We start from the raw sequence: 56724 nt of genomic DNA on the forward strand, positions 1-56724 counted from the left end.
CGCAGCGACGGCGGAGCTCAGGCCCATGACGGAATACATCAGCCCCGCAATTTCCGCCGTGGCGAACTGGGCGGAGAAAGCGCTCAACGCATTCTGCGTCGCACCAAAGAATGTTCCCATGCAGACCATGGCCAGCACCGGCACCGCGACCTTCAGCCAGGCCAAGGAACGGACACTTGACTGCTGCTCCGTAGGGACACTCCCGACGCCGGTGCTTGCCTTGCGCTTTGCCGGCACCACAGCCAATTGTGAAGGATGCACCGCGAAAGCCGGCACGAGCGTGGCAGTAAGGACTGCCGCCAGTGCGAGCGGAAGCCAAGGCGCTACGAGGCTCGCGAGAATACCGACCAGCGCGGGACCCAGGACGAAAGTGACCTCGTCCGCGGTTCCCTCGTAGGACAAGGCGGTGTCCAGGTCTGCACGACTGGACGCCACGCTTCCGGGACCGGCGGCATTGGCCCCGGCTCCGGGGACCGAATTCCGGGTGTTCAGGTTCCGGGTAGTCAGGGCCATCCAACGGACACGGGCCATGGGCCCCACCTGCGGGCAACTCGCCCCCGCGAGGAATGCCGTCGCCAAAATGGCAATCGCGTCCGTGGGGGCGTTGAAATCGGGCGTCAAGTACGCGGCAACGAGCAAGGCGATGACGGTGACGGCGTTGACAGCCGCGGCTACGAGCAGGACAGGGCGCTGGCCTGAGCGGTCAGCGAGCGAGCCGAGTATCGGCGCGCCCAAGGCCGATCCGATGCCGACGGCTCCGGCAGCCAGGCCGCCGATGGCGTAAGAATGGCTGACGGCCGTGACAAGGGTGAGGGTGCCGACTGTCAGCATGGCGAGGGGCAGCCTCGCGAAGAGTCCCAGCGGCAGGAAGTTGCGGCCTGCGAGTTCGGGCAAGCGGGCGAAGCGCCCAGGCAGGCGCGAGCGGCGGGACTCGGCCAACGGGGACGCAGAAGGAAATGAAGGGGCAGCCTGGAGTGCGGTGTTCGCCGCGGAGTTCTGTGGGTAGGAGTTCATGATTCCGGGTTCGCTGAATGATGCGCATCGTCCCTCCTCCCGATGCGCGCGACCCGGTGTAACCCTCCAAGTCTACCGGACGGCTCAACGCAGACCGATGTGTCTAGGTGTCCGCCGTGTTTAGGCTGCCGCGGCGTCGACGATTCGCACGGTGGAGCCGTTCCGGTTCTTGATTACTTGCAGCTGGCTGCTGATTCTCTGCTTCATCTCCGCAACGTGACTGACCAGCCCGACTACCCTGCCGCCGTCGCGCAGTCCCTCCAGCGCATCCATGACCTGTTCAAGGGATTGCTCGTCGAGGCTTCCGAAGCCCTCATCCACGAACAAGGTTTCGATGTCCACACCGCCGGCCTCTTGCTGGACCACATCCGCGAGCCCCAGGGCCAACGCGAGCGAAGCCATGAACGACTCCCCGCCGGACAGTGTGCCGGTGTCCCGCCGCTGCCCAGTCCACTCATCCACGACTTCCAGGCCCAGACCGGATTTCGCGCCCCGGGCTGCCTTGGCGTCGGTGTGCTGCAGTGTGTAGCGGCCATCGCTCATGGCGATCAGCCGCTCTGACGCCGCTGCGGCGACTTGTTCGAGGCGAGCGGCCAGCACATAGCTGTTGAGGCTCATTTTGTAGCCGTTATCGCCTGCACCCCTGGCGGTTTCGGCAAGCTCGTTGAGTACCCGGGCGCGTTCACGTGGGCCGCGCCCGGAGGCCGCGGCTTCTTCGTACTGCGAGCGGATCGCAGCCAGGCTCGTCACGGTGCGGGCAGCGAGTCCCGCAGCAAGATCCAGGCGGCGGGCCGTTTCTCCAGCCTGTCCGGCCTCCTGTTCGAGGGCGGCGAGCTCGACCGCGGTCAGGGGCACCTCTCCGATCTGTACTTCCTTGGCAGCGAGCACGAGCTCCTCGGACTCGAAGAGCTCGGCGAGCCGGGCGCTTTCGGTCTCGGACGCCCTGATGGTTTCGTCAAGCCTCGCGGCGTGCTGCTCCTCGAGGATTTCAAGCCGCGCGGCTTCTGCGGTGTCGAAACCGTTCGCCGAAAGGGCGCTTTCCAAGGCCGTGGATGCATCACCAAAAGCCTCCCGGGCACGTTCCAACTGCACGCCTGCAGCCACAGCGGACTGCAGTAGCTCGCGGTGCCTGGCCAGGGCCTCAATCCGCTCGCGCAGCGTGTCGAAGCCACCACGAAGCCCGCGAAGCAAGGTGTCCAGGGACTCGCGTTGTTCCCCCAGCAGGACCTTGGTGGATCCGGCCTGCGCCGCAGCCGTGTCCTCCCAGAGTTGTTCTTCCTCCAAGCGGGCAATGCGCTCCGTCATGCGGGCGAGGTCTGCCTGTCCCCGTTTGAGCCCGTCAACGGCGGAACGGGCCGAGGCCAGGGCGTCTTTGGCCAAGGCCTCCGCCGAAGCGGCTTCCTGAGGATCGATGTCTCCGCCTTGGGCGGCGAGCACGGCAACTTCCTGCTCGGCGGACGCCAGCTCGCCTGCCGCCTGGAGAAGTTCATGCTCACTCTCGTCATAGCGTTCGTGGGCGGATTGCTCTTCCTCGGCAAGGGCCAGGGCGGTTAGCCCGGCTGGCGCAAGCGAAGGGTGCTCGGCGCTTCCGCAGACAGGGCATGCTTCGCCGTCATGCAGCTTGGCGGCGAGTTCCGCTGCCGCATTGGTCAAGCGGGATTCACGGAGATCCAGCCAGAGTTGTCGGAGGTCTTGGGAAAGCGCCCGGGCAAATGCGTGGCGCTTCACCGCCGCGGACTGGGAATCAAGGGCGCCTGCGTAGCGGGCTACGGTCTTGACGGTGTTCTGCGCTGCTGCAGCTTCGCTTTCCCGGAGGGGCAGCTCCGAAGCGGCCGCATCCAGCAGGCCCAGCTCGCGTTCCAAAGCAACCGCCTCCGAGCGAAGCCCGGCCAACGCAAGGGACCGCGCGGCTTTGGCCGACTCCCGCTGCCGTGCAGCGAGGTCGAGGGCATCAAGCCTTGCAGTGATGTCCTCGAGCTTTTGTTCGTCCCCGGCCCTGGCCTCCACGACAGCCATCGTCTCTTGAATACTGGCCAGCGAGGTGCCGGGGTCTTTCGTGTCAAGAGAAGCCGCAAGAAGCTTCGCCGTCGCCGATTCCGCCTTCGAGGCCGCCAGGTCGAGGGCCTTAGCGGCACGGTCGACGGCGTCGAGCTGTCCGCCGAGGACGGCGGCTTTGCGGTGGCGTCCAAGTCGCTCCCGGAATTCCTGCACTTCAGCCGCGCGTGCGGAGAGGGCTTCGTGCCGGCGCGTGGCGGCGTCGAGCTTTGCGTGCCGTTGAACCCGTTCCCGGGCGGAGTTGAGCTTGTCTGCCAGCTGAAGCCGGAAGGCATCGGCAGAGCCGGCAGCTTGCTGCCGCTCCAAAGATTCGGTCCGGGCCCGGGCCTCGAGGTTCCCGAGCCGGAGTTCAGGCGTGGCCTCGCTGGATCCTGCGTCATCAAGATCCGGGTCAGCGCCCTCTTCAATACCCAGTTGCGCGTACTCTGACTCCGCCCGCTGCACGAGCAACTGAAGTCCGTTCTGGTTGTCCTGCACTTTTGCGCGCGCGGCGTTTGCTTGGAGGGCCAACTGCTGCTCGATCGCTTCAAAACGCTGGGTTCCGAAGAGCTTCTGCAGGAGATCCAGCCGGTCGGACGCCTTGGAACGCAGGAAAGCCGCGAAGTCTCCCTGAGGAAGCATGACCACCCGGGTGAATTGTTCCCGGTCCATCCCCAGGACATCACCGATTTCCATGCCGGCTTCGTCGTTGCGTGAGGTCTTTTCTTCCCACGATCCATTGACCCGCTCGCGCAGAAGCGTTTTGGCCTGCTGGGTGGCAAAGCCCTTGCGCCCGCGCGCACTTGGTCTGTCCCACGCCGGGGAGCGAGTGACCTCAAAGCGCCTGCCGCGCGCCGAAAATTCGCAGACAACCCGCGGCTCCGCAGTCGGTTCCGCGTGGTCGCTCCGCAAGCGCTTGCCGTCCTGGCGTGCACCCGGTACCGAGCCATACAGCGCAAAGCAGATAGCGTCGAGCACACTGGTCTTTCCTGCACCGGTGGCGCCGTTCAAGAGGAACAGGCCCTGGGCTCCCAGCTGATCGAAATCAATCGACTGAACCCCGGCAAACGGCCCGAAAGCCTCAATTTCAAGGCGGTGGATTCTCACAGCTCTGCCCCTTCCAGCCGGACCGCTTCCAAGGCTTCCCGAAGGGCGGAAAGTTCAGCCTCGTCAGCCGGCCTTCCGCGCACATGGTCAAGGAAGCCGCAACAAACGCCAAGATCGTCCTCGGCTTCTGCAAGCCTGCTGCTGTAGCTGGCCTTGACCTTTCCCGCGGCGTCTTCAGGGTCAAAGCCCAGCACGAGTGTGTCCGGGAACCGGGCACGCAACTGTTCCATGGCCTGCGCCGGCCGCGCGGAGTCCGTGAGGGTGACTTGGCAATACGCAGTCTCGGCCCAGGAGTATTCCTCAGATTCCAAAAGCCCAGCAAGCTTCCCTCGGAGAATCGCGAGCTCCCGTGGTGCTTTCCACAGAATTTCCTCGACGCTCTCCACACCGTCGACGCCGACGTCAATCAGCCACGCACCCTTGCGATGCTTGGCCTCGGAGAACGAGTACGCCAGCGGCGAACCCGAATACCGGACGTGCTCCGAAACTTCCTGTCGCCCGTGCAGATGTCCAAGGGCCGTGTAGCCGAAGCCATCGAAGAGATCCAGGGGTACCGCCCCCAAACCGCCGATGCTCAAATCGCGTTCGCTGTCCGAAGTGATGCCGCCGCTCGCGAAGGTATGTGCCAGTACAACGGAGTGCACCTGTCCTGTCCCGCTTCTCCGGGCAATGTCCTCATGGATGAGCTGCACTGCGGCCTGCGTGACGTCAAAGTGGCTCGCCGTTTGTGTACCGAGCCGTTCGGCGACGAGCCTCGGTTCAAGGTAAGGAATACCGTAGACGGCCAGCACAGGGGCACCGGCCCGGGCTGGGCGGTCGTCGCTGTCCAGTGGAAACAGGATAGGGGAATCGAGCTCCTCTACCCGGGTCCGCAGATGGACTCCCCCGCGCTCCAGCAGGCGTGAAGCGAAACCAAGGCGGATCGCGGAATCGTGGTTGCCGCTGGTCAGCACCACCTTGGCACCGGCGTCCGTGATCCGCACGAGGGCGTCGTCGAGGAGCTTCACGACATCCAGGCCGGGAAGGGCACGGTCGTAGACGTCGCCTGCAATCAGGACGACGTCTACCGACTGCTCCCGGATGACTGCGAGCAATTGCTCAATGAAGTCGCGCTGGGCGTCAAGCATCCCGACGCCATGGAACGAGCGTCCCAGGTGCCAATCCGAAGTGTGCAAAAGCCTCATGCTTTCAAGCTAACTGGAGGCACGGACATTATTGGCGCGGCGCGGCGGCACCGGCCGTAACAGGGCCTTCCAGGCAGCTGAATCCCTGCGTCAGCCCCGCTTGCCGTCGAAGAAATCACGGGCCGGGTCGACGTCGGGCTCTTCTTTGGCGCGAGCCTCAGCGGGCGCCTCAGCCGGTGTGGAAACGTCAACCGCACTTTCCGGAACAGACGCTTCAGCGTCGTCGTCGGACTCTTCTTCCAGCCCGTCGGCCGGCAAGGGCTCCTCGATCTCAGCCACGGCCACGGGAGTGGTTTCGCCGAAACCGCGGAAAATGAGACCTGCGATCGCCGCTCCGACCAACGGTGCCACCCAGAAGAGCCAGAGCTGCTCCACTGCCCAGCTGGAGCTGAAGATGGCGGATGCAGTGGCACGGGCCGGGTTGAAGGCAAGGTTGCCCGTGGACTGACCCAGCTGTAGCAGGACTGCAACCGTCAGGCCGACGGCGAACGGTGCTGCGAGCTTGCTGGGATTGCGTCGAGCGGTGACACCCAGGAAGACTCCCACGAGGAGCGCGGCGCCGAGGACCTCGATGAGCATCACGCCGGTCACGGGAACCTGGAAGCTCGAATGCGTACCGAAGCCGGAGGTTGCAGTGTCAAAGACAGTCCGGCTGTCGGTGATCCCGGGAACCGTTCGCACGACCGCGAAAATCGCCAGCGCGCCCAGCAAACCACCCACGATCTGGGCCCCCAGGTACGCGGCCCCATCTACGAGCTTCATCCGGCCGGCAACCAGGTGACCAACCGTAATGGCCGGGTTGAAGTGCCCGCCCGACAGGTAACCGAAGGCAAGCATCGCAGCAGTGACGGTCAGCCCGCTGGCCAGCGAGGCCGGCATCGGAACCGCCTGGGGATTGATGAAGATCAACACGCCCAGGCCAATAACCACAAGGAACAGCGTCCCCAGAGCTTCAGCGAACGCCCGGGCAAGGAGCCGGGGGCCGCGGGAGGAGGGAATGGACACAGTCGTGGTCATGTCGAGGGATTCCTTAGTTCGAAGATCGGGTGGTCTTTTGCGGAGGCGAATGCTCCAGCCAGGGCAACAAGCCACGCGGCGGACCGCGTTCCTGCCCCGCAGCATCCTGTCAGCCGAGTCTGGACGCTTCCTGAATCCGAGCCTAGCCGCCCAACGCGATTGCCGCGACCGCAGCACAGGCGAGCGCGATGATGGACACAGCGCTTGCAAGCATCAACGCAGCCGACGCTTCCTCTGCGCCATGGTGCAACTGGTGGGACCTGACCCAGACAACGCAGCCCAGGACAATCGTGGCAGCCGCGGCCGTCAAAGCGCAGATTCCTTGGTAGTCGAGTCCCGGTATCCCGGTGGGAAGTTGCCCCGCGCCGGACTTGGCCGACAACCACCTGCGCCAGATAAAGAGATCCACCACCAGAAGCGAAATCAGCGTCCGGCGCCAAGCCAGCGTGGTGCGCTCCGGCTGCAGCCCCCGATCCCTGGTTTCACTACTCAACGCGCCACCAGGATCAGCACGGCAAAGGTAAACGCCGCCACGGCAACCACGATGGTCATGAGCAGCATGACCCGCGAGAACGGCAGTGCTTGATCGTTGCGCATCGCTGCCTCCATTTGCGCCCACCGGCGGTAAGAAAGCGTCGCGAGGCCCGCGCCGATCATGGAAAGCACGACGCACAAGACAATGCGCACGGGCTGCGGCGCGATGTTCGGAGCCAGCTGGTCGATGGCGACGGCCCCAGCCAGCAGCGCCAACGAGGTACGGATCCACGCAAGGAAAGTCCGCTCATTTGCGAGGGAGAATCTGTAGTCCGGGGTCTTCCCGGTTTTCCGCCACGCGGGTTCACGCATCACTGCCTCCTGGTTCACGAGCCACCGTATCAGCGGCGATGTGAAGACCGACGAAACAGCCACGGTAAATTACCACTATGAGTGCTGAACCGTCCCCGACCGCCGTGCCATCCTTCGAGTCCCGGGTTCACGGCTGCCTGCTGGGAGGCGCCTTGGGTGATTCGCTCGGCTACGCCGTCGAGTTCGACGACGTAGCCACCATCCGTTCCCGCTTCGGCGCCGCGGGCCTCACCTCTTTTGGCCAGCTCGACGGCGGCAGCCACTTTTCCGACGATACCCAGATGACGCTGTACACCGTTGACGGCCTCGTGGAAGCCCTCGAGTGGGCCAACGACGGCGTAGCGGCGGATGAAACTGCATGTCTCTGGCTGGCTTACCTGCGATGGCTCGCGACCCAGGGCGTCGCCTTGCCGTCGTCGGCCCCCGTTCCCCAACCGCGTTGGATCGACAGCCAGGAGGTGCTCCGGCACCGCAGGCACCCGGGCAAAGCGTGCCTGAGCGGACTCGCCACCGGCCAGATGGGAACCAAGTTCCGGCCCGTCAATCCGGAATCGAAGGGCTGCGGCACGGTCATGCGGTCCGCTCCCTTTGGCTTGGTCCCGCATATTTCCGAAGCCACGGTCTACAAGCTGAGCACCGATGCCGCGTGCTTGACCCACGGGCACCCTTCGGCGCGGCAAAGCGCGGGTGCCTTCAGCGTGCTGGTGCACAAACTGACCGCAGGCTCGGATGTACGGACTGCGGCTGAGCATGCCTTGAGCGTGGTGTCAGCACTGCCGGATCCAGCTCCAGAGCTCCTGGAGCGCCTCCGCCAGGCGCTGGAACTTTCTTTCACCGGCACGCTGCTCAGCCCGGAAGAACTCACGGCGCAACTGGGCGAAGGCTGGGTCGCGGAGGAGGCACTCGCCGTCGGGCTCTACGCCGTGCTGGCAACTGGCGCGGCAGCGGAGAAACAGCGTGATCCGGCCGACCATTTCCGCAAGGCCATTGCGGTGGCGCTGAACCACAGCGGTGACAGTGACTCCACCGCTTCGATCGCGGGCAATGTCCTCGGGGCCCTTTATGGGGAGGAGGCCCTGCCCTCGGACTGGCTTGAGGCCCTTGAGGCTCCCGACGTCATCCGTGGGATGGCGCAGCGGCTTATCGCTGTCACGGTCGGCTAGGAAGAAACAGGTTCAAAGCCTGCGAAGCTCGATGTTGTTGCACGCTTCGCAGACGTCCTCGGGGATGAGGCCGCGCCTCTGCAGGAACCCGAAAATGGCGCAGCCAAGGCAGAATCCGACAAACGATTCGAGGGACGCAGCGACGATCAGCAAGGCGAGCAGGATCCAGGCTTCTACGGTGAACCCGGCGAAGAACAGGACCGCTGCCACCGTGCTGAGCGCCGCGCCGATTCCTTGTGCGAATCGCTTGGGCGGGCCCGGGACAAGTTTGGCGGGACCCACCCTGGGTGCCAGGACCTTGACGGACAGCAAGGCGAACGGCGAGATCCTCGGCCCGAACAACACCCGCAACCAGAAGCCGACGGCGATCAGCACGAGTCCCCAGCCGAGGCCGCTCACGAGGGTGGCCACTGCCGCAAGAACCACCAGGCCGGCCGTGATCCTCGCGGCGTACTCATTGACGGGGTTGGGGAAAGCGAAGACGGCGCGCCATCCAGTGGCTGACGGAGCCGGCGTTCCTGCGGTGAGCCCTGCAGTGTCTGCCTGTTTTCCCTGAGTCATGGCTCAAGGCTAGGAGCGCCGCGACACAACCGGAAGCTTTGTTGCTCCGTGTGAATATTCCCCTCGCTAGCGTCCGCCGACCATCTGCAGGAACTCCCCTTCGGACAGGACCTCGATCTGCTGGCCGCGGCTGTGCAACTCCAAGACCCGCTTGGCCTTGCCGGTGAGGCGGCCGTTCCGGAGATCGCCGGCCACGAAGCCGTCGCCCACCACCAGGACCGTGGTCCTTCCGGTCACGCGGCTCTCTGGACGCGCGCCCAACTCGGCCGCCCGCTGTTTCGCTTCCGGCCGGGCAATGACAAGCTCACCGGTGAAGACGACAGTCTGCCCGAACAGGGGGTGGCCCGGTTCCGCCGCAGGGTTGGGGGCCGGGTTGGTGCCCTCTTCCGGCCAATTGCTCCAGGCGCGTCCAAGCTGGCCGGCGCCACTCCCGACGCCGGGTCGCCCGGCGACGGCACTGCCCCCTCCTCCGACGCCCGCGAGCGCGGCGATCGTTTGCTTGGACAGTCCGTCTCCGGGCTGGAAGGCCTGCTGTTTGGGTATGGCCAGGCCAAGGGACAAGTAGAGCTCGGCGATGCTATTGGCGTTGTTCCGGTGCGCGATGTCCACCAGGATTCCGGCGCACGCCCGTGCGTCCTCCGCGGCGTCGTGATGGTTCACGAGGGGCACGCCAGCCTCCTCCGCGGCGTAGGGCAAGGAATTGGATACCAAGGAGTAGCAGCGCCGGGACAACATCACCGTGCAGACGTACTCGTAGCCGGGGCCGGGCAGGCCGGAAACTTCGAGTCCGGAGCGGATCACGCCCAGATCGAACGCGGCATTGTGGGCGGCAAGGATATCTCCGCCGATGAACGCCCCGATTTCAGGGAAGAGTTCACCAAAGCGTGGAGCACCGACGACGTCCTCGGCGCGAATGCCGTGGATCCGGGTGTTGTGGTACTCGAAGTGGTCGTGGTTTTCCGGCGGCCGCATGAGCCAAGAGGCTTCCTCCACCACGACTCCGCCGCGGACCTTGCTCAGCCCGACCGAGCACGGAGAACCCCTGAAGCCGTTCGCAGTTTCAAAGTCGATCGCCGTAAAGTCCAATGCCACTGGTCAAGGTTACAGGTGGATATGGCTTTCGATGGCGGTGGTGATGGCCGCCACTTGCTACGAACGAACGGTCGTTCAGACCTCGTCCGCGGTCTCCTGCAGCTTGGTCAGCGCTTTCTTGGTTGTCCTTTGGGTCAGGACATGGATGACCGCCCCTACGGCGCCCCCGGCGAAGGCGAACAGCACTACGCCCGGCAAGGAGTCCTCCAGATTGGTCGCATCCTTTGGCGCGGCCTTCCCGGTGGACTTGCTCCAGATGGCTTCCAGGGCCTTGTTCGCCGCAACTCCGGCGCCCATGCCCACGACCAGGCCAAGTAGTTTGATCAAGATGTTCATCTCGCTCCTCCGATTGTGGCTGGCCGTGTGGTCCAGTGCCAGCCGCCTGCGCCCTAGATTATCAGCATGCTTATCTTCTCATCCCCCGATGAGGGCCGTGCCTGCAACGCCCCGCGCAACACCAGTGGGACTTACCGACGTCGAGTCGGTTTCGTCTCGCGGGGACCGGCGGGGTAGCCGCGGCGGCTGGCCAGGATGATTGCGAGCGCTGCCGCCGTCGGGACGGCTGCAGCCAACGGCACCCAGAGTGCGCCGACAGTAGTCAGAGCCAGGGCGCCATACCCGGCGCCGACGGCGATGCCGAGTTGAATGGTCACCACGGTCAAGCCGTTCGCGGCGTCCTTGTGCTCTCCGCCGGCGCGGAGGATTGCTGCCTGGTTGTAGATTCCGATGGCCCCAAAGGCGGTTCCCCACGCGGTCACCAGCACGAGTTCACCCACCCATGTGCCACCAAGTAGCGGCAAGAGGCCGAAGGCCAGCACGAGCAGGGCAACCGCGCAAAGCAGGGAACGCCGCGGATGGGAATCGGCCGTGAGACCGGCGATCCAGATCCCCACGAGGCTGGCCGCCCCCACGACGGACAGCGAAATGCTCGTGAAGGCATCCGGCAGTCCGGAGACGTGGAGGAACGGCGCGATGTAGGTGAACAGGGTGAAATGGCCCAAAAGCAAGAGCGGCCAGGCTGTGGCCACGGCGATCACGCCGGGTAGCTTCAGGGCTCCGCGGAGGGTCGGCGTCGTATGGCCGTCCTCGTCGGGTGCGGCGGGGAGCACCCAGACGGCCAGCAAGGCGAGAACCGCACCGACTCCGGCCAGGATCAGGAAAGAGCCGCGCCAGGTAAGCACCGAGCCCATGAGCGTGCCGATCGGTGCGCCGACCGCCAGTGCGATGCTGTTACCGCTGAAGACCATGGCCATGGCCTTTCCGACAGAGTGCGCGGGGACGATCCTGGCAACGTAGGGGGCCATGCTTGACCACAGCATCCCGTGGGCCACGCCCCCGAGAAGCCTCGCCGCAACTGCCAATCCCAGGCTCGGGCTGGACGCCAACAGTACGTTGCTGATTGCGAACGCGAGCACGGTGCCGATCAACAACGCCTTGCGGGGAACTCGTCCGCCGAGCAGCCTGGACAAGGGAAGCGCTGTGAAGACGATGACCGCCGCATAGGCGGCAGTGAGGGAACCTACGGCCGATTCGTCTACCTCCAGGTCCCGGCTGATCTGGGGCAGCAGTCCGGACGGGAGGAGCTCGGTAGTGACGGCAGTGAAGCCTGCTGCGGCGAGGATCAGAAGACCTCCCCACGGGAACACCGGGGCTGACCCAGCAGCGACCGTCGCCGGTGTCCTGGATATGACTAAATCTCGCTTCAAAAGTTCTTCCTCGTCATTCACGTGCAGTTAGCTGCGGACGCAGAAGTCTTCATGTCTTCTGTCCACCTCCACCACGCTACGCACGTCGGGCGACTGGAGGCAGGGTCTACCAGACACCCCCAACGGATGTCCCAAGGGCCCGACGGCGGTTGTCCCGTACCCTTGAAGGGTGACCCTTTCTGCGATGAACGACTTTGCCGTATCCGCTTTGGTGGGTGCAGGACCGGTGCAGCCGCATATGTCCGCGCTCCTCCCCGACTGGTTGAACCCCCAGATCTTCCTGGCCGACCCCGCCTTGGCACCATGGGTAGTCCTGCTCGTGTGCGGCATTGTGTTCGCCGAGACGGGACTCCTGGTGGGCTTCTTCCTGCCGGGTGACTCGATGCTCTTCACCGCGGGGCTCCTCGTCGCCACGGATACCATCAAGTTCAATATCTGGGCACTCGCCGTCCTCATCGTCGTGTCAGCGATCATCGGCAACCAGAGCGGCTACCTCATCGGTTCTAAAGCCGGACCGGCCATCTTCAACAAACCTGATTCCAAGCTGTTCAAGCGGGAGAACGTCGAGAGCGCGCACGCCTTCTTCGAAAAGCACGGCGGTAAGGCCCTGATCCTGGCCCGCTTCGTTCCGATCATCCGCACTTTCGTCCCGGTGATTGTCGGCGTCGCGCAGATGGACAAGCGCAAGTTCTTCATTTTCAACGTCATCGGGGCGGTGCTCTGGGGCGGTGGCGTCACGCTGCTCGGCTACCTTCTCGGCGACAAGGTTCCGTGGGTCCGGGACAACCTCGACATCATATTCGTGGTCATCGTGCTGCTCTCGGTCGTCCCGGTGGCCATCGAGGTCATCCGCGGCTTGCTCGCGAAGCGCAAGGCCACTGACCGCGGCGCGGAACCCGCCGAAGAGTTCGTGGACGGAAGTGAAGCCGGAAAGCACGGCGAACGCTAAACGCACTGGCTTAAGGAAAGAGGCACGCCGCAGTTGCGGGGTGCCTCTTTCGTTAAAGCTTGTCCGGGAGTTCTAGCGCAGTGCGTCCACAATGGCCGGTAGCAGCGCCCTGAACGCCTTGCCGCGGTGGCTGATGGCGTTCTTCTCCTCGGAACTCAGCTCCGCGCAACTGCGGTCCAACCCCTGCGGCTGTAGCACGGGGTCGTACCCGAATCCACCGGCGCCGCGGGGTACACGCAAGAGAGTGCCTTCCAGCTGGCCGTACTCGACCACCTCGCGTGCCCCGCCGTCGACGGCGGCCGGTACGGCGAGTGCCGCCGCGCAGACAAACGCGGCTCCCCGGTGTGCGTCGGGGACGTCGGAGAGCTGCGCCAGCAAGAGCTGAAGGTTGGCGGCGTCGTCACCGTGCCGGCCGGACCAGCGGGCCGAGAAGATGCCCGGAGCTCCACCCAGGACGTCCACTGCCAGTCCCGAGTCATCGGCAATCGCCACCATTCCCGTGGCCTCTGCCACGGCCCGTGCTTTGAGCAGGGAGTTCTCGGCAAACGTCACGCCGGTCTCTGCAACATCGGGAGCGCCGGCCGCAGCCGCGTCAATCACTTGGGTATCGACGTCGAGTCCTGGCACTTGCCCCCTGAGCAGTTCCCTGAGTTCGCGCAGTTTTCCCTTGTTGTGGGTGGCGAGAACGAGCCGCGGCGTGGTGTCGATGCTCACGGGGCCTCGGCCAGGGTCTCGCGCTGGATTGCTGCCAACTCCCCCGTGCCGATGAGGGCAAGATCCAGCAAGGCATTCAGTTCATCGCGGTCGAAGGGGGCTCCCTCGGCGGTGCCCTGGACTTCCACGAACTTGCCGGAGCCCGTGACCACCACGTTCATGTCGGTTTCGGCGCGCACGTCCTCGACGTAGGGCAGGTCCAGCATCGGGATACCGTCGATGATTCCCACGGAAACGGCAGCAATCGTGTCTATCAGCGGCTGCGCATTCTTCGCGATCATCTTGTTCTCGCGGGCGAAGCGGATCGCTTCGGCGAGTGCCACGTAGGCGCCGGTGATGGCGGCGGTGCGGGTGCCGCCGTCGGCCTGCAGGACATCGCAGTCCAGCACGATCGTGTTCTCGCCCAGGGCCTTGGTGTCGATGATGGAACGCAATGAGCGGCCGATCAGGCGCGAAATTTCGTGGGTGCGTCCGCCGATCCTGCCTTTGACGGACTCACGGTCGGAACGGGTGTTCGTGGCCCGCGGCAGCATCGCGTACTCGGCCGTGACCCAGCCGCGGCCCTCGCCCTTGAGCCAGCGCGGGACGCCCTCGGTCAGGGAAGCCGTGCACAGCACCCGGGTGTTGCCGAATTCGATCAGGGCCGAACCTTCAGCCTGCTTGGACCAGCCGCGGGTGATGCTGATGGGACGGAGTTGATCGGGCGTACGGCCGTCGGCACGGATGACGGGGGCAGAGGTGGCTTCGGAAGTCATACTGCAAGCTTAGCGATCTCCCAGCCTCCGCTGGACTGCGCGGTCGGTCTGGGCAGCCGGGCTCCGGGTTCAGACGGTGTAGTGGACTCCGGCTACGGCGACGGCGACATCGCCGGCGAACTCGGGCCGCGCCTCGGCCATGACTTTGGTCTGCGATGTCCAGACCGGGATGTGCGTCAGCAGGAGGCGTCGGGCTCCGGCGGCTGTCGCTGCCTGGCCCGCGCGCTTGCCGGTCAAGTGCACATCCTTGATGTCGTCGTCGCGCCCTTCTTCGAAGGCGGCCTCGCACAGGAAAAGATCGGCGTCGCGGGCGGCATCCTCAAGGCCCTGGCACGAGTCGGTATCTCCCGAGTATGTGAGGATCCTGCTCACCGCCTTGCCGTCCTTGTCCGGCTCGGTGACCTCGACGCGCAAGGCGTAGGCCTCTTCCACCGGGTGATTCACGGCATACGGTGTCACGGTGAACGGTCCTAGCTGCACGGATTGGCGTTCGCTCCAGTTGCTGAAGTCGAATTCCTCGTGCATTCCGGGGTCCAGCTCGAGCCCGTAGGCGGTGGCCATGCGGTCGGCGGTCGCGGCGGGACCCCAGACGGGGATCCTGTCCCGTCCCCAGCCGCCCGGCTTCCAGCGGACGGCCACGTGCAGTCCGCAGAGGTCCATGCAATGGTCCGGGTGCAGGTGGGTCAGGAAGATGGCGTCGATATCTTCGAGGTCCGTGTAGCGCTGAATAGCCCCGAGGGCGCCGCTGCCGAGGTCCATGACGATCTTCCAGTGGCGTTCACCGTCGTGCGCGGTCAGCAGATAGCACGACGCCGGAGAGCCGGGACCGGGGAAGGAACCCGTGCAGCCAACAATGGTCAGTTTCACTGGATGCGGCCCCCGCGGGCCGCGCCGAATTCGTTCACGGTGAACGCTGCAGGGTCGACGAAATTGGACGTCCTCGCATGATGGCCGCCGGCGCGGGCGGCCTCCAACATTTCCGGGGTGATGCGCGCGAGGCTTCCGGTCGGGTATTGGGCGGCCACATGGTCCACGTGCCGTACGGACAGGACCTCCGGGCCGAGGAAACGGCGCGCCAGGGTTTCGAACTGGGCGGCGTCGCCAGTGGCCATGAAGTCGTGCCGGGGCAGGCCGGGATCGGTCCGTTGGATCCCGTGGGTGGCCAAGGCGCGGTAAACGTCTTTGGCGGTTTCCTCGGCGCTCGACACAAGGGTGACGTCTTCCCCCATGACGAAGGAAATCACGCCCGTGAGCAGGGGATAGTGCGTGCAACCCAGCACCACGGTGTCAACACGGGCGTCCCTGAGCGGTTCCAGGTATTCGTGGGCCGCGGCCAGCAGCTCGGGACCGGTGGTGATGCCGGCCTCCACGAAACTCACGAATTCCGGACAGGCCACCGAGGTGATGGTCAGGTCCGGGGCAGCGGCGAAGGTGTCCTCGTAAGCGCGGGAACCCACCGTGGCGGATGTCCCGATCACGCCGATCCGGCCGGACCTCGTCGCGGACACCGCCCGGCGGACTGCGGGCTGGATGACCTCGATGACGGGAATCCCGTAGCGGGCCGTGTAGCGTTCACGGGCATCGCGCAAGACCGCTGCCGAAGCTGAGTTGCAGGCGATGGTCAGGAGTTTCACGCCGGAGTCCACGAGTTCGTCCATGACGCCAAGGGCATTTGCCCGGACTTCAGCGATCGGGAGCGGCCCGTACGGTCCGTTGGCAGTGTCTCCCACGTAGATGATCGACTCATGGGGCAACTGGTCGATGATTGACCGTGCCACGGTGAGTCCGCCGACTCCGGAATCGAAGACACCGATGGGGCGTGATCCCAACAAAGGGTTGGGTGCTGTGCTGTTCAGTGTTTCCGGCTTGCGCTGGGATTCCAACGCCGCTGCGGCGCTCTCCCCATCCGATACCGCGTCCGATGCTGAGTTCATGATTCTTAGAGAATAAGCCAAGGCATGTGCTGCAGCCACGACATGTGGCGGGGGCCTCGTGTCTGTTTTGTCACACGGCCGGCCACAAGCCCCACTCAGGGCTTCCGGTCCATCGAGGCCATCATGGCCTGGACCAACGATTCCTGGAGCCAGGTGGTGAAGTTGTAGACGAGCGCCAGGTAGCTCTCTACGTCTTCGGCCTGGGACCAGTCCTGCATGGCGTGGACATGGTCGGCATCAGCCTCGTCGCGGATATCGAGGCGCTCGGCCAGCACCAAACGAACATCGTTGAGCGCCATGGACCAGAGCTTGGCCTCCTCCGGGGTGAGGACGAGCTCGTTGCGGTCCAGGCCCATCGCGGCGGCCCGAAGGGCGCCGATTTTTCCTTCCCGCAGCGAGCGCTCCGTGAGCTGACGGAACTCGAGGGACGCGGCGTCGTCGTTCTTCATGACGTTCGGCAGGAGCCGCAAGAGGGCGCGATCGGACGGTTCCTTGACGTTCATGTCCAGGCCGATCAAGGCCGTCAGGGGGTCTTCGTTGCTGGACAGCTCCGGTTCCAGCATTGAAATGACATCGTCCACGAGTCCGCGCAGGAGTTCGCGCTCGGCGGGCTCAAGGTAGCCGGTAATGCCCTTGAGTCCGTACTTGAAAGCCTTAGCCACGTGCGCCACCCTTGCGTCCCCGGCCGTCGCCGCTGCTGCTTGCCTTTTCAACCGTTGCCCACAGACCGTAGCCGTGCATGGCAACCGCGTGCTGCTCCACTTGTTCCTTGCCTCCATGCGCCACGATGGAACGGCCCTTCTTGTGGACCTCGAGCATGAGTTTGTTGGATTTGGCCTCGGAATAGCCGAAATAGCTCTGGAACACGTAGCTCACATAGCTCATGAGGTTGACGGGATCGTTCCACACCACCAGGTTCCAAGGGATGTCGGCAGCGCTGAGGACGTCGGTGGACGACTGCTCCGAGAGGTCCGTCCGTTCTTTCCCCTTTAAGCCTGCGTCTGTCACTGTGCAGGTGGCTGTATAAGTGCCGGGGGCTGTGCCGGGGCCGACGGTAGTGGTCATCTGTCCATTCTAATGGTGATGGATGGGCGGACTAATGGCGGTTGAGCGAAACGAGACGTGGGAGGCGGTGGATGGGCCCACACCGGCGAGGGCCCCGCGTTGAGCGAAGCGAGACGTGGGAGGCGGTGGGGACTAGAGTGAATTTCGTGAGTAGATCCGTCGCCTGGGACCACCCCCGCACGTCGTTGTACACCGATCACTATGAGCTGACCATGCTGGAAGCTGCCCTCCATTCGGGCGCGGCGCACCGGCGCTCCGTCTTCGAGGCCTTCGCGCGCCGCCTGCCCGACGGCCGCCGCTACGGCATCGTCGCCGGCACCGGCCGGCTGCTTGAGGGGATCAAGGACTTCCGCTTCGGAGACGCCGAGCTCGCGTTTCTCGATCAGAACAAAGTAGTTGACAGGCAGACACTGGACTTCCTCGCCGACTACAGGTTTTCCGGCGACATCTGGGGCTATCCGGAGGGCGAGGCCTACTTCCCCGGCTCCCCCATCCTGATCGTGGAATCCACGTTCGCGGAAGCGTGCATCCTGGAAACGTACATCTTGTCCGTGCTTAACCATGACACCGCGATTGCTTCGGCTGCCTCCCGGATGACCAGCGCGGCCGGCAACCGGCCGTGCATCGAGATGGGCTCCCGGCGCACCCAGGAGGAATCCGCGACGGCGGCAGCCCGTGCCGCGGTCATCGCCGGTTTTGGCAGCACCTCCAACCTTGAGGCCGGCCGGCGGTATGGCATCAAGACCGTGGGCACGGCCGCCCACTCGTTCACGCTCCTGCACGACACCGAGCGCGAGGCCTTCGAAGCGCAGATCGCCGCCTTCGGGCCGGCCACGACGCTCCTGGTGGACACGTACGACGTCGAGGCCGGGGTACGCACCGCGGTGGAACTCGCGGGTGACAAGCTCGGGGCAGTCCGCCTCGACTCCGGAGACCTCGTGGCCCAGGCCCAGTGGGTCCGTGAGCTGCTGGACAACCTCGGCAACACCAACACCCGGATCGTTGTCACTTCGGATCTCGATGAATATGCCATCGCCGCCCTGCAATCGGCCCCGGTGGACGTGTACGGCGTGGGCACTTCACTGGTCACAGGATCGGGAGCCCCGACGGCCAGCATGGTCTACAAGCTCGTCAGCCGGACCAACGATGCCGGGGAATTCGTTCCGGTGGCCAAGGTAGCCAAAAACAAGGCCAGCGTGGGCGGCCGCAAATACGCCCTGCGCAAACTCAACGAACTCGGCATCGCCACCCTGGAGATCGTGGGCATCGGACACCGGCCGGAGGACGACGGCAACGACCGCCCGCTGCTCCAGCAGTTCATCAAGAACGGCGAACTGCTCCCGGGATGGACGGGACACGAGGGCGTGGTCCGGGCACAGGAACGCCACGCTGCCACTATGGCCGAACTCCCCCCGGTAGTCCGGAGGCTGCAGCGCGGCGAGCCGGCAATCCCCACCGTCTATGAGGAGGACTGAATGTCCCGTGCCCTGATTATCGTGGACGTCCAGAACGATTTCTGCGAGGGCGGGTCGCTCGCCGTGGAAGGTGGCGCCGCCACGGCTGCTGCCATCAGCGAATACCTTGATGAGAACCACCAGCACTTCGACCATGTCGTGGCCACGCAGGACTGGCACGTGGACCCGGGCAGCCATTTCTCGGAAACACCGGACCTTGTGGACAGTTGGCCCCCGCATTGCCGCGCAGGGAGCAAGGGCGCCGAACTCCACCCGGATCTCGACGCCGAGTACATCCAAGCTTACTTCCGCAAGGGACAATACACCGCGGCCTACTCAGGCTTCGAAGGAGTCCTCGCTCCCGAAGACGAAGTGCCCATGGGCGAACTAGCGCCCGGCGCCGACCCCTCCGTCGAGCTGGAAGAGGACGCCCTCGGGCTCGATGACTGGCTGCAGAGCCACGGAGTGGAGGAAGTGGTGGTGGTAGGTATCGCCACGGACTACTGCGTCAGGGCCACCGCACTGGACGCCGTGCAGGCGGGCTACTCCGTGACAGTGATCGGTGAACTCACTGCCGGAATCGCCGAGGATCTCGACGAGACCTACGCGGAACTGGAAGAAAACGGCGTCGAACTCGGGCAGCGCTAAGGGGCGGGGCCCCGCCAAGCAGTTCTACTTCCGTCCGATGAACCAATCCTGGAGCTTGCGCAGCCGCGACTGCAATTGCTCCTCGTTCGCCTGCGCGACCGCCGGTCCGCCGCACACCTCGCGCAACTTGTTATGGACAACGCCGTGCGGGGTACCGGTGCGGGCCGACCAGGCCGCGACGTTCTTTGCCAGCTCATTGCGCAGGTCCATCAACATGCGGTGGTCCGGAACCGCGGGTGACGCGGCGGCAGCCAACGGAGATTGGCGCTTCTTCCTCGACTGCTGATCATGCTGCCGCTGACGGAGCAACGTTCCCACTTGTTCAGCGTCGAGCAGCCCGGGGATCCCGAGGAAATCAAGTTCGTCCTCGGAGCCGATATCGGCTCCCGTTCCAAATTCGCCGCCGTCGAACAGCACCCTGTCAAAGGATGCCTGCGAATCAAGGGCCTCGAATTTGCCCTTCTCCAAGGAGTCCGAGGCCTTCTCTTCGCGGTTGGCCTCGGCCATCAGGTTCTCTTCGGGGTTGAAGAGGCCGTCCGGGTCTTCCTTCTCCGGCCGGTCCAGTGCGTGGTCGCGCTCGGCTTCCATCGAGTTGGCCAAGGCCATGAGGGGCGGCACCGACGGCAGGAAGACCGACGCCGTTTCCCCGCGTTTGCGCGCACGGACGAAGCGGCCCACGGCCTGGGCGAAGAACAGGGGCGTGGAGGTGGACGTCGCGTAGACGCCGACCGAAAGCCGGGGGACGTCGACGCCTTCGGACACCATCCGCACGGCGACCATCCAGCGCTTGTCGCTGGCGGTGAACTCCTCGATCTTGTGCGAAGCCTTGGAATCATCGGACAGGATCACCGTGGGCGACTGACCTGTGATCTTCTTGAGCTGACCTGCATAGGCGCGGGCGTCGTCGTGATCCGTGGCAATGACGAGGCCGCCGGCGTCGGGCACTGTACGGCGCACCTCGCCGAGGCGCTTGTCGGCGGCAGCAAGAACCGCGGGGATCCATTCGCCGCCGGGGTTCAGCGCGGTCCGCCATGCCTGGGAGGTGATGTCCTTGGTGACGGCGGCCTCGCCGAGCGATGCCGCCATTTCGTCTCCCGCGCTGGTACGCCAACGCATCTGGCCCGAATACGCCATGAACAGCACGGGACGGACAACGTGGTCCCGCAAGGCGTTGCCGTAACCATAGGTGTAGTCCGCCTTCGAGCGGCGGATGCCGTCGCGGTCTTCGGCGTATTCCACGAAAGGGATGGGTGAGGTATCGGAACGGAAAGGCGTGCCTGTGAGCGCCAAGCGTCGCGCCGCAGGATCGAAGGCCTCGCGCAATCCGTCGCCCCAGGACAACGCTTCGCCACCGTGGTGGATTTCATCGAGGATGACCAGCGTGCGGGCGGCCTCGGTCTTGGCCCGGTGGAGCATGGGCTTGCTCGCCACCTGCGCATAGGTGACCGCGACGCCGACGAAGCCCCTGCCGTGCTGGCCGTCGGAATTCTTGAAGTTCGGATCGATGGCAATGCCCACCTTGGCCGCGGCGTCCGCCCACTGCCGTTTCAGGTGGTCAGTGGGAGCGACGATCGTCACGCGGTTCACAGTTCCACTGTCGAGGAGTATTGAGGCAATCCGCAGGGCGAAGGTGGTCTTACCGGCTCCCGGCGTTGCCACGGCGAGAAAATCGCGCGGGCTCGCGTTGAGGTACAAGTCCAGCGCTTCCTGCTGCCAGGCGCGCAGCTTCGGGGCGGTTCCCCAGGCTGCGCGTTCCGGATATGCCGGAGGCAGCGCGGGGCCGCCGAAGATTGTTTCAGTCACGCGGATTCCCCCTGACCAGCAACGATTCCAAGCAAGTCCGCTGCGGCCAGCGAAACCCAAATAACCACAAAAAACACCAATCTGTTCCGGACGCGCCGAATCACGCAGGGCAGCAAACAGGCAGGAGAAAGCACTCCCCCGCCTACTACCAGGAAATACCCGACTACTTGGGCTTACTCGCTACTTGGAGCCGCCCGGGCCGCCTTTGTCTCCGCCGTCGTTACCGGGGCGAAGTCCTTCATAGATTTCTTTGCACTCGGGGCAGACCGGGAACTTCTGCGGGTCCCGGCCAGGGGTCCACACTTTGCCGCACAGGGCAATCACGGGTTCGCCTGTCAGGGCGGACTCCATGATCTTTTCCTTGCGGACATAGTGCGAGAAACGCTCCCGGTCACCGGGTTCCACTTCCTGGCGCACTTCCTCGCGCTCAATGGTTGCAGTGGAAGTTCCGGCTCCGGAAAGCTCGCGCATGGGATCGTTTTCGAATGGGTCCGGAGGCAGCGTCGTCATGCCATCCATCTTAGCCGCTGATGCTTCGCGATCAGATGCACCGCGTCAGATGCTCTGCCATTTCGGCTTGTTGTCATAGGTGTGGCGGTAGTAGTCGGCGAGCTTGAGCGAGGAAGCCGCAGCCTCATCGATCAGGATGGTAGCGTGCTGGTGCATTTGCAACACCGATGCCGCGCAGATGGCCGCCACCGGCCCCTCGACAAAGTCCCTGACGGTCTGGGCTTTCTGCGCCCCCGTGGCAATCAGGACAACGTGCCGGGCGTCCATGATGGTTCCCAAACCCTGCGTGACCACGTGGTGGGGAACGTCGTCGATACTCTTGAAGAAGCGCGCGTTGTCCTTGCGGGTCTGCTCGATCAGCGTCTTGATCCGGGTCCGCGAAGCGAGCGAGGAACCGGGCTCATTGAATCCAATATGGCCGTCCGTGCCCACGCCAAGGATCTGCAGGTCAACGCCGCCGAGTGCCCGCATGGAGTCCTCGTACGCCTCGCAGGCTGCGGGAAGGTCGGCCGCGGTACCGTCCGGGCTGTGGACGTTGGCGGGGTCGATATTGACCCGGTCCGTGAACTCACGGCGGATGACTTCACGGTACGACTCCGGATGCCCGGGTTCGAGCCCGACGTATTCATCAAGGGCGAAGGCGTGTGCCTGGCTGAAGTCGAGTCCCTTTTCCTGGTGGCGGCGTGCCAGTTCGTCATAGACAGGGAGCGGAGAGGACCCTGTGGCCAGGCCCAGGACGGCGTTCGGCTTTCGGCGGAGCAGTGCCTCGATGGCATCCGCGGCAAGCGCCCCGATCTGTTTGCTTCCCGGAAGGATGACAACTTCCATCGTCCACGACCTTTCTAGCTGTGTTTCCCGGATGAACTGGTTCAAACTCGAGGTTATCCCATGTCCCATAACTTGTCATTGTTGGTCATGGAATCAACGGTTGACGCTCAATTGTGCGAAGAGCTCGGGCCCGCGCCGGTCAAGCCAGCGTCCGCCGATCCGGACTCCCGACACGAACAATGCCACCCCAAGAACCGTACCAATTGCCAGATTGATCCATCCCCACAGCGGATCGCCCGTGACCGACTGGACAATCACGAGGACAAGTTCCGGAAGGACCAGGAGGAACAGCACCGCCATTCCTCCGAACTGGACCGCCAGTGTCTGGGCAACGTTTCCCGGCGGCTTCTTGAACGGACTGTCACCTGGCAACGGCACAGTGGACGTGTACCGCGCCGACACGACGGAGGCCAAGCCGAGGCCCGTGAACAGCACGCCCAGGGAAAGCCCAAGGAGACCGGGCAACCAGCCCCATTCGCCGGTCAGGAAAAAGGGCCCCACGGCGAAGATCAACACCACCGGGAGGGCGAAAGCCATGCAAGCCAAGGCCCGGCCGAGCCGGTCATGAATGCCGCGGACCCCGGTGGCCAGGTGCAAGGCAAATGCGGTGTTGTCGTAGGAGACATCCGCGGCAATGGACCATGCGAGGACAAAGGCAGACATGGGCCCCAGAATCACCAGCATGGAGTAGCTTCCGGACTGCCCGGACTGGAACAGGAAAATCACGGGCAACAACGGGACCACCATCAGCGAAGCTGCGTAGCGCGGATCGCGGATCCAGTAGCTGAGGGAGCGTGCGGCAACCGCACCGGTGGGAGTTGCCGGCAGCAGTCCGAACAAGCCAAGTTTCCCGCCGCGTTTCCTTGATCCACCGGAATATGGCGGAGTGACCAGCGCCCGCTTGAGCAAGGCATTCCAGGCGGCAAACAACACGAGGAGAGTGGCGAGGGCGATCAATGCCTTCAGGCCGGCGGCGGCAAAATCTCCGGACGCCAAATCCCCGCCAAGCGACCAGGAAGCTCCGAGTGGAGTCCAGGAGACCGTCCGGGCAAGTTCCGGGAGGTAGCCCGTAGAACCGGAGACTCCCCTGAAGACGCCGGCCACGATCGGTCCCATCAGCACGAGTGGCCCAAAGACCACAATGCTGCTCACATCTTTGAAACGGCGGGAGGCCGCGAGGCTGGCAGTCGCCGTCGTGATGACTTTCGACAAGACCACGCAGCTCAGCACGCCTAGCACGGCACCCAGCAGGGCGCCGAGCACCGCCGGCACGCTGCGCCACCATGTCGCCGCGGTGAATAACGCCACAATCGTCGTGGACAAGCCCGGCAATCCGATGAATCCGGCGAGGGCAAGCCCGGTCAGCAGCTGGCGCATCGGGATCGCCGACGTCGTGAAGCGGGAAGGGTCAAGCGTCATGTCAGCGGCCGAGGCCATCAGGGGCACGATTGCCCAGGCCAGGATCGCGGCGGCGCCACCGAGGACGACGGCGGTGTGGGCCGTCTCGGCGTCGGCCCACCGCAGGGCGACGAGCGTCACCACGAGGGTCGCGACGACTCCCAGCGCATAGAGCCCGCCGATCGCGATGCCCACAAGCTGGCCCGGGCTGCGCCGGAAGCCGTTCCGCAGGAGCCGCCACTTCAGGCTCAGAAGGTGCGCAACCATTCCAGGCCCCCCGTCTGGTTTCCGCCGCCCACGAGCTGCACAAACCGGTCCTCGAGCGTGGCACCGTCACGGACCTCGTCGACGGTTCCGGCGGCGAGGACCCTGCCGGCAGCCACGACGGCTACGTGGTCGCACATGCGCTGCACAAGGTCCATGACGTGGCTCGAGACGATGACCGTCCCTCCCGAGGCCACATAATTGTCAAGAATTCCCCTGATGTTGGCTGCCGAGACGGGATCCACGGACTCAAAGGGCTCGTCCAGCACCAGCAGCCTGGGCGCATGGATGAGCGCCGACGCGAGGGCAATCTTCTTTGTCATGCCGGCGGAGTAGTCAACCACGAGGGTGCCGGCGTCGCCGCTGAGATCCAGCGCGGCCATCAGCTCTCCCACTCTTTGGGCAACAACGTCCCTGTCCATGCCACGGAGCAAGCCGGCGTAGGTGACCAGCTGTTCACCCGTCAAGCGGTCGAAGAGACGGACGCCGTCGGGCAGTATCCCCATCAGTTTCTTGGCTTCGAGCGGCTTCGTCCACACATCCACGCCGTGGATGTAGGCCGTGCCGAAATCCGGCCGCAAGAGCCCGGTGGCCATGGACAACGTGGTCGTCTTGCCCGCCCCGTTGGGACCAACGACGCCGTAGAAGGAGCCGGCGGGGACATCCAGGCTGATGCCGTCGACGGCGATTTTGCCGCCGAAGCGTTTTGCCAGTCCGCGCAGGGCCAAGGCAGGCACCGGGGAGATGGGAGGGGAACCGGGAAGCTGGACAGTCATGCAGCCAGCCTAGCCCCGGGGAAGGTTCCAGGAGTCGTCCCGGAGGGGGAACTACGGGGCCCCTTTTCCGGAGCAGCCTCATCCCAAAGGACTAGCTCTTAGAAGCTGTGCCGTGGAACTGCGCGCTGATACTGCGGCGCCCAATCCAAGGGGAAGCCGAGTTCAAAAGCCGCGCGAAGCCACCAGTGCGGATCGCGGAGGGCTCCCCGTGCCATGAATACGCCATCGGCTTGGCCCGTGGCCACCGTGTGTTCGGCCTGTCCTGAGGATGTCAGGAAGCCGACTGCACCGGTGGGAACCCCTGCTTCGCGCCGGATCTGTTCCGAGAATCCCGTCTGGTATCCAGGACCCGCCTTGATCCGCTGGTGGGCCACACCGCCTCCGCTGGAGACGTCCACCAAGTCCACGCCGTGCTCGGCCGCCGCCCGTGCAAGGCGCACGGAGGCGTCAATGTCTACGCCACCCTCGGCCCAATCACTGGCGGATATCCGCAGCAGCAACGGCATCGAATCGGGGATGACCGCACGGACGGCGTCGATGACCGCAAGCATCAAGCGGTTTCGTGCCGCCTCGCTGCCTCCCCAGGAATCGTCGCGCTTGTTGATCAAGGGGCTTTGGAATTCGTGCAGGAGGTAGCCATGCGCGCCGTGGATCTCCACCGTGTCGAACCCGGAGTCCACGGCCCGCGAGGCTGCCGCCGCGAAATCCGAAATCACGGCGTGGATGTCCTCATCGCTCATTGCAAGCGGACTTGCAAGGCCGGCAAACGCCTCGTTACCCGGACCCCGGGCCACCCACCCGCCGTCGGACTCCGCGACGGATCCGCTCTCTTCGGCGAACGGCCAGTAGGTGGAAGCCTTGCGGCCGGCGTGCGCCAGTTGGACGCCGATCTTGCCGCCCACGGCACTGTTGCGGTGGACGAAGTCCACAATCCGCTCCCAGGCGGCCGCCTGCTCGTCCGTGTACAGTCCGGCGTCGCGCGGACTGATCCGCCCCTCGGGGCTGACGGCCGCTGCTTCGGTGAGGATGAGGGCCGCGCCGCCCGTGGCAAACGCGCCAAGATGCACCAGGTGCCAATCGTTGGGCACGCCGCCCCCGCCGTCGGGCGAGCAGCTGTACTGGCACATAGGGGAAACCCAGCCACGATGCGGCACCGTCAAGGAGCGCAATTGAAGCGGGCTGAACAACGCCGGTTGCGTCATTAGAAGAGGACCCGCGCCAGACCTTGCCGGGCCTTGGCGACACGTTGGTCCGAAATGCCGACGACGTCGAACAGTTCCAGCAGGCGCACACGCGCCGCCTCACGCTCGGGACCGAAGTTGCGGCCAATGAACGCGATGATGCGGTTGAACGCGTCCTCGATGTGACCACCCGAGATGTCGAGGTCGGCCACCGTGAGCTGTACTTCGATGTTGTCCGGCTCGTCCGCCGCCCGCTGACGCATGGCCTCGGCTTCCGTTGCCGTCAGGAGCTTGAGCCTGCCCATCAGTTCCACCTGGGCGAGTCCGGCCTTGGCCTCGGCATCAGCCGGTTTCTCAGCGAGCGCCTGGCGGTAGGCGGTGGCCGCAGCGGCGTAATCTCCGGCTTCAATGGCATCGAAGGCTGCCTGGTGCAGTGGAGGCAAAGGACGAGCCTCCGCACCCGCGGCGCCCGCGCCGATGCTGCCTGTCACTCCGTTGGCTTCGGCCACCTTGAGGAGTTCGTCGATGAGGGCACGGATTTCCTGGTCCGACGCGGGCCCCTCGAAGAGCGGCACGGGCTGGCCCTTCAAGACCGCGACGGCGGTGGGGATGGCCTGGACCTGGAATGCCTGCGCAAGCTGCGGGAACGCGTCAACATCCGCCGCAGCCAGCACGACTTTGCCGGCGTAACCTTCGACGACAGCTTCGAGGCTGTGGAGGAGGGTCGAAGCCTCCAGGGAGCGGTTGGACCACAAAAGGAAAAGGACGGGAATCTGCGCGGACAGCTGGACGAGATCCTGGAAATTGGCCTCGGTGGCATCTACGCGAAGGGGCTGGCTGCCTCCGGGGCTTCCGCCGGACGCAGCCGGGGCACCATTCGGTGCCGCCGGCGCAGGGCGCCGCAATGCAGAGAGGTCGACGGCGCCGCGCAGGTTGAGCTGGCTGGCAGCGGCTGGAGAGACGGGACGGGATCCTGGCGAACTCATACCGTCCACTCTAGCCGCTGCGCCAACAGCATTTGCCTACTGGAAGCTGGCCCCCACCAGACCGCGGACCGCGGCAACGAGCTTCATGGGAGCAGTCGAGCCTGCCGGTGGAATGTAAATGGCTACCGACTCCGAGAAGGTCTGCACGAGGCCGACTTTCGTGGAATCCCCGCCCGCGAGCACTGCCGCGGCTTTGTCCACGGTCAGGGTGTCGCCATCCGACTTGGGCTTGCTGGTGAAATCGAAGTTCAGCTTTCCCACGACCACGGCGCCGCCGTCGGACGTCCGGAACACAGCCGTATCCGTCGGAGAGGGCGTGTGCGTGAAGGTGAAATTGCCGTTGGTGCCGGACTTGACGGTGCTCGCCTGGTAGTCAAGGACATCGGCAATGTAGGGCGAATTGGTGCCTTCCACGAGCTTGTCCTTGAACGCCGAATCGGCCTTCGTCAAGCGATCGCCCAGGGCTGCCATCGCCTCGGTCCCGCTGTACTGCAGCCCGGGCTTGTCTCCGGCCGCCAACTGCGCGGTTCCGCCCAAGGGAATCGCCGGGAAGGACGTTCCCGGCTGAAGCGGGGAAGTGCTCTTCAGCTTGTAGTTCTCCCGCGGCGAGGCCTGCACGAGGGTCAGGACCTGGGGAACCACGTTGCCATCGCCCTGGGTCAGGGCGATCACTGTGCGTGGCCAGGTTCGCTGGGTGGAGATGACGCTGCCCAGCAGTTTGCTGGACCGGACGGGCATCCGCGCCTCGTGCGTGGCGACCTGGGACCGGATCTTATAGTTCTGTGTGCGTACCTGCAGCTCCGTGCCGTCAACCCTGGGAGCGAGTTTGGAGGCATCACGAGCTGCATCCCCGGCAGCCACGGCGCCGGCGACCTGGTCCAGGATGCGCTTGAGCTGCGCGTCCACCACGACGGGGACGTTCTGCGCACCGGCGGTCCCTGCGGGGCTCGCCGTCGCGGATCCGGACGGTGTCGCGGATCCGGAGGGAGAAGGAGTCTCGGCCGCTTGGGCGCTTGCCGCGGTGCCGCCGACGAGGGCGGTCACAACAGCTGCAGCTACAAGCGAAATACGAAGTGCGGGACCCCCGTTTGTGCCTTTGTTGGTCTCCTCGGCAGGTGCGTCCTCGCCGATGATTTCCTTGCCGGTTTCCTTGGCGGTGTCTTCGCCGGCGGTCTCCGGAACAGTTTCCGTGTTCCCACCGCCCCGCGGACCGTTCAGGCGGGAGCCCCGGCCCCTGGTGAACTTGCTGACGAACGGCAACGCCGCACCCGCGACGATGAGGATCGCGCCAATGACAATAAGCGGGACCGCCCACGGCATAGTGGCATCGTTGGCGAACGTTATGGAGACCGACGACGGAGCCGGCTTGGTTCCGTCGCTAGCAAGGAGGAGAGACCAGTTGCCACTCGCGGGAGGGGTAAAGGTGTAGTCCAGCTGTCCGTTGGCGTTCTCCGTTTGCACCCACAGGTCCGATCCGGCAGGCGACGGAGAGCTTGCTTCGCCGTCGGTGCCGGCAACCTGGAGGGACTTGCCGTCCTCGGAGACACCGGTGATGCTGTTGTGCGCGGTCTTGCCTACCCACGCATCGACGTCATCCGGACGTCCGACAGCCAACACGAACTTGCCATCGCCCTTGATGCTGATTTGTCTGGGACCGCCCTTGTGGGTCAACACATCTTGGGTTATCACGGTCAGCGGAGCGGCTTTGGAGTCACCGGGGGCGGACGCGGTTACGGTCTCGGCCGGGGCCCAAAAGGTCAGCTGGCCAATGCCGGCCAACAGTGTCAGCAGGCCAAGCAGCACCAGCGAAACTGCAGTCTTCAATCGCACAGGAATACCAATCATCAGCGGTCGTTGAACTTCAAGGGTAACGGTTTTGTTACCAAGGAGTCAGTTCGGGGCCCTCCCGAAGGGCTTCCCGCCGCATGGCTCACCCTCTAGAATTCGCCAATTCCGGCCTGCTGATAGTGTGGCGAACAACATGACATCGGGCGCTCCTGGAGCCTGACCGCGGAACGAAAAGGCAGCTGAAGCACGTGAAAGAGCGCAAGGATCCCACTCCAGCCAAACAAGAACCGGGGACCAGCCCGGATGGCTTGGCTGATGGGTCTGCCAGGGACGGCAAAGATCATGGTGAGGGACTGATGGCGTCCTTCGTGCGCCGCCTCCGCCAGCCCATTCCCGGAGCCCAACCGCGGGTCCGTTTCGAAATGCCTCCCGAACTTGAGCACACTGCAACAACCGAGCCCGCCCAGGATGAATCCGACGGTGCGCGCTTCGGTTCCCCCGGCCCCAGAATGTCCGCGCAACATCCCCTGTACGTCGGTTTCATGGGCACGGCCGGCGTCGGCGTCGCCCTCATGCTGTATTACATCGGCACCAGTACCGTCCAACTGTTGTTGTGGATCGTTACGGCCCTGTTCATTGCCTTGGGACTTGACCCCGTGGTCCGTGGGCTTGAGCAGCGCAAGGTGCCGCGCCCTGCCGGCGTCGTCATCGCCGTCGGGGTCCTCGTTGCTGGAGTAGCGGCGTTTTTCGCCACCCTGATCCCCACCATCGTGGAACAGGTCTCGCAGATCGTGCGGCAGGCTCCGGACTGGATCCGGGGCTTCGTGGATTCGGATTTCTTCCGGTCCCTCGACAGCCAATTCGGCGTCCGCGACAAGATCAGCCAGGAACTCGACAAGTTCGTCAAGAACCCCGACGCCATGGGTGGTATCTTCGGCGGCGTCGTCGGTTTCGGATCCACGGTGGCCAACGGGGTCTTCGGAACGCTGATCGTCCTGGTCCTCAGCCTCTACTTCCTCGGTGCCCTGCCTGCCATGAAGAGATGGGGATACCGGCTCGCACCACGGTCACGCAGGCCCCGGGTGGAGGCGCTGTCCGAGGAGATCACACGCTCGGTGGGCAACTATGTGATCGGCCAGGTTTGTGTCGCCTTGCTCAACGCGTTGTTCGCGTTCATCGTCATGAGCATCCTGGGCATTCCGTTCAGCGTCCTGCTGGCTTTCGTGGTTGCCCTGCTTGCGTTCATCCCCTTGGTGGGAGGCTTGATTGCCGCTGTGGTGGTCATCCTGGTAGCCCTGACCGCCGGCTGGCAGACCGCCGTGATCTACGCCATCTGCTACTTCGCTTATCTGCAGTTCGAGGCCTACTTCATCTCGCCGCGCATCATGCAGAAGGCCGTTGCCGTTCCGGGTGCTGTTGCCGTGATCTCGGTGATCGCGGGCGGTAGCCTACTGGGCGTGCTCGGCGCCTTGATCGCCATCCCGACGGCGGCAGCCATCATGCTGCTGATCAAGGAAGTCTTCATCGTCCGGCAGGACCGCCACTGAGCGGTGACTGTCAGGCGGTGACTGTTAAGCCGTAACGATCATGCCGTGGCCACTGGGCCTGTCCATTGGCGCGGCAGGCCGTGCGGTCCCGCACCGGCTTCCGTCACGTCGTCCACGATCTCGTCCAAGACCCGGGCAGCGTACTTCTCACCGACCCACAGGTGCTTCGCGCCGTCGATCCCCAAGACCCGGGCCTGGGGCACCAGGCTGAATCGTTCGGCGGCCTCGGCGGGCCGAAGATAGTCGTCGTGTTCCGGAACCAGGACCGTCAGCGGCTTCACCGAAGCAGCCCATTCCTTCAAGTGCACATCCGTGGCACGGTGGAGCGGCGGGGACAGGAGGACGGCACCCTCCACTTGGGAAGCCACGGGCTCCACGGCACCGTACATCAAGGCCAGCTCGGTGCCGAAGGACCAGCCCACCAGCCAGCGATTCGGAAGCCCGCGTTCCACCGCGAAGCGAACAGCGGCCTCGACGTCGTACCGCTCACCGATTCCTTCGTCGAACTGCCCCTGGCTGGTACCCCGGGGCGAATGCGTTCCCCGCGTGTTGAAGCGCAGGACCGCGACGCCGGCGAGTGCCGGAAGCCGATAGGACGCCTTCCGATAGACGTGCGAATCCATGAACCCGCCGTGCGTAGGCAGGGGGTGCAGCGTAATAAGGGTCGCCGAGATCTCGCCCGACTCCGGCAGTGCCAGCTCACCCACAAGCAACTTGCCGTCTTCGGTGCGGAACTCCACGTTTTCGCGGTGCGCCGGCAAGACCGTGGATGCCCTGATGTCCGTGGCAGACTCCGGCTGGCTGAAAACGAGGGAAGCGGGATCGAAACTCATGCTTCCAAGCGTAAGTGCTCAGCGGTACCTGTACGTTCGGCCCGTCCAGCAGTTGTTGTGCCAGTGGCGCCGTTCCGCCAACCCTGCGGCATCGCCGAAGAGGTGCGTCTCGGACCACACCACCAAATGGGCGATTCCGGGCACGATGGCCATCGAACAACCAGGACATATATAGGTCTTCTCAGCATTCCGTGCGGTCATGGTCCGGACCATCCAGTCGCCGTCGGGGGCACTTTCCCTGCGGGCAATGCCCGAACGGGCACGTTCCAGATCCAGTTCCGGCGACTCGCCTGTCCGTTTCCAGCTTGCCTTGGCTGATTCGGTGCGTCGGGGGCGGTTGGAGCGGGGCATGACTCCATTCTGCCCCAGTCGCTGGTTGCGCGCGGCAGGGGTGGCGGCAGAGGAAGTAAAGTGGAGCGGGTGCGACTCGTCATAGCCCGTTGTTCCGTAGATTACGTTGGCCGCCTCAAGGCCCACCTCCCGCTTGCCACCCGGCTTTTGCTCGTCAAATCCGATGGTTCCGTGCTGGTCCACTCCGACGGCGGCTCCTACAAGCCGCTCAACTGGATGAGCCCGCCCGCTACCTTGCGGGTGACCACGCCGGAGGAAACCGAGGTCGAAGAAGGCGTGGTGGAGCAGTGGACCGTGCAGTCGGCCAAGACCGATGACCGGCTCATCATCAACATCTACGAGCATCTCCATGACACGTCCCACGACCTCGGAACGGACCCCGGGCTCATCAAGGACGGCGTCGAAGCCGATCTGCAGCGACTGCTCGCCGAGCAGATCGAAACCCTTGGAGCAGGCTATTCGCTCATCCGGCGCGAGTACTTCACTGCCATCGGTCCGGTGGACATCCTCGCCCGCGACGGCCACGGCAAGACAGTCGCCGTCGAACTCAAACGGCGCGGCGACATCGACGGCGTCGAGCAGCTCACGCGCTACCTTGAACTACTCAACCGCGATCCGCTGCTGGCCCCGGTGCGGGGCATTTTCGCCGCCCAGCAGATCAAGCCGCAGGCGAAGGTCCTTGCCAACGACCGCGGAATCGACTGCATCACCCTGGACTATGACGCGATGCGCGGCGTAGACGACAGCGAGTCCCGCTTGTTCTAGGTGTCCTCGCCGTCATCCCGGGCAGACCGGGTCAGGCGAGGGCCCCGGCAACTAGAATCAAAGCATGACTGTCCCAGACCGGCCTGCAACTTCTTCTGCGCCTGTGCGCCACTTGATTACCGGAACCATCGTCAGCGACGGTGTGGTGATCGAAGATGGCCTGGTGGCGGTGGAGGACGACCGCATCGCCTTCGCCGGGCCGGCCGCCGAATTCCACGAAGCAGCCTTCGAAGGGTTCGAGGAAACTCCCCGGACCGATTTCCCTGCTGAGCGGTACATCGTTCCCGGATTCGTGGATGTGCACTGCCATGGCGGCAACGGAGGCGACTTCCCCGGAGCCGATGAATCCTCGGCACGCAAGGCCATCGATTTCCTGCACCGCTCCGGAACCACCACCCTCCTCGCCAGCATGGTCACGGCGCCCCGGGAGGACCTGCTCCGCGGCATCGAGCTTTTCGTACGTTTGGCCGATGAAGGACTCGTAGCGGGAATCCACCTGGAGGGGCCTTTCCTCTCCCATGCCCGTTGCGGCGCGCAGAACCCTGCCTATCTGCTGGAGCCGGACCTGGACCTCATGACCGAGCTGGTTGAAGCCGCTGCCGGCAAGCTCGCCACCATGACCTACGCCCCCGAGCTTCCCGGCGCCGCGGCACTCGTGGACCTGATGACATTCCACGGAGTGACGCCATCTCTCGGCCACACGGATTGCGACGACGCGACCGCGGCCGCCTCCCTCACTGCGGCGCGCGAAGGCTTGGAATCCGCTGGTTTCGACGGGGTCAGCTCCTTGCCGACTGTCACGCACTTGTTCAATGGCATGCCTCCTATGCACCACCGCTCCCCCGGCCCCGTGGCGGCCTCCCTTCGCACGGCCCAGGAGGGCAAGGCCGTGGTGGAACTGATAGCGGACGGCACCCACCTTGACCCGAGCACCGTCGCAACCGTTTTTCAGCTGGTAGGCGCCGCAAACGTCGTCCTTGTGACCGATTCAATGGCGGCGGCGGGACTCTCCGACGGAAACTACATGCTGGGCCCCTCGCCAGTGACCGTGACGGACGGCGTCGCTACTTTGGATGCGACGGGATCGATCGCCGGTGGCACTGCCACCATGCTCGACGTCGTCAGGCGGACCGTTGCGGCCGGCGTCGGGCTCGCCGACGCGGTTGCCTCGGCGACGGCGGTTCCCGCCGCGGTCCTGGGCCTCTCCGATGAACTCGGCGGCCTCCGCCGGGGCCTGCGGGCCGATCTCGTCGTCGTCGACAAAGAGCTTCAACTCGCGGGTGTATTGCGGAATGGGGATTGGCTGGCGTAGGGAAATTGGCTGGCTTTGGCCGAATTTGCAGGCTCCCAATGGCGCATCCAGTGGCGGGCGCGCTTTCTTCCGTTACCTTCTTTTTACTTAAAATTTGTCGGAATTCCCCAGCAGACCGTTGACCTCCAGTTTCCGCCATGAAAGTGTTGTAGCAGTCTTTGTGTAGGTGTGATTCATGCTCGCAAGACGTGTTGCGAGCGTGAAGCTCCTGCGAAGCCAACCAAGCCTTGCTTGGACGGAAAACCAGGTCTTCTCGCGGAGTAACCGAGGCCGGCACGCGGTGTGCCGGACTTAATAGTTCCACAATGAGGAGAAACAAAAATGGCACTGGGCACCGTCAAGTGGTTCAACGCTGAAAAGGGCTTCGGCTTCATTACCCCGGACGACGCTGAAGGCGACGTCTTTGTCCACTACTCCGAGATCCAGACCGGCGGATTCCGCACCCTCGACGAGAACCAGCGTGTTCAGTTCGAGATCGGTCAGGGCGCAAAGGGTCCGCAGGCCACCGGCGTAACCGCCGTCTAGTTTGACTGCTTGAATTCTGCCTGGCAGATTCAGGGAAGGGGTTCCGCACAGGTTGCGGGACCCCTTTTCCGTTTCAGGCGACGAGGGTGCGGAGAAGCTTGGCGGTTTGCCGGACGGACAGCCCCGGCAAGTATGCCCGGCTTAGCGCGGCGCCGATCGCGGGAATCTCCAGGCTGTCTTGGTAGTACATATACAAAGTCCTGTACTCCGGCTGGAACTTCGATTTGAAGCGGGCCAAAGAGCGGAATCCGTAAACAGGCTCCAAGGTCCTGCCAACGAGGTCGAGAATGCCCTCCAAACCGGATTCCCCGCCGGAGAATTCCTCGGTCTCCCCGGCCAAAGGCGAGCCCGAGAGGGAAATGACCTCCACTCCCTGTCGCAACTCGTAGACCGCCGAGGCAATCATGAATTCCATGATGCCGGGGAAGGCGTCGCTGCGCCGGCGCATGAAGTCCAATGTCCAACTGATCACTTGGCCGTCACGGAACACCGGAAGCCAGCTGGTGACACCGTAGACAAACCCTTTGCCGTCGACAGCTATGCAGCAAAGCACTTCATCGTCCATCAGCTCGTCGAGGGAACCCAAGGTAAAGCCCATTTCAGGAACCTTTTTCCTGGCGGCCCACTCTTCCGACACTTCGCCGAGTTGGGAGCGTATGTGTTGCGGAAACTCCGAATAGCGCCCCCACCGGGCTTCAATCCCGGCCTTCAGTGCACGGTTCCTGGCTGTGCGGACGTTTTGCCACGCTTTGCCCGTGAACTCAAGGTCGCGGATGGATAGCCGGGTTTCCTGGGCAACCGCAATTCGGCGAAATCCCGTGGATTGCAGCATCGGCCACAATTCCTCAGTGCAGGAATAGAGGCACGGCACCAATGCATGGTGTGCGCAGTAGTCCAGGAATCCCTCGGTCGCGGCAGTGGCTTGTGCGGGATCACCGAACGGACCGGCAAGGGTCAGTGCGACGTTTCCGTGCTGCTGGTAAGCAACACCGGCGTCCATTCCGGGGGTGAACCAGAACTTGTTCGGCTCCCATAACGCCATCCACGACAGGGACTCCCCGCCGCGCTTGACCAAATCCCTGGCAGCCAAGCGAGCCGGATCGTCACCGCCGGGGCCGTGCTGCCGTTTGAGAAGGAGCGTCCACACTGCGCCCATGGCCACAAGCCAGAAGATAATCCCCGCCCACGCGAACAATATCGACTCGGCAGCGCTTCGCTCTGCGAACACGCGGCCGAAAGCCGTGGGTATGGGCAAGGGAAGATACTGTCGGGCGAGTTCCGCAATGAGCCCCAGGATGCCGCCGTCGTGCGCCAAACCGCCCGAGCCGAGCCAGGCCCCGGTGTAGCCACTCGCCAAAATGAGCCACATACCACCAACCAGCCAGGCCATCTTCCGGCGGAGCGGCGCCCTCGATCCCACTACAAAGTTGCCCCTGAACAGGAAAAGCAGAACCGCCAGGACCAGAGGAACCAGGGCGAGGGTCAGGATGTGGAACACTGCGGAGCCCATGACGACGGTACGGCCCCGTCCTGGAAAATGCGGAATGCTGGCAAACAGCACCAGGTAGGCAAAGGACAGCGCCACCACGCCAAGTTGCACGCCGATGGCGATTTTCAGCGCCAAGCGCCTTCCTTGGCGCATGCCGACCGCGCAGATCAGGAGAAGCAACGCGGGTACCACCGCGAGGGCGACGCCGGCGGGCCCGGGATAGCCCTGGCGTCCAAGTTGAAGGCAGTTGATGTCCACGGTTCCGCCGCAGTTCGCCTGCAATTGGTTGAGCGTGGGAACAGGGTTCAGGACCATTTCGCGGAGCAACGCCAGCGGCCCCGCGGGGCTCCTCACCGCACCCGCCACTAGGGGCCCGACGCCGAAAATCGCCACCATGAGGGACAGCAGGTTTCGCGTTTCACGCCTGGTCGCCCGATGGCTCGGTTGAATGCCGTTGTCGAGCTGGAGCCACAGACCAGCCCCCAGACCGAGCACTGCACCGGTCAGGGCCATGACAGCCGAGGGGTCGCCAACGTACAGGACCAAGAGAAGCGCCACGGACACGACAGTCGCCCTCAGGCGCCGACGCCACAGGGTCGGTAGAAGGCCGCTGGCCGCCATCGAGAGGAAGAGCGTCGCCGGAAGGGGCCCGGAGGTCCTGGCATCCATCATCCGTCCCAGCCAGCCGTCGTCGGCATAGGCTGCCAACTGGACCACCAGCAAAAAGGCGGTGACCGTGGCAAACTGCCCGCCAAAGAAGCCCGCCGCGGTCCGGAACCACCCCAGCTTGCGCTCTGAAGAACCCAACAACACGACCAACAACAATGAGCTCATGACGTAGTCGAGAGGGTTGGCGGCAAAAAACATAGAGGTCCAGATGGACCACCAGTCCCCCGCCTTCAACCCTCCGCCGCTCACGCTCGAAAGATGCCGCAACACGTCAGGGCCGTACCCGAGATCGGAGTCGAAGATCGCCGGAGCGAGAAGGTAAAGCGCGAGCACAATCACCGTGAAGGGGATCGCGCCAATATGGGCAGCCACGTTGCCCAGGATGGCCCGGGCAAGGGTTGCCACCATCTTCCGGGCGGGCCTGGCATCTTCGGGGTCAGCCTGGTCCTTGGACAATTGGGATTCCTGGGTACTCACTGGACGAGTCCCCACCGGGGCGCCAGGAATTCCATTGCCGAAGGAAGCTGTTGCACGGCCACGGCCCACGAATGGCCCGCTCCGGAAACTGGAGCATGCCTGATATCGAACCCGGAAGTGCGGGCAGCTGCCGCCAGCTCGGTGGCGTAACGGACGAATTCGCCGTCTGCAGCCCCGACGGCGAAGAAGCCCGCATGGCCGTCGTAGCTTCGCTGTTTCATCAGGTTCAACGGCGTGAGGGCGTCGAAGGCGGCAGAGTCCCCGCCAAATGCGGTCTGGATGGTCCGCTGGCGATCAGGACCAAGTGAAGGCTCCCGCTCTCCAGAGAAGGCGATGAAGGAAGGGTAGATTTCCGGATGCAGCGTGGTCATCTGCACGGCACAGGTTGCACCGAAGGAGAACCCGCCCACCGCCCACTTCCTGGGGTCGGCGGAAACCTCGAGCGTCGAGTTGATCCAGCGCGGAACATCGATCGCGAGGTAGGTGTCGGCACGTGCGATCCGGCTATCCATGCACATGGTGTTTGCGGTATCGGACCCGTTGGGATCGACCACCACGACGACGGGCGCCACGCCTCCGTGCCGGGCGGCGAAGGTATTCATGACCGGTTCAAGCAGGCCGCCGGTCAACCAATCGGCGGGACGTCCAGGCTGGCCGGCAAACAGGACCAGCACGGGTAGTTGGCTGCGATCAGCGGCTTGGTAGGCCGGTGGCAGGTAAATGAAAGCGTCCTGGGCCTTGAAGCCGGATTCGATTCCGGGAATCGGTGCCCTGCGGACGATTCCCCCGTCAGGCAGTGACACTGGCAGGGTTCGGGAAAAACCCCTTTTGAACCCTTCTTCAAGCTGCGGGATCCGTCCCACGTTGTGGCCGAAGAGATCAGCCGCCGTGTGGTTGAGACCGAAGTAGCTGTTGATCTGAAGAGCGGAGAGGAGCAGCACGGCGACGAACGAGACCCCTGCGGCGCTCCTGCCGCGCCACGAGGAACCGGGGAGCCGAAAAAGGAAGAGCGCCAACGCGAAGAAGGCAAGCGTCGACCAAACGAGGACATCGAAGGGGAGATCCTCCGGGAACACGGTGAGGACGTTGACGAGCAGCCAATGGATCACCGAGACAACTCCACTTGCCACGACAAGCGACACAACTATGGAAAGCAACCAGCGCCGGTCGCGTCGCAGGAGCAGGAGGAATGCGCTCCCGGCAATTCCAGCGCCAAGGATGGTCCAATAGAACGGACCATCCACAAGGCTTAGGTTGTACAGGAATTCCACTGTCCTCAGCGCCAGGTGCCGACGCCCACCACAGGGCCGGCCTCCAGCCAGGACGACAACCCGGCGTAGGCATCAAATCTCATTGCCAGCATGAACGACTGGCCTTCATGCTGGAGTTCGACTACCACGACGTCGGGCTGAAGCCTCGTCCGTTCTTCCTCCGTGGGCTTCCGACGACCCAAGAGCTCCAAGGAGCTGCGGCGGAAGCTGTGTTTCGGACGGAAGCTAAGCGAGAGCAGGCGAAACCACTCAAGCTCCGAGTCCTGATAACGACAAACCCCCATCCGCCAGCTGTTTCCAGCCGTGCAAATGGAGGCGTCGACTGTGCCCAGGGCGCGCCGCAAATTGAAGCGGCGCACCCCGACGAGGCACAGTGTAAAAATCAGCAACGCAAACGCCGTTGCCAAGGCGATGAACGGAATAGCAGAATCGTCCATCAAGGTCTTGCTATCGGATCCCCGCAGTAGCTGAATCGCCCAGCTGGGCGTTGTCAGCGACGATCACCACGCGGTTGTTGTCGACGGAGAAGAACCCGCCGTCCACAACTACTGCAAGGCGGTCTCCGGTAACCGGCTCGATGGCCAGCTCGCCCGCGGCCAGAATGGCGAGGAGCGGCGAGTGGCCCGGCAGGATCCCGATTTCACCATCGCTGGTGCGGGCCTTGACCATCTTGGCCGCACCGGACCACACAAAGTGGTCCGCTGCGACAATCTCAACCTCGAGCTCAGCCATACTACTTGGTCTGTTCCTGGATCTTGGCCCACTGGCGCTCGACGTCATCCAGGCCACCGACGTTGAAGAACGCCTGCTCTGCGATGTGGTCCAGCTCGCCGTCGCAAATCGCCGTGAAGCCTTCCACGGTGTCCTTGATGGACACGGTGGAGCCCTCGACGCCGGTGAACTGCTTGGCGGTGTAGGTGTTCTGGGACAGGAACTGCTGGATGCGGCGTGCACGCGACACGACGATCTTGTCTTCTTCGGACAGTTCGTCAACGCCGAGGATGGCGATGATGTCCTGGAGTTCCTTGTTCTTCTGCAGGATCTGCTTCACACGGACAGCCGTGTTGTAGTGGTCCTTGCCGATGTACTGCGGGTCCAGGATTCGGGACGTCGACGTCAGCGGGTCAACGGCCGGGTACAGACCACGGGAGGCGATTTCACGGGAAAGTTCCGTGGTCGCGTCGAGGTGTGCGAAGGTCGTTGCCGGAGCCGGGTCGGTGTAGTCATCAGCAGGCACGTAGATAGCCTGCATCGACGTGATCGAGTGGCCCTTGGTCGAGGTGATGCGCTCCTGCAGGAGGCCCATCTCGTCGGCGAGGTTCGGCTGGTAACCAACTGCGGACGGCATACGGCCGAGCAGCGTGGAGACCTCGGAACCGGCCTGGGTGAAGCGGAAGATGTTGTCGATGAAGAGCAACACGTCCTGGTTCTGCACATCGCGGAAGTACTCCGCCATAGTGAGCGCAGACAGTGCCACACGCAGACGCGTTCCCGGCGGTTCGTCCATCTGGCCGAATACAAGGGCAGTGTCCTTGAGGACGCCTGCCTCTTCCATTTCAACCCAGAGGTCGTTGCCTTCACGAGTACGCTCGCCAACGCCGGCGAATACCGAAGTACCACCGAAGTTGCGGGCAACACGGGTGATCATTTCCTGGATCAGAACGGTCTTGCCGACACCGGCACCACCGAACAGACCGATCTTTCCACCCTTGATGTAGGGGGTGAGAAGGTCGATGACCTTGATACCGGTCTCGAGCATCTCCGTGGAGCCCTCGAGGGTCGCGAAGGCCGGAGCCTTGCGGTGGATCGGCCAGTAAGCGTCAGCGTGGATCTCGGACTCGTCAACGTCCAGCGGCTTGCCGAGAACGTTGAAGATGTGGCCCTTCACACCGTCGCCGACAGGCACGGAGATCGGGGCACCGGTGTCCTGCACCGAGGTGCCGCGGACGAGTCCGTCGGTGGCCTGCAGGGCGATGGCGCGGACGAGGTTGTCACCCAGGTGCTGGGAGGTCTCGAACGTGATGGTCTTGGTCTCACCGTTGAGAGTGATCTCAGTGGTAAGGGCATGGTAGATCGACGGGATTGCGTCAGCCGGGAATTCGACGTCGACAACCGGGCCGATGACACGGGCAATGCGGCCGGTGGCGCCGGCCGTTGCAGCTACGTGCTCGGTAGCGGTGGCAGTCATCTCTCTCACTTCACTCAGTAGATGGCGTGGGGTTAAGTTTATCTATTTGGTGCAGGTGCAGCTTGCGCCGAACCAGACACCGGCGGCTACGCGCTCAGGGCGTCGGCGCCGGCCACGATTTCGGAAAGCTCCTGCGTGATCTCAGCCTGGCGGGCCGTGTTGCGCAGACGCGTGTACTTCTTGATCAGATCGGTCGCGTTGTCGCCTGCCGACTTCATGGCACGCTGGCGGGCGGCGAGCTCGGAAGCTGCCGCCTGCAGCATTGCTGCGAAGATGCGGGACTCGATGTAACGCGGCAGCAGTGCGTCAAGCACCTGCTCCGATTCCGGTTCAAACTCGTACAGCGGCAAAAGCTCGGACTCACTGACTGTCTGCTCTTCAACTTCGAGCGGCAGCAGACGGACAACTGTGGGCTCCTGCGTCACCATCGACTTGAAGCGGGTGTAAACGACGTGGATTTCGTCCACGCCACCCTCAGCGAAGTCGTTGGCGAACTCTTCGAGAAGAGCGGCGCCGATTTCCCTTGCAGTCTTGAATTCCGGTGCGTCCGTTCCGCCGGTCCATACGCGGGAGTACGGACGGCTGCGGAAGTCGAAGTATGCCTGGGCCTTACGGCCAAGCAAGTAGGTCTTGACTTCCTTGCCCTCTGCTCGGAGAAGTTCGTTGAGTCCTTCGGCCTGCTTGAGCACGCTCGCCGAGTAAGAACCAGCCAGGCCACGGTCCGAGGTGATAACAAGGACGGCGGCACGGCGGATCTGCTCCGGCTCGGTGACGAGCGGGTGATCGATTTCGCTCTGGCTTGCGACAGCAGAAACGGCGCGGGTGATCGCGTTTGCGTAGGGCAGTGAAGCTGCCAAGCGGGCGCGGGCCTTACCGATGCGCGAGGTAGCGATCAGTTCCATCGCCTTGAAGATCTTGCGCATCGACGTCGTCGAGCTGATCTTCTGGCGGTAGACCCGGATCTGGGCTCCCATACATTTCCTTTCCTAAGATCCCGATGGATCAGCGGCTAAGGCTTTGGCGAAGGCCCCGGGCCTGCGGATTCCGCAGGCCCGGGAACCAATGCTCTAGCGCTTCTGCTTGACGATCTTTTCCTGGTCGACTTCGCCACCGGAGATCGCTTCGTGCTCTTCGTGTCCGGCACCAACCAAGCGGTTGTCGCCTTCTCCGAAGAAGCCCTTCTTGAAGTCGATGATCGAGGACTTCAGCGCTTCAGCGGTGTCGTCGTCCAGGACGTTGGTCTGCGCCAGCGTGGTCAGGATGGAGGACTTGTGCTTGAGGTGCTCCAGGAACTCGGACTCGAAACGGCTGACATCCTCAACCGGGACATCGTCCAGGTAGCCCTTTGTACCGGCCCAGATGGACACAACCTGGTCCTCGACCGGGAACGGCGAGTACTGGCCCTGCTTGAGCAGTTCCATCAGGCGGGCGCCACGGGTCAGCTGCTGGCGTGAAGCAGCGTCAAGGTCGGACGCGAACATCGCGAACGCCTGCATGTCGCGGTACTGTGCCAGGTCCAGCTTCAAGGTACCGGAGACCTTCTTCATGGACTTCACCTGTGCCGCACCACCAACACGGGACACGGACACGCCAACGTCAACAGCGGGGCGCTGGTTGGCGTTGAAGAGGTCCGACTGCAGGAAGATCTGGCCATCGGTGATGGAGATGACGTTGGTCGGGATGTAGGCCGAGACGTCGTTTGCCTTGGTTTCGACGATCGGAAGACCGGTCATCGAGCCTGCGCCCAGCTCGTCGGAGAGCTTGGCACAACGCTCCAGCAGGCGGGAGTGCAAGTAGAAAACGTCACCCGGGTACGCTTCGCGTCCCGGCGGGCGGCGGAGCAGCAGCGACACTGCACGGTAGGCTTCGGCCTGCTTCGACAGGTCATCGAAGATCACCAGTACGTGCTTGCCGCCGTACATCCAGTGCTGGCCGATGGCCGAGCCGGCGTACGGAGCCAAGTACTTGAAGCCGGCGGGGTCGGATGCCGGGGAAGCCACGATGGTGGTGTATTCCAGCGCGCCGTGGTCTTCCAGGGTCTGGCGGACAGCGGCAATGGTGGAAGCCTTCTGGCCGACACCGACGTAAACGCAGCGAACCTGCTTGGTGACATCGCCCGAAGCCCAGTTGGCCTTCTGGTTGATGATGGTGTCCACTGCGATGGCGGTCTTGCCGGTCTGGCGGTCACCGATGATCAGCTGGCGCTGGCCACGGCCGATCGGAATCATGGCGTCGATAGCCTTGAGACCGGTCTGCATGGGCTCGTGCACCGACTTACGCTGGGTCACGCCCGGAGCCTGGAGTTCCAGTGCACGGGTGGTCTCGGCCTTGATCTCGCCGAGGTCATCGATCGGCATGCCCAGCGGGTCGACTACGCGGCCCAGGAAGGCGTCGCCTACCGGGACGGACAGGATTTCACCGGTGCGGTGGACTTCCTGGCCCTCTTCGATACCGGTGAAGTCACCGAGGATGATGACGCCGATTTCGCGGACGTCGAGGTTCTGGGCCAAGCCCAGGGTGCCGTCTTCAAAGCGAAGCAGCTCGTTCGCCATGACCGAGGGAAGGCCCTCAACACGGGCGATGCCGTCACTTGCGGCGGTCACGCGGCCGACCTCTACGCGCTCTGCGTTTCCGGGTTCGTAGGACGCCGCGAACTCGTTCAACGCATTACGGACGTCGTCGGCGTTGATGGTCAATTCGGCCATCTGCAGTCCCTGCTCTCCTGTTTTCGTGATCATCGTTGCTCACGATGACCGGTGTTTGTATCAGTTAAGTTGTGCTTGTCTGGCTAGCCAGCGAGTTGCCGGCGGAGCTCGGACAGGCGGGCTACGACGGAAGCGTCAAGCACTTCGTCTCCCACCTGGACCCGGATTCCACCAATCAGAGTCGGATCAACGCTGATGTTGACCTTCAGCTCGCGGCCGTAGAGGGCATCAAGCCCGGCCTGCAGACGGCTGGCCTGCGCATCCGTCAACGGACGGGTAACGCGGACAGTTGCGATCCAGCGCTGCTGGCGCTTGGCTGCAAGCTTGGCGAAATTGTCGATGAGCTTGCTCGGCTTGACGCCGCGCGGCTGCGACACGGCCTGGCCGATGAGGAGCTGGGCTTCCGGGCTTCCACCAGGAAGCAGCTTCTCCGCCAGGCCGATCTTGGCCGCAGCACTTGCCTGCGACTCTCCCAGAGCACGTTGTACCTCGTGGCTGGAAGCAACGGTCTGGTTGAAAGCAAACAGATCGTTTTCCAGCTCTTCCAGCCCCGTGATTCCGGAGGCAGAAACGGCCGACTTGTTTTCAGCCACGGCAATGACCACCGTGGCGGCAAGAGTCTCGAGTGCATCGCCGATATCGCGTGCCGATGCCCAGCGCAAGCTGGCCAATCCACTCGCGATTTCCGCAGCATCAGCGGAGACTTTTCCGCCAACCAGCTGCTTGACCAGCGCCGACTTTTCTTCTCCGCTGCGGGAGGGGTCAGTCAGGGCGCGGCGCAAGCCAGCCGAGCTGTCCACCGTTCCCAGGATTCCGAAGAGATCCTTAGCCAACTGCAGCGAGGCCGTCGGAAGCGTGGCTTCCAACTGCTCCAGCGCCTTGGTCAGCGATTCGCTCGATACACCTGCCATTACTTAGCTGCACCTGCGCTCTGGGTCTCCAGATCTGCGAGGAAGCGGTCCACCACGCGGGCGGCACGCTCGTCATCGCTGAGCGATTCGCCAACGATGCGCTCTGCCAATGTCGTGGCCAGGGTGCCCACCTCGGAACGCAGGGAGACAACAGCTGCCTGGCGCTCTGATTCGATCTGGGCGTACGCCTGCTCGGTGATGCGAGCCGACTCGGCTGCTGCCTTGGTCTTCAGCTCCGCGAGGATCTGGGCACCTTCGGCTCGAGCTTCTTCGCGGATGCGGTTGGCTTCGGCGCGGGCATCGTGGAGCTGCTGCTTGTACTCTTCGAGAGCTGCAGAAGCTTCTGCCTGGGCCTTTTCAGCCTTGGCAATGCCGCCCTCAATCGCCTCTGCGCGCTCGGCGAAAGTCTTCTCGAACATCGGGACAACAAACTTGACCACGATGTAAAAGAGGACCGCAAAGCCAGCGAGGACGACGCCCATTTCCCAGACGTTGGGAACGAGCGGATTAGCCGACTCGGCGGCACCTTGAGCGGCGGCTGAGATGATCTGCTGATTCATATTTCACCCGTCCTTATCTACTCGGTTCTGAATGTTCGCTTGGTTCTTAGCGGTTTACTTGAGAACGAAAGCGAAGACCAGGCCGAGGATGGCGAGGGCTTCCGTCAGAGCCAGACCAAGGAACGCGATCGGCTGGAGCACGCGCTGGGCTTCCGGCTGACGTGCAACACCGTTGATGTAAGCAGCAAATACGAGACCCACACCGATACCACCGCCGATTGCGGAGAGACCGTAGCCAATGAGGTTAAGGGAGCCGTTGATATCGCCGTTCATTGTTTTCCTTTCAAGATGCCGCAGTCGCGGCAGGTTGTTTGGTTTGCTTCAACCCCCGGAGGGGAAGATTGAGGGGTTGTGCCTAGTGGCTGTCGGCGTGGAGCGCGCCTTCAATGTAGATCGCAGTCAGAAGGGTGAAGACATACGCCTGCAGCACCATGATCAGGGCTTCAAGCATGTACATGGCGACTGCGCCAACGAGCACCAGCACGGACGCGCCCTTGAGAAGGACGTTTTCCTGCATGACGAGGAACTCAATGCCGGAGCCGGCGATCATCACGATGAGGTGCCCTGCCATCATGGTGGCGAAGAGACGAAGGCTGTGGGTGACCGGCCGGACCATGAAGTTGGAGATGATCTCGATCGGCACGACGATCGGCAGGATGTACCACGGAACACCGGAAGGAACAGTGGCCAGCTTGAAGTACTTCAGGCCGTTCTTCTTGATGCCGATGCCGATCCAGGTGACGTACACAACTGCGGCCAGCACATAGGCCCCGCCGACGTGCGAGAAGCTCGGAAGCTGGATCACGGGAATGGCGCCGTAGATGTTGTTCACCAGGATGAAGAAGAAAAGCGAGAACAGAAGGGGCACGAACTTCATGAAGTCGCGTCCGCCGATAATGTCCTTGGCGATGCTGTTGCGGACGAAGCCGTAGGCCATCTCGCCCGCGAACTGCAGCTTGCCGGGAACCAGCTGCTGCTTGCGCGCAGCGAGGATGAAGAATGTAGCGATAAGGACGACCGACAGGATCACCAGCAACATCTGCTTGGAGAAGCCATCGCTCGCACCCCACGGCAGGATAGCCGGCAGGTGCATTTGGTCGATTCCGGGAGGAGTGAAGGTCCCTGAATCCTGGGCCGGGAGCGCAAGCGCGATCAACGCGTTTCCTCTCTGCAGTGTCCATCATTGGGCGTTGTTGAGGATCCGGCCGCGTTTCTTGCAGCCATTTCCCGTGTGAAATTATTTGGCATTACTGTCCCCGTCCTGGGACGGACCACTGTCTGCTTTGCTTCCACCGGAAGACGAGCGATGACTTGTGAGGCCGTGCATATGGGAAAGATAGAACCCTCCTGCGGCTCCAAGCAGAGCGCCAAGGAGCACAATCCAGCGAGTCCCCCACAGATTATCCAGACCCCAGCCTATCAAACTCCAGACTATGATTCCGCCAACAATGTAGCTGAAGACGGCGATGCCGGCGTTGTATCCGCCGTCGCTTCCGTCGCTCACTTGCGCAGTGGAATCGCCGGGTTTTGGGGCATTTGGTGTAGCGGAGCGTCGCTTGTTCCTAGGAGTGAACATCGTCGCCCCCTTTGCCTGCTGCGGGGTCGTTGTAGATCTGGAGCCGGGCCTTGCTGAAGCCGTAGATCTCGGCGGCTTGCCACGAGACAACCGTGACGACGGCGCCGATCACGAACCAGCGTCCGTGCAGCCATGCGGGGGCTCCCAACACGAACAGCACCACCGCGAAGCCGACGACCTTGACAAAGTAGCTGGCAACGAAAAGGCCAACCGCGCCGGAGGGGTTATCCCTGCCGACAAAATGGCCGATCAGGAGGCTGATGGCAAAAAAAGCCATCACGATCGCACCGCCGAATGCGGCAGAAAGCACTCCTACGCCACCGTTCATGACCGCCGCAACAGCCGCCGTCGCAGCGAGAGCCGCCACCGCCGTCGTCGAGCTGAGGAAAAGAAGCCGCAGCCACAGCGAAGAGGTGGAGCGGGGGGCAGCAACGCCGCTCGAGTCGGACTGCTGTCCGCCGGCGTTGGAGGTCATGGGGATGCCAATCGTCGTGGCAAAAATGCCAAAGTCTCAAAAAGGGTGGGTGCGCGGGCGAGTGACTGTCCGCCCTAGAATTCTACATGAGATAGAACTGTGATGTTAACGCCTTCGTCACACACCGTCTACTGGACTGCGCGCCCTTTTCGGACGAAGTATGGCCAGGCTGTCACTCCGGCCATGATCAGCGCGGCCACGATGTCGACCGTGAGGACCATCTGCCACGGGAAGATGGCAAACGCGAGGCCTCCGAACGCCAGAATGCAGGTCCAGACGTACATCATCAGCACCGCCGTGCGGTGGGTGTGGCCGAGCTCGATGAGCTTGTGGTGCAAGTGACCGCGGTCAGCCGACCAGGGCGATTGGCCGCGGGCGGTCCGTCGCAACACCGCCAGGCCTAGGTCCAGCAACGGTAGCGACAGGATAGCGAACGGCAGAAGGATTGGCACGATGGTCGGAATACCATTGGCGCGGTCGTAAAGTCCTGAACTGATCTGGCCCGTTGACACCACACCGGCCGAAGCCATCACGAGGCCCAGAAGCATGGCGCCGGAATCGCCCATGAAGATTTTGGCCGGGAACCAATTATGCGGCAGAAATCCGATGCAACAACCCACGATGATCGCCATCAGCAGCGCCGCCAGGTCCGAGCGGTCCGTGAGCGTTGCATTGCGGTGGACCCAATACGCCGTCAGGAAGAACGCAACCCCGCCGATTGCGGCGACGCCGGCCGCCAGGCCGTCGAGGCCGTCGATGAAATTGACTGCGTTCATGGTGGTCACAATGAGGAGAGCGGTCAGGACGATCCGCAACGGCTCCGCCTCAATCCGTATGGGTTCCGGAACAAACGGAATCACGGACATCTGCACTCCCCAGACCGCAACGATCGTAGCGGCTGTGCACTGGCCGATCAGTTTGACCCACCAGCGGATGTCCATCACGTCATCGGCGACACCCACCGCGACGATCACAAGGGCACCTGCCAGGATTCCCCACGGCGCACCGTTCCCGTGGAATATGTCCTTCACGAAGAACGAATTGCTGGCTACCACGAGGGCCACGGCAAAGCCGGCGAAGAGTCCCAGGCCACCGAGTCGGGAAATCGGCACCGAGTGCATATCCCGGCTGCGGATGGGGGCGAAAAGCCGAAGTCTGTTACCCATCTGGCGGGCTACCCACGTAGCGAGGTACGACACGACGGCAGCCGTGAGCATCATGAGGGAATACATGATCACGTGGCGGCTCCTGTTGGCGGTGGCGGTGGATTCTGTCCCTGGCGACTAGCTGCCGGCACAACACCTGCAACACCTCTGCGCACCGCCGAATATTGCTGTACTACAGTTGGACTCTGTCAAGATACTAGCGGTTACGGCGGCTTTGCTCCGTTTCACGCGCCCCTAGGGCGAGCCGGGAGGACCCTCCCCGCAACTGCCCGGAAGGAACCCTACATGCCTGTCTCCGTTGCCGTAGCGGCTGTGACCTTTGACCGCCCCGGAGAGCTAGCAGTCCTGCTCGACGCCATCAACAAGCAGTCCATGGCCGTGGACACGATTTGCCTCGTGGACAGCGGGACCGTTCCTTCGCGGGAGCTTGCGTCAAGCCATCCAAAGGTGGATTACGTCCGCTCGGAGGCGAACTTGGGCGGCGCGGGGGGCTTCGCCCTTGCGATCCTCAAGGCGGTGGCCAGCGGCGCCGAGTGGGTCTGGATCATGGACGATGACGCCGAGCCCGGCGATCCGGCCTGTCTCGAAACCCTGGTTCGCGAAGCGGAGGCCCGTGGACTTGATGCAGTCGTTCCGCTTGTCGTGGCCCCCGGCCACCCGGACAAGCTTTCCTTCTTCTTCCGGATTGACGGCAAGGTGACCCACGAGCGCGCCGAAGTCGAGAAGGCGGGGTTCCTGCCCGACGTCGGGCACTTCTTCAACGGTGCGCTCATCCGTTCCAATGTCTTCTTCAAAGTCGGAGTGCCGGATATCCGGCTGTTCATCCGGGGCGATGAGGTGGACTTCATGATCCGCCTCAGGAAAGCCGGGATACGCTTCGGTACGGTCGCGACGGCGTGGATCACCCACCCGCACGCGTTCTCCGAAACAAAGCACGTCTTCGGCGCGCGCTGGCACGTGATCGTGCCGGATTCTGCCTTCAAGCGCTACTTCTACTACCGCAACCGGGGCTACTTGATCCGCCGCTACCGCCGCGGCAAGTCGATGGTAGCCGACGTCGGAGGCTACTTGGGCTACTTCCTCCCCCGCGGTGACTTCCGCGGGCTCGCCGAATGGTTCAGGGCATTCTCCGCCGGTTTGCGGGAAAAGGGCTTCGGCCCGCTGGAGGACCAGAAGTTCTAACGGCCCACCGGGCGCGGCGTGCCGTTCCTGCGGGAAAGCCGACGGCGGACCAGCAGCCCGAGGAGCACCCACGGCTCACCGAAGACACGGTAAGCGACGCGTCCCGGATGCAGGACGAGCCGCCAGGCCCATTCGAGCCCGAGACGGCCCAGCCAGCGTGGAGCGAGCTTCTGGAGGCCCGCCAGCTGCTCGATGGCGCCGCCGACCGTGCAGTAGACCGCAGGCGGAAGCTCGTCCAAGCGGCGGTGCAAGACCGATTCCTGCAATGGCATTCCAAGGCCAAGAAGCACGAGCTGCGGCCGGAATTCCGCGAGCCAGGCGACGGCGGCCTCTTCGCTGGCATCGTCCCAATTCTCACCGGGCCGCCCAGAGACCTCGGCGCCGGGCACGATTTTGCGGAGGCGCTCCACCGTCTTGCTGTTGGCCTCGGGGCCGGCGCCCACGACGGCGATCCGGCGGAGTCCTTCGACGCCGCCGAGTGCCGGCACCCAGTCAGTGGATCCCAAACGGTATTCCATCAACCCCGCGCCATCGTCCCTTGAGCCGGTGCGGCGTCCCAGTCCCCAGAGCATGGCGACAGGCGCACCATCCATGAGCACCACATCGCTGCGTTCATAGAGGCGGCGGAAATCCGGGCTCGAATGAAACAGCGTGACACTGTGCAGATTGTGTCCAAGGACAACCTTGGTGGTGCCGTCCGAAACGTACCCGCTGATGGCCTCGATGAGTTCGTCGGCGCATAGTGCGGTGACATCTACGTCCAGAAGGGGAACACGATCCCGGACCAGGCTCATTCGGCCCTGGTCTCCGTGTGGACAACAGTTCCGGCTTGTTCCCCCGGGGCCGTTTCTGTCTCAGACGCCGGTTCGGTTTCAGGGGCTGTTTCAGGCGCCGCTGCAGTTTCCGGCGCGGCTTCAGTCGCCGATTCAGTTTCAGGCGCGGTTTCTCCAAGGGCCAGCACTCCGGGAACAATTTCGCGAAGGCGTTCCAAGGAAATGGCACCATCGCGGACCACACGGAGCGGCAGGGTGGTGGCGTCGACAATCGTGGACGCCACGGACTCGGTTCCCTCGACAGGCCGGAAGCCGCCCTCAAGGTATACCTCGACCGATTCAGCAAGCTGGGTCCTCGCCTCGGAGGCTGTCTGCGCTGCCGGCTGACCGGTGCGATTTGCCGAGGACACAGCCAGCGGGCCGGTGCGGTTGAGCAGTTCGAGCGCAATTTCGTCGTCAGGCATGCGCAGGGCCACGGTTCCGCGGGTCTCCCCCAGGTCCCAATCCAGGGACGGCTGGGCGTGGAAGATCAGCGTCAGGCCGCCGGGCCAGAAGGCTTCTGCCAATTTGCGGGCTTCTTCCGATACATCGGTCGCCAGCCCGTCCAGCGCGTTGAGCCGCGGGATCAGCACCGGTGGCGGCATATGGCGGCCACGGCCTTTCGAGACAAGCAGCATGGTCACGGCTTGCGGCGAGAAGGCGTCAGCGGCAATGCCGTAGACGGTGTCCGTCGGCATGACGACACACTTTTTCTCGCTGATGGCGCGCCGCGCATGCTCCAGGCCTTCGGCGCGTTGTTCCTCTGACGTGCAGTTGTAGCTTGTGGTCACAGCGCTATTCTTTCATTCCCGCGAGGCGTCGATTGCCAATACTGCGCTCGTGGCACGTTCCTTGCCGTTGAGATCGAGGTGGGTGGCGACTTGCGTCCAGCAGCCTGCAGACTTCAGATGTTCAGAAATCCACCCTGCCTGCACCTCCGCATGCTCCATCACGAAGTAGCCACCGCTCTTGAGGAGCCGCGCAGCCGAGGCGGCAGCCGCCGTCGGAAGCTCCATTCCGTCCGCTCCCCCGCCGTATAGCGCCTCCGGCGGATCGTGCAGTGCCACTTCAGGTTCGTTCGGAATTGCTTCAGCCGGGATGTAGGGCGGATTGGAAACGACGACGTCGAAAGTTCCGTCGTGTTCGGGCAAGGCATTCCTGAGGTCGCCTTGAACGAGCTTCACCCCGAGAGGCTTCAGGTTCTTCGCGGCCCAGGCATGGGCGAACGTGCTGAATTCGACGGCGTGGACCTCGGCCCCGGGTACTTCGTGGGCGATCGAGGCTGCGATGGCGCCGGAGCCGGTGCCAAGATCAACCACTTTGGGGTGCTCGAGTCCCTGGAGGTGGTCGATGACAAGCTGGACGACGGATTCCGTTTCCGGCCGCGGAATGAACACGCCGGGGCCCACGGCGAGCGTGAGATAGCGGAAGTGCGCGACGCCGGTGATGTGCTGGAGCGGAACGCGCTGGGCGCGCTCGGCCACCAAGTCCGCGTACCCTTCCGGGGCGGCGGAATCACCAAGCAGCATGGCGCGCAGGCGGCCGAGGCCGACACCCAGAAGATGTTCCGCGAGGAGTTCCGCGTCCACGCGCGGAGTGGGGACTCCGGCGTCGGACAGGATGGTTGTTGCCTCGCGGACGGCGTCGGCGAGGCGTTGGCCCGGAAAGAGCGTCATGGAGATCCTTGCAGGCTGTTACTCGCCCAGGGCATCCAGGCGCGACTGTTCGTCCATTTCAATGGCCGATTGGATGACCGGTTCCAGGTCACCGTTCATGACGGCGTCGAGGTTGTAGGCCTTGTAGCCGGTACGGTGGTCGGCAATCCGGTTTTCCGGGAAGTTGTATGTACGGATGCGCTCCGAACGGTCCATGGTGCGGATCTGCGACTTGCGCTGGGCCGAGTTCTCGGCGTCGATCTGCTCCTGCTGGTGGGCCAGGATACGGGCACGGAGGACGCGCATGCCGGCTTCGCGGTTCTGGAGCTGGGACTTTTCGTTCTGCATGGCCACCACGATGCCCGTGGGCAGGTGGGTGATGCGGACTGCCGAGTCCGTGGTGTTGACGGACTGGCCGCCGGGACCCGAGGACCTGTAGACGTCGATCTTGAGGTCGTTCTGGTTGATTTCGAGCTCCTCCGGCTCATCCACTTCCGGGAGAACCAGTACACCTGCCGCGGAAGTGTGGATGCGGCCCTGCGACTCGGTGACAGGGACACGCTGGACGCGGTGCACGCCGCCTTCGAACTTCAAGCGGGCATAAACGCCCTCAGCGGGATCGTTCGAGTTGCCCTTGACGGCCATCTGGACGTCCTTGTAGCCGCCCAGATCCGATTCCGTGGCCGAGATGAGCTCGGTCTTCCAGCCGCGCGACTCCGCATAACGCATGTACATGCGCAGCAGGTCCCCGGCGAACAGCGCAGCTTCGTCGCCGCCCTCGCCGCCTTTGACCTCAAGAATGACGTTGCGTGCGTCGTCGGGATCGCGGGGGATCAGCAAACGCCGCAATTTCTCCTGCGCGGCCGGAAGCTTCGCCTCGATTTCGTCCACCTCGGCGGCAAATTCGGCGTCCTCGGAAGCCATTTCCTTGGCTGCTTCGAGATCGTCCATGAGCCCGCGCCAACGGTTGTACGCCTCAACGATGCCCTGCAACTGGGCAGAGCGCCGCCCCAACTTGCGGGCCAAAGCCTGGTCGGCATAAACGGCAGGATCACTCAACTGCGCCTGGATAGCAGCATGCTCATCAAGCAATCCCTGTACGGACTCAAACATTTCAAAACCTCTTTCGACTTCTACAAGTCTAATAACTGCAACGCGGGGTCACTTACGGCCCATCCAGGCCCCCGGCATGGGCCGTAAGTGACCCCGCGTTGCAACGGGAAGGGGCGGGGGCGGAACATCCGCGCGGAATCAACCGCACGAACGAACCAGCACCCGCCCCTAAAACAGCTATTTGTCGTTATCCGACTTGGCTCCAAGAGTCGTCTTCTGAACCTGCATGAGGAACTCTACGTTGCTCCCGGTCTCCCGGATCTTGTTGGTCAGGAGTTCAAGGCTCTGCTGGGTCTCGAGTCCGGACAGGACGCGGCGCAGCTTCCACATGATCTTGACTTCTTCGGCCGAAAGAAGGTTCTCTTCGCGACGGGTACCCGAAGCGTTGACGTCCACGGCCGGGAAGATGCGCTTGTCCGCCAGCTGGCGGGACAGGCGGAGCTCCATGTTGCCCGTGCCCTTGAACTCTTCGAAGATGACCTCGTCCATCTTGGAACCGGTCTCCACGAGCGCGGTTGCCAGGATGGTCAGCGAGCCACCGTTTTCGATGTTGCGCGCAGCACCGAAGAAGCGCTTCGGCGGGTAGAGTGCAGCGGAGTCGACGCCACCGGACAGGATGCGGCCGGAGGCCGGTGCTGCCAGGTTGTAGGCGCGGCCCAGGCGGGTCATGGAATCCAGGAGGACCACCACGTCCATGCCCATTTCCACGAGGCGCTTGGCGCGTTCGATGGAAAGCTCGGCAACCGTGGTGTGGTCATCGGCGGGACGGTCGAAGGTAGAGGCAATGACCTCACCCTTGACGGTGCGCTGCATGTCCGTGACTTCTTCAGGACGTTCGTCGACGAGCACCATCATGAGGTGGACCTCAGGATTGTTGGTGGTGATCGCGTTGGCGATGGACTGCAGGATGAGCGTCTTGCCGGCCTTGGGCGGTGAGACGATCAGGCCGCGCTGGCCCTTGCCGATCGGGGCCACGAGGTCGATGACGCGCGGGCCGATCTTCTTGGGATCCGTTTCGAGGCGCAGGCGCTCGGACGGGTACAGCGGGACGAGCTTGGCGAATTCGACGCGGTCCTTGAGCTCTTCGGGCGTCTTGCCGTTGACCGACGTGACGCGGACGAGCGCGTTGAACTTCTGGCGCGCGGTCTGCTGGCTGCGGTCCTCGCCGTCACGCGGGGCGCGGATTGCGCCGACGACGGCGTCACCCTTGCGCAGGTTGTACTTCTTGACCTGGGCGAGGGACACGTACACGTCGTTTGCGCCGGGCAGGTAACCGGAAGTGCGGATGAACGCGTAGTTCTCGAGTACATCCAGGATGCCGGCAACCGGCAGCAGGACGTCGTCCTCGGTGACCTCGACATCGTCGACGTCCGGTCCCTGTCCGCGGCCGCGGCGGCGTTCGTTGCGGTCGCGGAAGCGGTCGCTGCGGGTGTTTCCGTCGCGGTTGTCACGGTTGTCCTGCGGACCCTGGCGATCGTTGCGGTCGCGGCGGTTGCGACGATTGCGGCGGTTGCCGGTGTCATCGCCCTCGTTCGTGTCTTCACGACGCGTACGGGTGTTGTCGCGGCGTTCGCGCTGGCCGGGTTCGCCGGCTTCGACCGAAGCCTGGTCTCCCTGGCGCGGCTGTGCCTGACGCTGATCGGCCTGACGCTGCTCCGGCTGGCGCTGCTCCGGCTGGCGCTGCTCGGGCTGACGCTGTTCCGGCTGGCGCTGCTCGGGCTGACGCTGGTCCGCCTGACGCTGCTCTACGCGGGGCTGTTCGGCCTGGGGCTGCTCGGCGGCGCGGTTCTCACCGGCTTCACCAGCTTCCGCAGGAGCGGCCTCGCCACGACGACGGTTCCGCGTGCGCGGCTGGCGGCGTTCGCCGGCGGCCTCGCTTGCTTCGGCGACGGGAGCGGCAGCAGCCTCGACGGCGACGGCGGGAGCTTCCGCGGTTTCCGCGGCGGCAGGAGCGGCAACAACACCATCGCTCGTAGCGCGACGGCTTCGGCCACGGCCACGTGCCCGGGTGCCGTCCTGCGCAGGAGCTTCGGTGGATCCTGCGGCAGGTGCAGCTGAGGTCTCAGCTTCCGGGGCTGCAGGTGCGGCTTTTGCTGCCACGGCTTTGGCCGCGGTGGGAGCCTTGCTGGTGGTTGCACCGGCACGGTGGGCCGAAATAGCCGAGACCAAGTCCCCCTTGCGCATCCGGGATCCGCCCGAAATGCCCAGCTGACTGGCGAGAGCCTGGAGCTGCGCGAGCTTGAGGCCTGCAAGGCCGCTGCTCTTAGCGGTTGCAGCCGTTGATTCAGCTGCAGAAGATGTTGTGTCCACAGCTGAAGCCAGCTCAGTGGTTTCTGTCACGAAGGATCCTTCCCCCTCGACGGCGTCCAGACCTAGAGCTGGACGCGATGATTTGTTCTGGACTGCAGTTCAGATCTGCAGCCGTGATTTCGGTCTTGCCGGTTTAGTTTCAGCAGGGCCGGATACTAATACGTCTTCGATGCTCCGGCGGGCGGGGCGCGGGCTGACGGTTCGGGTAACAGAAAGGGTTCTGTGGCACCTGCGACAGGCCGATAAGGAGACGACACCGGCAGACTTCGACACAGTAGGAGACGGGAACGGCATTTAGCCGGGATCCAATGTCAGGGAACTGCCCGCGGTTCTACCGCCGGTGCAAGTCCACTCTAGCACCTTCAACGTCCACTGCCAGTGTCATCACACGCCAAGCAACGTCCGGAGTGTTGTCCGCGGTGAACGAGGTAATCAATTCGGCAATCGCCCCGGCTTCGTCCGCACCGTTGGCCAATGCCAGAACTGTGGGTCCCGCTCCCGAAACGACAGCCGCATGGCCCGCAGACCGCAATGCCTTGATCAGCGCCGCACTCGGCCGCATTGCCTCTGCGCGGTAACTCTGGTGCAGGTAGTCCTCGGTTCCCGGAAGCAGGAAACGGGGGTCGGCCGTCAACGCGTGGATCAGGAGCGCCGCGCGTCCTGAGTTCATCGCTGCTGCGTGGTGGCCGATGGAAGCGGGCAGCAAACCGCGGGCAGTCTCGGTGGACAGTTCGTAGTCAGGCACGGCGACGATCGGGATGACCGACGGAATCACTTCTGCGCGGGTGCTGCTGTACTGCTCGCTGTCCTGCCATGACAGGGCCAGTCCGCCGAAAATCGCGGGTGCGACGTTGTCCGGGTGCCCTTCCATCTCGCTCGTGAGTTGCAGGATCCATTCGCGGTCACGCTGGGCGGGTTCGGGCACCAAGGCGTTGGCCGCGGTAACGGCAGCAACCACCGCCGAGGCCGAGGAGCCAAGTCCGCGGCCGTGCGGGTTGACGTTGTCCGCGGTGATCTTGAGACCGCTGTGCCGGAAACCGAGTCGTTCCAAGGCCGTGTTGAGGGCGCGCACAACCAGGTGGCTGGCATCGCGAGGAAGGGTGTCTGCTCCCTCACCGGAGAGCTCGAACTCGAGCTCTCCGGTGGTGAGTGTTTCGACAGTCAGGGTGTCGTAGATCGACAATGCCAGGCCGAGGCTGTCATAGCCGGGACCCAGGTTGGCGCTGGTGCCCGGGACCCTGACGGTCAGCTGCTGGCCTGCCGCGACAAGCTTAAGACCGGTCGCGGTGGGCTGCGTGGTTTCCACTCTTAGTTTTCTTCCAGTCCCAGTTCGGATGCTACGGTCACGACGTCGTTCGGCACCTTGACCGGCTGGACCTCGCTGCCGTCTTCGGTGCGGAGGGCCCACTGCGGGTCTTTGAGTCCGTGTCCGGTGACGGTGATGACAATCGTCTTTCCGGTGGGAACCTCGCCCGCCGCGTGCTTCTTGATGAGGCCGGCAACGCCTGCCGCGGAACCGGGTTCCACGAAGACGCCTTCCTTGGCGGAGAGCCAGCGGTGGGCATCGAGGATTTCCTCGTCGGTTACTGCGTCGATGAAGCCGCCGGATTCATCGCGTGCCGCGATGGCCGTGTCCCAGGATGCCGGGTTGCCGATACGGATAGCCGTGGCGATCGTGTCCGGTTCGGTGATGGGGTGGCCTGCCACGAACGGTGCCGCGCCTGCTGCTTGGAATCCCCACATGGCCGGCGTCTTGGTGGAGACGGCGGGAAGGGTGCCGGCGGTTGCAGACTCGAAGGGCGCGGAGTACTCCTTGTAACCCTTCCAGTACGCGCTGATGTTGCCCGCGTTGCCGACCGGCAGGACGTGGATGTCCGGCGCGTCTCCGAGGGCGTCGACGATTTCGAAGGCGCCGGTCTTCTGGCCCTGGATGCGCGCCGGGTTGACGGAGTTCACGAGGAACACCGGGTAGGACTCGCCGAGCTTGCGGGCGATGTCCAGGCAGTTGTCGAAGTTGCCGTCCACCTGCAGGAGCGTGGCGCCGTGCGCGATCGC

Annotated in this window: 56 protein-coding genes (2 of these 56 cut by a window edge); 9 read left to right on the top strand and 47 right to left on the bottom strand. The window is 63.9% G+C overall.

The features are described 5' to 3' along the window. From AC4CS3_RS00565 to AC4CS3_RS00590, 6 genes are all read right to left on the bottom strand, one after another. Positions 1-1014, bottom strand: partial view of an MFS transporter gene (locus AC4CS3_RS00565; protein WP_490781766.1) — the 5' portion only. Its footprint begins 405 nt before the window's first position; 1014 of the gene's 1419 nt are visible here — the first part of the coding sequence; its start codon is at positions 1012-1014; its stop codon lies beyond the left edge, outside the window. Between the two features lie 120 nt (positions 1015-1134). Further along, positions 1135-4155: an AAA family ATPase gene (locus AC4CS3_RS00570; protein WP_490781767.1), complete on the bottom strand. Its 3021-nt coding sequence runs from the start codon at positions 4153-4155 to the stop codon at positions 1135-1137. Then, complete coding sequence (locus tag AC4CS3_RS00575) at positions 4152-5339, bottom strand: exonuclease SbcCD subunit D (RefSeq protein ID WP_490781768.1); 1188 nt, start codon at positions 5337-5339, stop codon at positions 4152-4154. Before AC4CS3_RS00575 ends, AC4CS3_RS00570 begins: the two co-directional genes overlap by 4 nt. 90 nt (positions 5340-5429) lie before the next feature. After that, positions 5430-6356 (bottom strand): MIP/aquaporin family protein, encoded by a 927-nt coding sequence (locus AC4CS3_RS00580; RefSeq protein ID WP_490781769.1) that lies wholly within the window; start codon positions 6354-6356, stop codon positions 5430-5432. A gap of 142 nt (positions 6357-6498) precedes the next feature. Beyond that, on the bottom strand, positions 6499-6849 hold the full coding sequence (locus AC4CS3_RS00585; protein ID WP_490781770.1) for a DUF202 domain-containing protein: 351 nt from the start codon (positions 6847-6849) through the stop codon (positions 6499-6501). Then, positions 6846-7202, bottom strand: a complete 357-nt coding sequence (locus AC4CS3_RS00590) for a YidH family protein (protein WP_490781771.1) — start codon at positions 7200-7202, stop codon at positions 6846-6848. The genes AC4CS3_RS00585 and AC4CS3_RS00590 overlap by 4 nt, the downstream gene beginning before the upstream one ends. A 77-nt stretch (positions 7203-7279) precedes the next feature. On the opposite strand from AC4CS3_RS00590, the gene AC4CS3_RS00595 reads away from it, so the two are divergent. Continuing rightward, on the top strand, positions 7280-8365 hold the full coding sequence (locus tag AC4CS3_RS00595) for an ADP-ribosylglycohydrolase family protein (protein ID WP_490781772.1): 1086 nt from the start codon (positions 7280-7282) through the stop codon (positions 8363-8365). Between the two features lie 12 nt (positions 8366-8377). Here the strand turns inward: AC4CS3_RS00595 and AC4CS3_RS00600 are convergent, their stop codons facing one another. From AC4CS3_RS00600 to AC4CS3_RS00615, 4 genes are all read right to left on the bottom strand, one after another. Next, on the bottom strand, positions 8378-8926 hold the full coding sequence (locus AC4CS3_RS00600; protein ID WP_490781773.1) for a DUF4395 domain-containing protein: 549 nt from the start codon (positions 8924-8926) through the stop codon (positions 8378-8380). Between the two features lie 66 nt (positions 8927-8992). Further along, positions 8993-10018 (bottom strand): 3'-5' exonuclease, encoded by a 1026-nt coding sequence (locus tag AC4CS3_RS00605; RefSeq protein ID WP_490781774.1) that lies wholly within the window; start codon positions 10016-10018, stop codon positions 8993-8995. 75 nt (positions 10019-10093) lie between these two features. Continuing rightward, positions 10094-10354: a DUF4235 domain-containing protein gene (locus AC4CS3_RS00610; RefSeq protein WP_490781775.1), complete on the bottom strand. Its 261-nt coding sequence runs from the start codon at positions 10352-10354 to the stop codon at positions 10094-10096. A gap of 131 nt (positions 10355-10485) precedes the next feature. Further along, complete coding sequence (locus AC4CS3_RS00615; protein ID WP_490782093.1) at positions 10486-11706, bottom strand: MFS transporter; 1221 nt, start codon at positions 11704-11706, stop codon at positions 10486-10488. Positions 11707-11908: 202 nt separating this feature from the next. On the opposite strand from AC4CS3_RS00615, the gene AC4CS3_RS00620 reads away from it, so the two are divergent. Then, positions 11909-12673 carry a VTT domain-containing protein gene (locus AC4CS3_RS00620; RefSeq protein ID WP_441411841.1) on the top strand — a complete coding sequence of 255 codons (765 nt, stop codon included), beginning with the start codon at positions 11909-11911 and terminating at the stop codon, positions 12671-12673. Positions 12674-12745: 72 nt separating this feature from the next. Here the strand turns inward: AC4CS3_RS00620 and rdgB are convergent, their stop codons facing one another. The 6 genes from rdgB to clpS form a co-directional block, all read right to left on the bottom strand. Then, a complete protein-coding gene (rdgB, locus tag AC4CS3_RS00625) occupies positions 12746-13387 on the bottom strand; it encodes an RdgB/HAM1 family non-canonical purine NTP pyrophosphatase (protein ID WP_441411746.1) in 642 nt (213 codons plus the stop codon). After that, positions 13384-14142, bottom strand: coding sequence for a ribonuclease PH (rph, locus tag AC4CS3_RS00630; RefSeq protein ID WP_345449882.1), 759 nt, complete (start codon positions 14140-14142; stop codon positions 13384-13386). The genes rdgB and rph overlap by 4 nt, the downstream gene beginning before the upstream one ends. A 69-nt stretch (positions 14143-14211) precedes the next feature. Continuing rightward, positions 14212-15009: an MBL fold metallo-hydrolase gene (locus AC4CS3_RS00635; protein ID WP_490781776.1), complete on the bottom strand. Its 798-nt coding sequence runs from the start codon at positions 15007-15009 to the stop codon at positions 14212-14214. Continuing rightward, complete coding sequence (gene murI, locus AC4CS3_RS00640; RefSeq protein WP_490781777.1) at positions 15006-16076, bottom strand: glutamate racemase; 1071 nt, start codon at positions 16074-16076, stop codon at positions 15006-15008. Before murI ends, AC4CS3_RS00635 begins: the two co-directional genes overlap by 4 nt. Before the next feature lie 95 nt (positions 16077-16171). Beyond that, positions 16172-16738, bottom strand: coding sequence for a DUF2017 domain-containing protein (locus AC4CS3_RS00645; protein WP_284988397.1), 567 nt, complete (start codon positions 16736-16738; stop codon positions 16172-16174). Then, on the bottom strand, positions 16731-17141 hold the full coding sequence (clpS, locus tag AC4CS3_RS00650; protein WP_345449878.1) for an ATP-dependent Clp protease adapter ClpS: 411 nt from the start codon (positions 17139-17141) through the stop codon (positions 16731-16733). The genes AC4CS3_RS00645 and clpS overlap by 8 nt, the downstream gene beginning before the upstream one ends. Positions 17142-17287: 146 nt before the next feature. Between clpS and AC4CS3_RS00655 the strand changes: the two genes are divergently transcribed. Then, entirely contained in the window at positions 17288-18616 is a 1329-nt protein-coding gene (locus AC4CS3_RS00655) for a nicotinate phosphoribosyltransferase (RefSeq protein WP_490781778.1), read from the top strand. Then, entirely contained in the window at positions 18617-19243 is a 627-nt protein-coding gene (locus AC4CS3_RS00660; protein WP_490781779.1) for an isochorismatase family protein, read from the top strand. A gap of 24 nt (positions 19244-19267) precedes the next feature. On the opposite strand, the gene AC4CS3_RS00665 is transcribed toward AC4CS3_RS00660, so the two are convergent. The 8 genes from AC4CS3_RS00665 to AC4CS3_RS00700 form a co-directional block, all read right to left on the bottom strand. Continuing rightward, positions 19268-21046, bottom strand: a complete 1779-nt coding sequence (locus AC4CS3_RS00665) for a DEAD/DEAH box helicase (RefSeq protein ID WP_490781780.1) — start codon at positions 21044-21046, stop codon at positions 19268-19270. A gap of 180 nt (positions 21047-21226) precedes the next feature. Continuing rightward, on the bottom strand, positions 21227-21565 hold the full coding sequence (locus tag AC4CS3_RS00670) for a DUF3039 domain-containing protein (RefSeq protein ID WP_236811694.1): 339 nt from the start codon (positions 21563-21565) through the stop codon (positions 21227-21229). Between the two features lie 36 nt (positions 21566-21601). Then, on the bottom strand, positions 21602-22384 hold the full coding sequence (gene nagB / locus AC4CS3_RS00675; RefSeq protein ID WP_437770746.1) for a glucosamine-6-phosphate deaminase: 783 nt from the start codon (positions 22382-22384) through the stop codon (positions 21602-21604). A 93-nt stretch (positions 22385-22477) separates the two neighbouring features. Continuing rightward, positions 22478-24049, bottom strand: coding sequence for a transporter (locus tag AC4CS3_RS00680; protein WP_490781781.1), 1572 nt, complete (start codon positions 24047-24049; stop codon positions 22478-22480). Beyond that, positions 24031-24822: an ABC transporter ATP-binding protein gene (locus tag AC4CS3_RS00685; RefSeq protein WP_441411740.1), complete on the bottom strand. Its 792-nt coding sequence runs from the start codon at positions 24820-24822 to the stop codon at positions 24031-24033. The genes AC4CS3_RS00680 and AC4CS3_RS00685 overlap by 19 nt, the downstream gene beginning before the upstream one ends. 98 nt (positions 24823-24920) lie before the next feature. After that, entirely contained in the window at positions 24921-26024 is a 1104-nt protein-coding gene (locus AC4CS3_RS00690) for an NADH:flavin oxidoreductase/NADH oxidase (protein WP_490781782.1), read from the bottom strand. Further along, the gene (locus AC4CS3_RS00695) at positions 26024-26989 is read right to left on the bottom strand and encodes a co-chaperone YbbN (RefSeq protein WP_490781783.1); all 966 of its coding nucleotides are present in this window, start codon (positions 26987-26989) and stop codon (positions 26024-26026) included. Before AC4CS3_RS00695 ends, AC4CS3_RS00690 begins: the two co-directional genes overlap by 1 nt. Positions 26990-27025: 36 nt before the next feature. Beyond that, on the bottom strand, positions 27026-28834 hold the full coding sequence (locus AC4CS3_RS00700; protein ID WP_490781784.1) for a DUF8094 domain-containing protein: 1809 nt from the start codon (positions 28832-28834) through the stop codon (positions 27026-27028). A gap of 299 nt (positions 28835-29133) precedes the next feature. Here AC4CS3_RS00700 and AC4CS3_RS00705 point away from each other — a divergent pair, with 299 nt between their 5' ends. After that, on the top strand, positions 29134-30324 hold the full coding sequence (locus AC4CS3_RS00705; protein ID WP_490782094.1) for an AI-2E family transporter: 1191 nt from the start codon (positions 29134-29136) through the stop codon (positions 30322-30324). A gap of 38 nt (positions 30325-30362) precedes the next feature. Here AC4CS3_RS00705 and AC4CS3_RS00710 read toward each other — a convergent pair whose 3' ends face one another. Then, positions 30363-31157 carry an alpha/beta hydrolase gene (locus AC4CS3_RS00710; protein ID WP_490781785.1) on the bottom strand — a complete coding sequence of 265 codons (795 nt, stop codon included), beginning with the start codon at positions 31155-31157 and terminating at the stop codon, positions 30363-30365. A gap of 18 nt (positions 31158-31175) precedes the next feature. Continuing rightward, the gene (locus AC4CS3_RS00715; protein ID WP_236811708.1) at positions 31176-31508 is read right to left on the bottom strand and encodes an Rv1322 family protein; all 333 of its coding nucleotides are present in this window, start codon (positions 31506-31508) and stop codon (positions 31176-31178) included. Positions 31509-31577: 69 nt separating this feature from the next. On the opposite strand from AC4CS3_RS00715, the gene nucS reads away from it, so the two are divergent. The 3 genes from nucS to AC4CS3_RS00730 all read left to right on the top strand — a co-directional run bounded on the left by nucS (position 31578) and on the right by AC4CS3_RS00730 (position 34110). After that, entirely contained in the window at positions 31578-32273 is a 696-nt protein-coding gene (nucS, locus tag AC4CS3_RS00720; protein ID WP_490781786.1) for an endonuclease NucS, read from the top strand. Positions 32274-32337: 64 nt separating this feature from the next. Continuing rightward, a complete protein-coding gene (gene nagA, locus AC4CS3_RS00725; protein ID WP_490781787.1) occupies positions 32338-33585 on the top strand; it encodes an N-acetylglucosamine-6-phosphate deacetylase in 1248 nt (415 codons plus the stop codon). Between the two features lie 321 nt (positions 33586-33906). After that, the gene (locus AC4CS3_RS00730) at positions 33907-34110 is read left to right on the top strand and encodes a cold-shock protein (RefSeq protein ID WP_028264741.1); all 204 of its coding nucleotides are present in this window, start codon (positions 33907-33909) and stop codon (positions 34108-34110) included. Between the two features lie 73 nt (positions 34111-34183). Here AC4CS3_RS00730 and AC4CS3_RS00735 read toward each other — a convergent pair whose 3' ends face one another. The 14 genes from AC4CS3_RS00735 to AC4CS3_RS00800 form a co-directional block, all read right to left on the bottom strand. Continuing rightward, positions 34184-36676, bottom strand: coding sequence for a bifunctional lysylphosphatidylglycerol flippase/synthetase MprF (locus AC4CS3_RS00735; RefSeq protein ID WP_490782095.1), 2493 nt, complete (start codon positions 36674-36676; stop codon positions 34184-34186). A gap of 65 nt (positions 36677-36741) precedes the next feature. Beyond that, the gene (locus AC4CS3_RS00740; protein WP_490781788.1) at positions 36742-38016 is read right to left on the bottom strand and encodes an alpha/beta hydrolase; all 1275 of its coding nucleotides are present in this window, start codon (positions 38014-38016) and stop codon (positions 36742-36744) included. 5 nt (positions 38017-38021) lie between these two features. After that, a complete protein-coding gene (locus tag AC4CS3_RS00745; protein WP_437770756.1) occupies positions 38022-38453 on the bottom strand; it encodes a DUF2550 domain-containing protein in 432 nt (143 codons plus the stop codon). Between the two features lie 10 nt (positions 38454-38463). Further along, the gene (locus AC4CS3_RS00750) at positions 38464-38748 is read right to left on the bottom strand and encodes a F0F1 ATP synthase subunit epsilon (protein WP_059387616.1); all 285 of its coding nucleotides are present in this window, start codon (positions 38746-38748) and stop codon (positions 38464-38466) included. A gap of 1 nt (position 38749) precedes the next feature. Next, positions 38750-40204, bottom strand: a complete 1455-nt coding sequence (gene atpD / locus AC4CS3_RS00755) for a F0F1 ATP synthase subunit beta (protein ID WP_490781789.1) — start codon at positions 40202-40204, stop codon at positions 38750-38752. An 86-nt stretch (positions 40205-40290) separates the two neighbouring features. Then, a complete protein-coding gene (locus AC4CS3_RS00760; RefSeq protein ID WP_234747857.1) occupies positions 40291-41178 on the bottom strand; it encodes a F0F1 ATP synthase subunit gamma in 888 nt (295 codons plus the stop codon). A gap of 93 nt (positions 41179-41271) precedes the next feature. After that, entirely contained in the window at positions 41272-42909 is a 1638-nt protein-coding gene (gene atpA, locus AC4CS3_RS00765) for a F0F1 ATP synthase subunit alpha (protein ID WP_234748626.1), read from the bottom strand. An 83-nt stretch (positions 42910-42992) separates the two neighbouring features. Beyond that, the gene (locus tag AC4CS3_RS00770; protein WP_490781790.1) at positions 42993-43820 is read right to left on the bottom strand and encodes a F0F1 ATP synthase subunit delta; all 828 of its coding nucleotides are present in this window, start codon (positions 43818-43820) and stop codon (positions 42993-42995) included. After that, the gene (locus AC4CS3_RS00775) at positions 43820-44380 is read right to left on the bottom strand and encodes a F0F1 ATP synthase subunit B (RefSeq protein WP_236811722.1); all 561 of its coding nucleotides are present in this window, start codon (positions 44378-44380) and stop codon (positions 43820-43822) included. The genes AC4CS3_RS00770 and AC4CS3_RS00775 overlap by 1 nt, the downstream gene beginning before the upstream one ends. A gap of 54 nt (positions 44381-44434) precedes the next feature. Next, on the bottom strand, positions 44435-44653 hold the full coding sequence (atpE, locus tag AC4CS3_RS00780; protein ID WP_028264751.1) for an ATP synthase F0 subunit C: 219 nt from the start codon (positions 44651-44653) through the stop codon (positions 44435-44437). An 82-nt stretch (positions 44654-44735) separates the two neighbouring features. Next, complete coding sequence (gene atpB, locus AC4CS3_RS00785) at positions 44736-45536, bottom strand: F0F1 ATP synthase subunit A (protein ID WP_236811724.1); 801 nt, start codon at positions 45534-45536, stop codon at positions 44736-44738. Positions 45537-45617: 81 nt separating this feature from the next. Beyond that, complete coding sequence (locus AC4CS3_RS00790) at positions 45618-45956, bottom strand: hypothetical protein (protein WP_490781791.1); 339 nt, start codon at positions 45954-45956, stop codon at positions 45618-45620. Beyond that, positions 45943-46431 (bottom strand): Cg1360 family ATP-synthase-associated protein, encoded by a 489-nt coding sequence (locus AC4CS3_RS00795; protein ID WP_441411732.1) that lies wholly within the window; start codon positions 46429-46431, stop codon positions 45943-45945. Before AC4CS3_RS00795 ends, AC4CS3_RS00790 begins: the two co-directional genes overlap by 14 nt. Positions 46432-46559: 128 nt before the next feature. Then, on the bottom strand, positions 46560-47669 hold the full coding sequence (locus tag AC4CS3_RS00800; protein WP_441411731.1) for an MraY family glycosyltransferase: 1110 nt from the start codon (positions 47667-47669) through the stop codon (positions 46560-46562). Positions 47670-47882: 213 nt separating this feature from the next. Between AC4CS3_RS00800 and AC4CS3_RS00805 the strand changes: the two genes are divergently transcribed. Next, positions 47883-48779 (top strand): glycosyltransferase, encoded by an 897-nt coding sequence (locus AC4CS3_RS00805; protein WP_441411730.1) that lies wholly within the window; start codon positions 47883-47885, stop codon positions 48777-48779. Here AC4CS3_RS00805 and AC4CS3_RS00810 read toward each other — a convergent pair. The 7 genes from AC4CS3_RS00810 to thrC form a co-directional block, all read right to left on the bottom strand. After that, positions 48776-49573, bottom strand: a complete 798-nt coding sequence (locus AC4CS3_RS00810) for a WecB/TagA/CpsF family glycosyltransferase (RefSeq protein WP_490781792.1) — start codon at positions 49571-49573, stop codon at positions 48776-48778. The two genes, AC4CS3_RS00805 and AC4CS3_RS00810, sit on opposite strands and share 4 nt — an antisense overlap. After that, positions 49570-50382 carry an L-threonylcarbamoyladenylate synthase gene (locus tag AC4CS3_RS00815; RefSeq protein WP_490781793.1) on the bottom strand — a complete coding sequence of 271 codons (813 nt, stop codon included), beginning with the start codon at positions 50380-50382 and terminating at the stop codon, positions 49570-49572. Before AC4CS3_RS00815 ends, AC4CS3_RS00810 begins: the two co-directional genes overlap by 4 nt. A gap of 12 nt (positions 50383-50394) precedes the next feature. Next, positions 50395-51267, bottom strand: coding sequence for a peptide chain release factor N(5)-glutamine methyltransferase (prmC, locus tag AC4CS3_RS00820; protein ID WP_490781794.1), 873 nt, complete (start codon positions 51265-51267; stop codon positions 50395-50397). 18 nt (positions 51268-51285) lie between these two features. Beyond that, the gene (prfA, locus tag AC4CS3_RS00825; RefSeq protein WP_028264759.1) at positions 51286-52359 is read right to left on the bottom strand and encodes a peptide chain release factor 1; all 1074 of its coding nucleotides are present in this window, start codon (positions 52357-52359) and stop codon (positions 51286-51288) included. A gap of 177 nt (positions 52360-52536) precedes the next feature. After that, complete coding sequence (gene rho / locus AC4CS3_RS00830) at positions 52537-54699, bottom strand: transcription termination factor Rho (protein WP_490781795.1); 2163 nt, start codon at positions 54697-54699, stop codon at positions 52537-52539. Positions 54700-55000: 301 nt separating this feature from the next. Next, on the bottom strand, positions 55001-55975 hold the full coding sequence (thrB, locus tag AC4CS3_RS00835) for a homoserine kinase (RefSeq protein ID WP_490781796.1): 975 nt from the start codon (positions 55973-55975) through the stop codon (positions 55001-55003). Between the two features lie 2 nt (positions 55976-55977). Further along, positions 55978-56724: the 3' portion of a threonine synthase gene (gene thrC / locus AC4CS3_RS00840; protein ID WP_490781797.1), read on the bottom strand. The gene runs 360 nt beyond the window's last position; only the last 747 of its 1107 coding nucleotides appear in the window; its start codon lies beyond the right edge, outside the window — the gene reads right to left on this strand; its stop codon occupies positions 55978-55980.

The sequence above is a fragment of the Arthrobacter sp. SE2 genome, from assembly GCF_058244265.1.

Bases quoted from the DNA above. Each gene is read 5' to 3' on its own strand.
- AC4CS3_RS00680 (WP_490781781.1), bottom strand. From the start codon at position 24,049: ATGGTTGCGCACCTTCTGAGCCTGAAGTGGCGGCTCCTGCGGAACGGC.
- AC4CS3_RS00705 (WP_490782094.1), top strand. From the start codon at position 29,134: ATGGCGTCCTTCGTGCGCCGCCTCCGCCAGCCCATTCCCGGAGCCCAA.
- AC4CS3_RS00590 (WP_490781771.1), bottom strand. From the start codon at position 7,202: ATGCGTGAACCCGCGTGGCGGAAAACCGGGAAGACCCCGGACTACAGA.
- prmC (WP_490781794.1), bottom strand. From the start codon at position 51,267: ATGACGCTCTTTCCGGGCCAACGCCTCGCCGACGCCGTCCGCGAGGCA.
- AC4CS3_RS00810 (WP_490781792.1), bottom strand. From the start codon at position 49,573: ATGAGCCTGGTCCGGGATCGTGTTCCCCTTCTGGACGTAGATGTCACC.
- nagB (WP_437770746.1), bottom strand. From the start codon at position 22,384: ATGGAAGTTGTCATCCTTCCGGGAAGCAAACAGATCGGGGCGCTTGCC.
- AC4CS3_RS00750 (WP_059387616.1), bottom strand. From the start codon at position 38,748: ATGGCTGAGCTCGAGGTTGAGATTGTCGCAGCGGACCACTTTGTGTGG.
- rph (WP_345449882.1), bottom strand. From the start codon at position 14,142: ATGACTTCCGAAGCCACCTCTGCCCCCGTCATCCGTGCCGACGGCCGT.
- AC4CS3_RS00790 (WP_490781791.1), bottom strand. From the start codon at position 45,956: ATGTTCACTCCTAGGAACAAGCGACGCTCCGCTACACCAAATGCCCCA.
- atpA (WP_234748626.1), bottom strand. From the start codon at position 42,909: ATGGCCGAATTGACCATCAACGCCGACGACGTCCGTAATGCGTTGAAC.
- AC4CS3_RS00710 (WP_490781785.1), bottom strand. From the start codon at position 31,157: ATGAGTTTCGATCCCGCTTCCCTCGTTTTCAGCCAGCCGGAGTCTGCC.
- murI (WP_490781777.1), bottom strand. From the start codon at position 16,076: ATGAACTCAGCATCGGACGCGGTATCGGATGGGGAGAGCGCCGCAGCG.
- AC4CS3_RS00695 (WP_490781783.1), bottom strand. From the start codon at position 26,989: ATGAGTTCGCCAGGATCCCGTCCCGTCTCTCCAGCCGCTGCCAGCCAG.
- AC4CS3_RS00735 (WP_490782095.1), bottom strand. From the start codon at position 36,676: ATGGTGGCAACCCTTGCCCGGGCCATCCTGGGCAACGTGGCTGCCCAT.
- AC4CS3_RS00595 (WP_490781772.1), top strand. From the start codon at position 7,280: ATGAGTGCTGAACCGTCCCCGACCGCCGTGCCATCCTTCGAGTCCCGG.
- AC4CS3_RS00575 (WP_490781768.1), bottom strand. From the start codon at position 5,339: ATGAGGCTTTTGCACACTTCGGATTGGCACCTGGGACGCTCGTTCCAT.
- AC4CS3_RS00580 (WP_490781769.1), bottom strand. From the start codon at position 6,356: ATGACCACGACTGTGTCCATTCCCTCCTCCCGCGGCCCCCGGCTCCTT.
- AC4CS3_RS00600 (WP_490781773.1), bottom strand. From the start codon at position 8,926: ATGACTCAGGGAAAACAGGCAGACACTGCAGGGCTCACCGCAGGAACG.
- AC4CS3_RS00795 (WP_441411732.1), bottom strand. From the start codon at position 46,431: ATGACCTCCAACGCCGGCGGACAGCAGTCCGACTCGAGCGGCGTTGCT.
- AC4CS3_RS00620 (WP_441411841.1), top strand. From the start codon at position 11,909: ATGAACGACTTTGCCGTATCCGCTTTGGTGGGTGCAGGACCGGTGCAG.
- AC4CS3_RS00660 (WP_490781779.1), top strand. From the start codon at position 18,617: ATGTCCCGTGCCCTGATTATCGTGGACGTCCAGAACGATTTCTGCGAG.
- AC4CS3_RS00805 (WP_441411730.1), top strand. From the start codon at position 47,883: ATGCCTGTCTCCGTTGCCGTAGCGGCTGTGACCTTTGACCGCCCCGGA.
- atpD (WP_490781789.1), bottom strand. From the start codon at position 40,204: ATGACTGCCACCGCTACCGAGCACGTAGCTGCAACGGCCGGCGCCACC.
- atpE (WP_028264751.1), bottom strand. From the start codon at position 44,653: ATGAACGGCGATATCAACGGCTCCCTTAACCTCATTGGCTACGGTCTC.
- prfA (WP_028264759.1), bottom strand. From the start codon at position 52,359: ATGTTTGAGTCCGTACAGGGATTGCTTGATGAGCATGCTGCTATCCAG.
- AC4CS3_RS00670 (WP_236811694.1), bottom strand. From the start codon at position 21,565: ATGGATGGCATGACGACGCTGCCTCCGGACCCATTCGAAAACGATCCC.
- AC4CS3_RS00775 (WP_236811722.1), bottom strand. From the start codon at position 44,380: ATGAATCAGCAGATCATCTCAGCCGCCGCTCAAGGTGCCGCCGAGTCG.
- AC4CS3_RS00700 (WP_490781784.1), bottom strand. From the start codon at position 28,834: ATGATTGGTATTCCTGTGCGATTGAAGACTGCAGTTTCGCTGGTGCTG.
- AC4CS3_RS00690 (WP_490781782.1), bottom strand. From the start codon at position 26,024: ATGACGCAACCGGCGTTGTTCAGCCCGCTTCAATTGCGCTCCTTGACG.
- AC4CS3_RS00685 (WP_441411740.1), bottom strand. From the start codon at position 24,822: ATGACTGTCCAGCTTCCCGGTTCCCCTCCCATCTCCCCGGTGCCTGCC.
- clpS (WP_345449878.1), bottom strand. From the start codon at position 17,141: ATGACCACTACCGTCGGCCCCGGCACAGCCCCCGGCACTTATACAGCC.
- AC4CS3_RS00715 (WP_236811708.1), bottom strand. From the start codon at position 31,508: ATGCCCCGCTCCAACCGCCCCCGACGCACCGAATCAGCCAAGGCAAGC.
- AC4CS3_RS00770 (WP_490781790.1), bottom strand. From the start codon at position 43,820: ATGGCAGGTGTATCGAGCGAATCGCTGACCAAGGCGCTGGAGCAGTTG.
- AC4CS3_RS00760 (WP_234747857.1), bottom strand. From the start codon at position 41,178: ATGGGAGCCCAGATCCGGGTCTACCGCCAGAAGATCAGCTCGACGACG.
- AC4CS3_RS00730 (WP_028264741.1), top strand. From the start codon at position 33,907: ATGGCACTGGGCACCGTCAAGTGGTTCAACGCTGAAAAGGGCTTCGGC.
- AC4CS3_RS00610 (WP_490781775.1), bottom strand. From the start codon at position 10,354: ATGAACATCTTGATCAAACTACTTGGCCTGGTCGTGGGCATGGGCGCC.
- nagA (WP_490781787.1), top strand. From the start codon at position 32,338: ATGACTGTCCCAGACCGGCCTGCAACTTCTTCTGCGCCTGTGCGCCAC.
- AC4CS3_RS00745 (WP_437770756.1), bottom strand. From the start codon at position 38,453: ATGGACGATTCTGCTATTCCGTTCATCGCCTTGGCAACGGCGTTTGCG.